The following is a 43735-nucleotide window of genomic DNA, read 5'->3' on the forward strand; positions in this document are numbered from 1 at the left end:
GCCTGGGCCGTCTCTGCGGCTGATCACGGACATGGTGGCGTACACGGTCACCCAGATCCCGAAGTGGAACCCGATCAACATCTGCAGCTACCACCTGCAGGAGGCCGGGGCGACGCCGGTGCAGGAGCTCGCCTTCGCGCTCGCCACCGCCTGCGCGGTGCTGGATACGGTGCGGGAGTCCGGCGAGGTCGACGAGAGCGGCTTTGCGGATGCGGTCTCGCGCATCTCCTTCTTCGTCAATGCCGGGCTGCGCTTCGTCACCGAGATCGCCAAGATGCGAGCCTTTGCCGAGCTCTGGGACGAGCTCTGCCGCGACCGCTACGGCATCACGGACGCGAAGAAGCGGATGTTCCGCTACGGCGTGCAGGTGAATTCGCTCGGGCTCACGGAGCAGCAGCCCGAGAACAACGTCCACCGCATCCTGATCGAGATGCTGGCCGTGACCCTGTCCAAGAAGGCGCGGGCCCGGGCCGTGCAACTCCCGGCCTGGAACGAGGCACTGGGCCTGCCGCGGCCCTGGGACCAGCAATGGTCGCTCCGCATGCAGCAGGTGCTGGCCTACGAGACCGACCTCCTGGAGCATGACGACCTGTTCGACGGCTCCCGCGTCATGGAAGCCAAGGTCGAGGCCCTGAAGGAGGCCGCCAGGGCCGAACTCGCCCGCATCGACGCCGAGGGCGGGGCCATCGCGGCCGTGGAAAGCGGATCCCTGAAGCGGGCCCTCGTGGAATCGAATGCCCGCCGCATCGCCCGCGTGGAATCGGGCGAGCAGGTGGTGGTCGGCGTGAACCGCTTCCAGGAGGGCGAGCCCTCGCCGCTGGTCTCCGGCGAGGGCAGCTTCCTGTCGGTGCCGGAAACCGTCGGCATGGAGGCGGTGGCCCGCATCAGGGCCTGGCGCTCGGCCCGCGACGCCCGCGCGGTCGAGGCCGCCATTTCCGAACTGGCCTCCGCCGCCCGCGAAGGCCGCAACATCGTGCCGCCCTCCCTGGCCGCGGCCAAGGCCGGCGTCACCACGGGGGAGTGGGGCGAGACGCTGCGCCAGATCTTCGGCCAGTACCGGGCGCCCACCGGCGTCTCGGTCGAGACCCGCAGCGGGCCGGTCGGAGAGGACATCCGCCTCGTCGTGGCCGAACTCGCGGCCAAGATCGGCGCGGCGCCGCGCGCCCTGGTCGGCAAGCCGGGCCTCGACGGCCATTCCAACGGCGCCGAGCAGATCGCGCTCCGGGCCCGCGATGTCGGCATGGAGGTCACCTATGAGGGCATCCGGCAGACGCCGGCCGAGATCGTCGCCCGGGCCCGCGAAACCGCCACGCACCTGATCGGGCTCTCCGTTCTGTCCGGCTCGCACGTGCCGCTGGTCCGCGAGGTCATGGCCCGGCTCAGGCTCGAGCAGCTGGACCACATTCCCGTCGTGGTTGGCGGCATCATCTCGGCCGAGGACGAGAACGTGCTGAAGAACATGGGCGTGAGCGCGGTCTACACGCCCAAGGATTACGCGCTCGACGGCATCATGCGGGACATGGTGCGGGTGATCGAGCGGGGGCTCGCCCGACGGGAGGAGCCGGCGAGCCCGGGCTCACCGACTGCACGGGAGGACAGCGCCCCGCGCCGGCGCGTCGCGACCCGGACCGAGCGCTAGCCGCCGGTCACCCTTCGGAGGCCGGCAGGCCGAGCCCGTTCCGGCGCAGGCAGGCCTGGATGGTCGCGCCCGCGTCCGGATGGAGGTCGAGCAGGCGCATATAGGCCATCCAGCGCCGGATATCCTCGTCCCGCTCGGACCTGTAGCTGCCCGCGTCCCAGGGCAGGGCGGCTGGCCGCCCCAGCCACTCGGCAAGCCGGCTCGCCAGTCTGTTCTCGTCGAACAGGATCAGGGCGCGGTCGGTCTGCTGTCGGCCTCGCCCGTCGAGCCCGAAGATCGAGCCGCAGCCGACATTCAAGTACGCGAGGCTTTTGACCCGCGGCCTCAGCGCACTCGCCGCCGTGCGGCGCCGGGCCCGCCGCAGGATCACCAGGACGTCCGCGTCGAGCCGGCCCAGGAGCTGCAGTGCGTGCAGGGCCGAGCCTTCGGAGAAGATGAGCCGCCGCGCCCGGCGGTACAGGCCGAGCTGGACGGACAGCTCGGTGGCTTCGGGATGAAGCACGGTCGCCCCGGCGGCTGCGAGGACCCGGTCCAGATAGGCCTCCCCGGCGAGCCGGCCGTCCGGCAAGCCCGACCGCGACACGAACAACGTGTCGAGCGCCGGTCCCGGAGGGCCATGCGCGGCCGTGACGGCGTCCATCAGGTCGAGATGCCGGCGACTCGGCCCTCCGCCGAACAGGCGCTCGGCCTGTGGTTCCACCTGGAGGCGCTGAACCAGCGTGGGCTGGCGGACCAGCACCACATGCGCCGGCGGGACCCGGAAATGCGCAAGAAGTTGCGGGAAAAAGCCCGGCGGAGGCTCGTCCCCGGGCCAGAAGCTGAAGACCAGGGGCAGGTCAGGGCCGGCGCGGCCGGCCGCCGCCGCGATCCGCATGCCGAAATCGGCCACCATGTGCCCGAAATGCGGAGACACGGGACCGCACCAGATCCCGGCCGGCAGCTCCTGCACGCGGCCGTCTGGGGGATCGGGTTTCAGATCCGCCGGGATTGGAAGGGGGCCCCGACACGTCCGCGGCGTGATCTGGAGGTGGAACCAGGGCCAGATCGGCCCCCCCTTGAACAGGCCCCGCCGGAGCCGTCGGGTCGGGTCCGCCACCCCGTTGCGCAAGCCCTGGCTCGGCATCACGACAATGCGTTCGAATACCCGCATTCCGCCCCGCGCGTCCCCTTGAACCGGCCTGATGCCGTCCGAAGCGGCACCGCAGCATACCGGCCGCGGCACCGGCGGACCATGCCGGCACCGGGAGGCGGCTTCGAGGGATGACCCGGTCGCCGCCGTCGCGTATGCCCGGCGGGCATGATCCAGCCTCTGTCCGCCGGCCTCCTGGTCGGGATCGTCGGCTACGCCTCGACCTTCGCGCTCGTGCTCAAGGGCCTGCAGATGGTCGGAGCCACGCAGGAGCAGGCGGCCTCGGGGCTGCTGGCCGTCCTGCTGGTCAAGGGCTGCCTGGCCATCGGGCTCAGCCTGCGCACCCGCATGCCGATCTCCATCGCCTGGTCGACGCCCGGCGCCGCGCTGCTGATCTCCACCGGCATGCCGGAGGGAGGCTTTCCCGTCGCGGTGGGTGCCTTTCTCCTGGTCGCGGTGCTGCTGGTCGCGGCCGGGCTCTGGACGCCCTTCGGCCGGGCTGTCGCCTCCATCCCGCTGCCGCTCGCCAGCGCCATGCTGGCCGGCATCCTGTTCGGCATCTGCACGGCCCCGGTGCGGGCCGCCGCCGCGCTGCCCTGGCTGGCGATCCCGGTGATCCTCGTCTGGGCCCTGGCGCTCCGCTTCGCCCGGCCTTACGCCGTGCCGCTCGCCGTGCTGCTGACGGCCGTTCTGGTCGCCGTGGCGACGCCGCTGCCGCCGGCCGCGCTCGCCGACCTCATGCCGCGCCCCGTCTTCGTGATGCCGGCTTTCAGCCTGGACGCAGCGATCGGCATCGCCGTCCCGCTCTTCATCGTCACCATGGCGTCCCAAAACGTACCGGGCCTCGCCGTGCTGCGGGCCAACGGCTACCGGCCGGCCGTCGGTCCGATCTTCGTCGCGACCGGGTTGGCGAGCGGGCTCGCCGGGCTGTTCGGCGGCCACACGCTCAATCTGGCGGCCATCACGGCCGCTCTCTGCGCGGGTCCGGAGGCCCATCCGGATCCGGCCAAGCGCTACCTCGCCGGTGTCGCGGCGGGCGCGACCTATGTCGTGCTGGGGCTTCTGGCGAGCCTTGCGGCCGCCTTCGTGGTCGCCTCGCCGCCCTTGCTGATCGAGTCGGTGGCCGGGCTGGCGCTTCTCGGCAGTTTCGCGGCGGCGTTGCAGACCGCCTTGTCCCGCGAGGAGGACCGGATGCCGGCCGCCGTGGCCTTTGTGACGGCAGCATCCGGGACCAGTTTCTTCGGCATCGGGGCAGCGTTTTGGGGGTTGGTGGCCGGCGGCGCGCTGATGTGGCTGTTTCGAACAGGTCTTCGTCCTCGGGTCTCCTGAAAGCGTGAAGGAACCAACGCGCCTCTCCCCGATTAGCGGGCACTGGGCCCGTGAGGGCTTTTGGAGAGCGCCTGATGAGACAGCTTTTTCTATCGGCCGTTGCAGCCGGCCTGATGTTCGGGGTGACCCTGCCCGCCAGCACCGCGGCCAACGCGGCACCGGCCGCCGCGGCCGCCATCGCGACGCCGGACAGCGGGGTCGAGTCGGTGCGCTACATGCGCCAGTCGCATTACCGTCGCCGCGCCATGCATCGCCGCTCGGCCTATCGCGGCCGGGTCTCGCGTCGGGCGAGGGCGCCGTCGCAGGCCGGCAACGCCCGCAATCCGGAGCGTCCCGTCTACCAGCAGCAGCAGGGCCAGACGACGGGCGGCCCGCGCTACTGAGCGCGCCGCTCAGGCGTGAGCGGCCCTGAGCGCCACGTCCAGGTCATGCAGCAGATCGGCCGGGGTCTCGACCCCGGTCGACAGCCGGAGCAGATCCGGCGGGCAGGGGCTCCCCGGCCCCTCGACCGAGGCCCGATGCTCGATCAGGCTCTCGGTGCTGCCGAGCGAGGTCGCGCGCTTCCACAAGCGCACGCGGGCGGCCGTCGCGATGGCGGCCGCCTCGCCGCCGCGCACCTGCACGGACAGCATGTAGCCGAAGCCGTTCTCCATCTGCCGCGCCGCGACATCGTGGCCAGGGTGCTGAGTCAGGCCCGGATAGAGCACGCGGGCAACATCGGGATGCCGGCTCAGGGCGTGGGCCAGTTCGGCCGCGCCCGCCGCCTGGGCCGTCTGGCGCACAAACAGCGTCTTCAGACCGCGCTGCAGCAGGTAGGCCTCGAAGGGGCCCAGGATCGACCCGTTGCCTGACCGGATGGCGGCGAGCCTCTCCCAATAGCCATCGGCCTCCCGGCCGGCCAACACACCGGCGATCACGTCCGAATGGCCGTTCAGGATCTTGGTTGCCGAGTGCATGACGATGTCGGCGCCAAGCGTCAGGGGGCGCGTGTGAACCGGCGAGGCGCAGGTCGAGTCGACGGCGAGCCGGGCTCCGGCCGCATGCGCGATGCGGGCCGCCTCGGCGATGTCCGTCACTGTCCAGAGCGGGTTCGAGGGCGTCTCCACCCAGACCAGCTTGGTCCGTCCGGGCACCACCGCGGCCCGCAACTTGGCCGGGTCGTCCGTTTCCACGAAATCGACCTCGAGCCCGAAGCGCCGTCCCTCGGTCTGCAGCCACCGGCGCAGAGCCCAGTACATGACGGCCGAGGCGACCACGTGGTCGCCGCGATCGAGAGCAAGGAAACAGGCCGTCGCGGCGGCCATGCCGGAGCCGAACAGGAGGGCGCCCGCCGGTGCCTCTTCGAGGGTGGCCAGCAGTGCCTCGGTGTCCCGCACGGTGGCGTTGTCCGGCCGCCCGTAGATGTAGCCGGCCGGATAGGTGTTGTCGGGGTCGCGAATGAACGTGGTCGCGAGGTGGAGCGGCCGCACCACGGCCCGCGTGGCCGGGTCGGTGAAACCGAGGGCCTGGGCGGCGAGGCTCGCCGGGGACCAGGGCGGGGACTCGCTCATGCGCGGCGACCTTTCAGGCGAGGCCGCGCCCGGCGGCCGGGCTCGGATCTAGCAGAGCGCCTTTGCCGGCGAAACGTGGTGGTCGAACGGGAGATCGGGCATCATCCCGGCGGAACAGGGCGGGCGGGACGTGGCCGGAACAGAGAAACACGAGCGGCCGGCCCGGATCGTCACGCTGCCGCAGGTGCTCGCCTCGACGATTCCGGTCGCGGCTGTCGCCCTGTCCTCGTCGCTGGCGACCCGGCCCCGGATCGGGGATTGGTATGCGGGCCTCGCCAAACCGTGGCTGACGCCGCCGAACGGGGTCTTCCCCGTGGTCTGGACGGTTCTGTTCGTCGTGATGGCTTATGCCGTGTGGCGGATCGTCTCGCTGGCCCAGCCCCCCGTGGGCCAGCGGCCGGCCACCGTCTGGTTCTTTGTCCAGCTCGCGCTCAATGGGGCATGGTCGTGGGCCTTTTTCGGCCTGCGCAGCCCGGCGGCCGGCGCCGTCACCATTCTGTGCCTGCTGGCCGCAATCCTGGTGACCGTGCACCTGTTCTGGCGGCTCGACCGAACGGCCGCGCTGCTGCTGGTGCCGTATTCGGCCTGGGTCGGTTTCGCGGTCTACCTCAATTTCGGCGTGCTGCGCCTCAACTAGCCGCCCGCCGCTCCAGCACCGCCGCGACCCCCGCCCGAAGCTCGGCCAGCGAGAACGGCTTCGTCAGCACGTCCGCCACGATGGTATCGAGGTTTCGCGCCCGCTCGCGCTGGTCGGCATAGCCGGTCATCAGCATCACGGTCAGTTCCGGGTAGTCGCGCTTGGCCGCGAGCGCCAGCGCGATGCCGTCCATCACCGGCATCCGGATGTCGGTCAGGACGAGGTCGAAGGCGCCCCCGGTTTCGTTCAGACGGTCCATGGCGTCCGAACCGTCCACGGCGACCGTGATGACGTGCCCATCGAGCTCGAGCCCGCGCCTCAGGAAGGTGCGGACCGCCTCTTCGTCGTCAACCAGCAGGATCTTGGCCACGTCAGCGGGTCCGGTCGTCGAACAGGTCCGGCTCGGCCGCTCCATGCGCGACCACGCCCACGAAGGGCAACTGCCTGAAGCTGTGCGCGACGTCCATCCCGTACCCCACCACGAACATGTCCGGGCACGTAAAGCCGACGAAATCGGCCTCGATCTGGACGGCGCGCCGCGACTTTTTCTCCAGCAGCACCGCCACGAGCACGCGCCGAGCGCCGCGCGCCATCAGGAGGTCCTTGGCAAAGGAGAGGGTCCGACCCGATTCGAGGATGTCGTCCACCAGGAGGACGTCGCGGCCGACGACCTCGCTCTCGATATCGCGCAGCACCGTGACCTGCCCGCTCGACACGGTGCCGGTGCCGTAGCTCGACAGGTGGATGAACTCGACTTGCGGCGCCGCGTCGACCCGGTGCAAGGCTCGAATCAGGTCCGCGGCGAACATGAAGCTGCCCTTCAGCACTGCCACCACGAGGAGGTCGGGCGAACTCGCCGCGACGATGGCCTGAGCCATCTCCTGGTTGCGCCGGGCGATCTGGTTCTCGTCAAAAAGGGTGCGGATCTGGTGAGATGGCTTCATCGGAGAAGACTGGCACAACGTCAGCGCAGCGCAACCTTGCCGCGTCCGGGATGCCGGAAACGGACCACCACCTGGCGGCCCGCGGGGGGTGGGGAGGCGAGGCGCGCCCGGAACGTAGCCCGCATCTTGGGAGCGAGTTCCCCCTGTGGCGGCTGGACGGACCAAGCGTACAGCATGTCCCCCGCCTCACCCTCGATTACCATCTCGAGCGGCGGCACGGCCAGCGTCCGGCCAGTCGGATTGACGATCTCGCCACCCACGATCAGCACCGGCGCTCCGTTCTCGCTGTCCAAGGTCGACGTCGTGGCGGCCAGATCCAGCCCGACGAGGTTGACCGGCAGGCCCAGCGCCGAAAACAGGGTCGCGGTTCCCGGCAGAGCTGCCACGATAGGGCCCCTGAGCAGCAGCGCGGGCGGAAGAAGGAGCACCAGCAGCATGGCCGCGGCCATGCCGACGCTGCGGCCGATCCGCGCCTGCCCGGGTTTGCCCCGTCCGCTCCCGGGCTTCTTGCGGCGAACCGGCTTGGCCCGGGCCGCGAGCGCCCGGGGCACGATGGCGTGCGGTTCCGGCTCGATCACCAGCACGCGGTCGCCGGCGAACGCGGTCGGCGGGCTCGGGGCGGCCGCCTCGGCGCCGAAGCGGTCATCCTCCGCCCCGGGGCTCTGGTCGGCCCCGTCTTGCGGGCGCGGCAGGGTGAACCAGCTTTCCCGACAGGCCGCGCATCGTACCTTGCGGCCGCCCGACCCGATTCGGTCCGCGGCGATCTCGTAGGTGCTGGCGCAGGACGGGCAGGTGATGATCATGACGGGATCGCTGGAGCTGCCCCTTTTGGCCCAAAACCCCTTGTCGGCTGGCTTGGTTAACCCGCCGTGAACCCCTTCGAGGACCAGCCGCCCTCCGTCGAGTTCGACGGGGTCGGCTTTCGCTACGGCCGCGGTCCCGAAATCCTGCAGGACCTCCGCTTCACACTGCAGCCCGGCTCCTTCCACTTCCTGTCCGGGCCCTCGGGGGCCGGCAAGACGACGCTGATCCGGCTGATGCTGCTCGCGGTGCGGCCGACCCGCGGCCTCATGCGCCTGTTCGGCGCCGATGCCGGCCGGCTGGCAGGACCGGCCCTCACCGCGACCCGCCGCCGGATGGGGGTCGTGTTCCAGGATTTCCGCCTGCTGGACCACCTGACGCTGTACCAGAACGTCGCCCTGCCGCTCGTCGTCCAGGGCTACGAGGAGGCGACCTTTCGGGGCGAGGTGTTGGAATTGCTGCAATGGGTCGGGCTCGACCGGGAGGCCGGCACGCTGCCGCCGACCCTGTCGGGCGGGGAGAAGCAGCGCGCGGCCATCGCCAGGGCGCTGATCGCGAAGCCGCAGTTGATCCTGGCCGACGAGCCGACCGGCAATGTCGATCCCGCCATGGCGCGGCGCCTGCTGCACCTGTTCGTCGAGCTCAACCGCTTCGGCACCTCCGTGGTCATCGCCACCCATGATGTGGCCCTGATGGACCAGGTCGAAGCGAGCCGCCTCATCCTGGCCGACGGCCGGGTCTACGTGGATCCATGACGCGCCCCCACCACCCCCAAGACGAGCCCCGGGCGCGCGCGCCGATCCAGGCCTTCGGTCATCCCGGGCGGCTCGTCCCGTCCGAAGGCGGCGCGGAGCGGTCGCTCGCCGCCGTGATTGCCATCCTGACGTTCCTGGCGGCGCTTGTGGCGGGGGCGGCCGAGATCGGCCTCACCACGGCCGCGTCCTGGCAGCAAGCGCTGGGGCGAGAGGCGACCATCCAGGTCCGGCCCGCGCCGGGCCGGGACCTCGAGGCCGACACCGAGCGCGGTGCAGCGATCGCGCGGGCGACGCCCGGGATCCTGTCCGTCCGCAAGGTTCCGGCCGCCGAGGCCGCGCGCCTGCTCGAGCCCTGGCTCGGCACGGGCGCCGACCTGTCCGACCTTCCGGTTCCGCGCCTGGTTGCGCTGGCTCTCGATCCAGGCCGCCGGCCCGATCTCCCGGGCCTCGCCGAGCGGCTGCGGGCCGCCGTGCCGCCGGCGACGCTGGACACTCACCAGGCCTGGATGGAGCGGCTGTCGCGCGTGGCCGTGGCCGGAGGAGCTCTCGCGGCGGCCATCGTCGGGCTGGTTCTCCTGGCCAGTGCGGGAGCGACGGCCTTTGCGACCCGCGGGGTCCTCGCGGGCCACCGGGAGGTGGTCGAGGTGCTGCATCTGGCCGGGGCGGAAGACCGCTTCGTTGCCCGCCTCTTCGCCCGGCGCTTCGCGAGGTTGGGGCTCGGGGGGGCGGTGGCCGGAGCCACCGCCGCCGGACTCCTGATGCTGGCGCTCGGTTCGCTCCCCGCCCGGTTCGGCCCGGACAATGATGGGATCCAAGGGCTGTTCGGCGCCGTTTCCCTCGGCTGGCGCGGCTACGGTGCCATCGCGGCGGTGATGCTCCTGCAGGGCGTGGTCGCCGGGCAGGTGGCAGCGGCGGCGGTGAAACGGTTTCTCAAGGCGACGTCTTGAGACTCGCCCTTCGGCCTCAGGGATGACCGATTCGGTGTGCAATCTGCCCTCATGATGCCGTTCCCGAGTAAAGAGGGGGCGTCCGCCCAGGGCGCCGGCTCGCGCGAGGTTTGGCAGGGTCCGCGCTGGCGCAGTCGCGTCGTGATGGTCGTCCTGCTGCCGCTGGCGCTCGTCGGTGCGGCCTTCCTGGCCGGTTTCGCAGGCTTCCTCCTGTCCCTGGAACAGGCCGAGCGGGAGCCCAACCGGGCCGATGCAATCGTGGTGCTGACGGGAGGTGCGCAGCGCATCGAGGACGCGGTCGACCTCCTGGCCAAGGGCTATGCGGGCCGGCTTCTGATCACGGGCGTGAACGAGAAGACCAGCCGCGACGCGATCGCCCGTCTGACTCCCGGGCAGCGCGATCTCGTCGAATGCTGCGTCGATCTGGGTTACCGGGCCCGGAACACGGTCGGCAACGCCGCCGAGATCGCCCGGTGGGTGAGAAGCCGCAGCTTCGTCTCCCTGATCGTGGTCACGTCGAACTACCACCTGCCGCGCGCCCTCGCCGAGCTGGACGAGGCGCTTCCCGAGATCCGCAAGATCCCCTATGCGGTGGTGGCGAGCGGCCGAACTCAGGACGGGTTCTGGCCCTCCGCCACGCGGGCGCGGGTGCTCGTGTCGGAATACGTGAAATTCGTCGCGGTTTCCGTGCGGACGCGGCTCGCGGGTTGGTGGGCCCCGCACGGCCGCGCCTCTCGCTCCAGCGTCCTCGGCCCGCCCGGCCGCGATCAGGGGAGGACGCGCTGGCCGCCGCACTCGCTCGAGACCTGAGGATCGCGGCCAAGTCGCACCTCTTTAACGCTGCCTTTTACCTGAACACCGTTGTCTGGCTGATCTTTGCCACGGCCACCTTCGTGATGCCCCGCATGGCAATCACGCGGGTCGCGCAGGCCTGGGGCCGCTCGAATGTGTGGCTGTTGAAGGTCCTTGTTGGGACCCGGGTGGAGATCAGGGGGGCGGAGCGGATCCCGCGCGGCGGGCTGCTGATAGCCTCGAAGCACCAGTCCTTTCTCGAGACGTTCGTGCTGATCGGCTGCGTCGAGGACCCGGCCGTCATCCTCAAGCGCGAGCTGCAGTGGATCCCGATCTGGGGCTGGCTCACCGTCAAGGCCCGGATGATTCCCGTGCATCGCGGCGGGCCCTACGCGCTGGCCCGGATGAACCGCAGGGCTGCGGCCGAGGCGGCCGCAGGCCGTCAGATCATCATCTTCCCGGAGGGGACGCGCCGCCCGCCCGGCGCCGAGCCGGCCTACCGGTCGGGCATCCGCCATCTCTACACGAGCCTCGACAAGCCCTGCCTGCCGGTGGCGCTGAATTCCGGTGTGTTCTGGCCGCGCCGCCACTGGCTGCGCCGGCCCGGCACCGTGGTGATCGAATTCCTCGACCCGATCCCGCCGGGCCTCGATCGCGACGTGTTCTCGCGCCGGCTGGAGGAGGCGATCGAGACCGCGTCCGCACGGCTGCTTTCGGAGGCGGAGGCGGAACTCGCCGCCGCGGGCGCGTGCGCGCGTCCCGCCCTGCCACGGCCCGCCTCGCTCGATTGACTCCGGAGGGAGTCGATCACATATAGAACAAATGGCGAACAGACGGTCCTGGTCGTGGGCGACCTCCATGCGCGATCCAAGAGTCGAGAGGCTGCCGCGGGCGGGGATCCGCGAGGAGCGGCTGCGGGCCACGGCGGGTCTGCGGGGCGGGGAGGCACTCACCTCGTGGCGCGGGCTGTCCGGCCGGCGCTACGTGGTCGGGGTCCATGCGATCGACCCGGCCGTGGTGGAGGACGCGACGGATGCGGTCCTGATCGCCGTTCAACGCTCCGGGGACGGGAACGCCACGGTGGTGGATGTCGCAACGCCAGGCGCGGCGACGAGCCGCCGCTCGCGATTGCGCTGGCTCGCCCGGATGCGCATCCGGGGCGCCACGGAGATGCACGTTCACCTGCTGGCGGAGGACGAGGGTGAGCGGCGCGCGGTGGCCCGCGATCTCGCCGAGCGGTCGCGGATGTCGCCCTGACGGCGGTCAGGTGAAGGCGGCCGAACCTTCGCCTTCCGAGAGTCGTCCGGCGATGCGGGCCAGGATCGGGTCGCTGACCCCGAGCTCGATCAGCTTGCCGTGCGTCGATTTGACGTAGTCCGGGTTCGCGCCCGAGATGCCGACCCCCTGTCGGACGAGCCGCACCAGATCCTCGACCGGGAGCCGCCCGGCATATTGCACGTGGGATCGGTCTGCCACGTAGGTCACGGCCATCACGTCGCGGCCGTCGTCGAGGCGGATTCGCACTTGCCGTTCGAGGTAGACGGCCGTGGCCTGCTCGCGCTCGCGCAAATAGGCGAGCGTGGCTTCGGCGAGCTCCGGCTCGCACCGGAAGGCGATGCCGCGGCACTGGCCGCCGCGGTCGAGACCGAGCACCAAGCCCGGCGTATCGGGCGTGCCGCGGTGCACATGCGAGAAGATGCAGAGCGACCGGTGGTAGCCGTGCAGCCGCGCGGCGTGCCGCTCCGCGTAGTCGAAGCCGGGCCGCCACATGAGGGAACCGTAGCCGAACACCCAAAGATCGCCGCGTTCGGCCGCCATTGCGATCTCGCCGCCTCTCGTCATGCCGGGGCGGGGGGGCTACCAGTAAGCGCATGCCAACTCAAGACGAACCCGGCACCGATCTGCCGCCCCGCCGCCGCCCACGCCGCATCGGGCTGTATGGCCCCTTTCTGCTGCTGGCCCTGCTGGCTGTCGGCTGGAGCGTCGCCTGGCTGCTGATCCGCGAGCGCGCCGCCTCCGGGCTCGACGAGTGGATTGCCGCGGAGGCGAGCGCGGGCCGGCGCTGGAGCTGTGCCGACCGGCACATCGGGGGCTACCCGTTCCGGATCGAGATCGCCTGCTCCGATTTCACGGTCGATCGGCCGGACGTGCATGCCTCGATCGGGCGGCTCCTGGTGGTGAGCCAGATCTACCAGCCACGCCACATCATCGCCGAAGCCTCGGGTCCGCTCCGCATCCAGGCCGGCCCGACCAAGGTCGAGGGCGATTGGCGGCAGCTCCAGGCGAGCGTGATTCTGCGCGAGCGCGGCTTCGACCGGATCTCGCTCGTGGCCGAGATGCCCAAAGCCGCGATGCAGAATTTCGGGGCCGCGACCCTCGACCTCGCCTCCCGGCGTTTCGAGGCCCATCTGCGGCCCGACCCGGCAGCGCCGGCCACGTTCGACCTCGTGATGCGCAGCGACGGCGCCGTGATCCCGGGCCTCGACGCGCTTGTGGGCGGCGAGGAGCCGGCCGATCTGCAGGTCGGCCTGGAGGTGACGGAAACCGACGACCTGCCGGCTCGCCCGCTCTGGAACGAACTCGAGCGCTGGCGCGTGGTCGGCGGGCGGGTCGAGCTGCGCAGCTTCGGCATGGTCAAGGGCCCACGCCGGGCCGAGGCCACGGGGACCTTCGGCATCGACGCCGAGCACCGTGTCGAGGGCCGTCTGCAGATCGCCGCGCTCGGTCTCGGCGGTCTCTTGGGGCGGCTCGCCGACGGATCCGGGATCGGCGGCGCGCTGATCGGGGCCCTGCTCGGGACTCCGGAACCGGCGGTAGCCCCGAAGGGGGCCGCGCCCGGCCTCAGGCCCCTGCCGCCGCTGCGGCTGGACGGGGGGCGCGTGTTTGTGGGGCCGCTGGCGATCCCGGGGATCCGGCTGCCACCTCTGTATTGAGGCTCGCGGCAGCCGCCAGCAGGCGGCCGACCACGCGGGCGAGCAGCTCCTGACCGGCATCGCCGCGCGCGCTGAGGATCGATTCCGGGTGGAATTGCACGGCGGCCACCGGCAGCTCGGCATGCTCCACCGCCATCACGACCCCGTCCTCCGTTTGGGCGACGACGCGCAGCTCCGGCGGCAGCGCCCCGCCGCGCGCATGCAGCGAGTGGTAACGCCCCACCACCAGCCGCTCGGGCGTGCCGTCGAACAGCCGGCTCGGCCCGACCTGGATCTCCGAGGGCTTGCCGTGCACGGGGACGGCGAGTTGGTCGAGCGTGCCCCCGAAATGCTCGACGAGCCCCTGCAGCCCGAGGCAGACGCCGAAGACGGGCAGTCGGCGCGCGAGCGCAGCCGCGATGATCTCGCCCATGCCGAACTCGGCCGGGCGGCCGGGACCTGGCGACAGCACCACGAGATCGGGTGCTGACCTGTCCAGCTCCGCCAGGGCGGCGCCGTGCCGGAAGGTGGACACCTCCGCCCCCGTCTGGCGCAGGTAGTCGGCCAGGTTGTGAACGAAGGAATCCTCGAAATCGACGAGCAGGACGCGACGCCCCGCGGCCGCCGCGTGGATGTCGTCGGCGGGGGCGTGGCCAGGGCGGGCCGTCCGGCCCCCGATGCTGGCCAGCATGGCCGAGGCCTTGAGCGCGCATTCCGCGTCCTCGGCCTCGGGGTCGCTGTCGTAGAGCAGCGTCGCGCCGGCCCGAACCTCGGCCACCCCGTCCTTGAGGCGCGCGGTCCGGATGGTGATGCCGGTGTCGAGATTGCCGTCGAAGGTGATGCGGCCGATGGCGCCCGCATACCAGCGCCGCGCGGAGCGCTCGTGGCGCTCGATGAAGTCCATGGCCCAGAGCTTCGGCGCGCCCGTCACGGTGACCGCCCAGGCATGCGACAGGAAGGCGTCGAGCGCGTCCATCTCGGGGCGGAGCAGGCCCTCGACGTGGTCCACCGTGTGGAACAGGCGGGAATAGGTCTCGATTTGCCGCCGGGCCAAAACCTTGACCGAGCCCGGCTCGCAGATCCGGGCCTTGTCGTTGCGGTCCACGTCCGTGCACATCGTGAGTTCGGCCTCGTCCTTGGCCGAACTGAGGAGGGTGCGGATCTGCTCCGCATCCTCGAAGGCGTCGCGACCCCGCGCGATGGTGCCCGAAATCGGGCAGGTCTCGACCCGCGAGCCCCGGACCCGCACGTACATCTCGGGCGAGGCCGCCACCAGGAACTCGCCTTCACCCAGGTTGAGCAGCCCCCCGTAGGGGGCCGGATTGGCGGCCGTCAGCCGGCGGAACACCTCGGACGGCTGGTCCGGGCAGGGCGCCCGGAAGGTTTGGCCGGGCACCACCTCGAACAGGTCGCCCCGAGCAAAAGCCTCCTTGGCCCGCAGCACCGTCTCGACATACTGGCCCGGGGCGTGGTCGCTGCCGGTCGCCACGTCGCCGCTCTGCGCAGGATTGTAGGGCGCCTCCGGCGTGGTCCGGGGCAGCCCGGCCGTGCCGACGCCCGCGACCTCGAAATCGTAGGACCGCCGCTCGGCCACCCGGCGGGCGTGATCGACCAGAATCAGCTCGTCCGGCAGGTAGAGCACGAGGTCGCGCGCATCGGCCGGACGGGGAATGTGGCGCTCGATCTCCTCGAACTGGAAGGCGAGATCGTAGGCAAAGGCGCCATACAGGCCGAGGTGGTCGTCCTCGCGGCTGCCGAACAGGTCACGCAGCCGGCGCAGCAGGGTCAGGATGGAGGGGCGGCGGCTGCGGTCCTCCTCGCGGACCTGCCCGGAGGGCGCCGCGATGCTGCCCGAGACGCTGTTCTGGTCCGCGTCGAGCGTGATCTCCGGCGCGGCCTCGAGCGCGGCCCGCACGGCCGGCAGCAGCACGCGGCCGCGCGCGTTCAGGGCCTCCACGGAGAAGCGCCGCTCGCGGGCGGTCACGCTCAGGGGCGGATCGACAAAGCCCATGTCCCAGCGCGTGTAGCGGCCGGGCGCCTCCATGCCGGACGAGAACAGCAGCCCCCGGCTCCCGTCGAGCTGCCCGATCAGCCCGTCGCAGGCATGGCCGTAGGGCAGGGCGGTGCGCGTGACCGCGACGCCGATGCCGCCGGCCGTCATGTAGCTATGGGTCGAACTCGACATGCTCTCTCCTCAGGCGGTGCCCGGGATCAGGAAGTCGGCCGAGAGATGCGCAAAGGTCAGGGCCGCCTCCGGATCGGGGCAGCCAAACGGTGACGTCCGGCAGGCCCCCTTAGACGGGGCGCCACCACAGAAGGTCGGGACGGACGACGTTGCGCATCGGCTCAGCCTCGCACCGCCGCATGCGGCCGTCAAGGAACCTCGCTGTCTCAGGCCCGCAGGCGCGGCACGTGGTTCTCGAACAGGGCGCGGGCCGCCTCGGCCGAGACCGCCTTGCTGAACAGGTAGCCCTGTCCCTCCTGGCAGCCCTGGGCGAGCAGTTGGGCGTGCTCGTCCTCGCCCTCGATTCCCTCTGCCGTGATGGTCAGGCCCAGCCCGCGTCCCAACCCGACCAGGGCGCTGACGATCTCGGCGCTTTCGCGCTCGGACCGCATGTTGGCCACGAAGCTGCGGTCGATCTTGATCTTGTCGAGCTTGAAGTTGCGCAGGTGGTAGAGGCTGGAATAGCCGGTGCCGAAATCGTCGAGCGCGATGCGGATCCCGGCCTCCCTCAGGCCGCCGAGGATCTCCTGGGCCGCCTCGAGATCGCGCACGAGGGCGCTTTCCGTGATCTCGATCTCCAGCCGATGCGGCGGCAGGCCGATGCGGCCCAACATGGCCAGGATGCGCAGGCCGAGGCCGGAATCCTTGAGCTGCGCCGGAGAGATGTTGAACGCGAGCGTGGTCGAGGCCGGCCAATCCACGGCCGCCCGGCAGGCCTGTTCCAGCACGGCGTCCGACAGCGCATCGATCTGGCCCGTATCCTCCGCGATGGGGATGAAGCGGTCCGGCGGCACCTCGCCGAGCTCGGAATGGGTCCACCGCGCCAGCGCCTCGAAGCCGATCACCTGCTCGGTCTTGAGATCGACCAGGGGCTGGAACATCGGCCGGATGTCGCCGCGTTGGAGCGCGAGCCGCAATTCAGCCTCGAGATAGGCGCGCTCTTGGACGTGCCGGTCCATTTCGACGTCGAAAAAGCGCAGGGCCGAGCGGCGCTCGGCCTTGGCCCGGTAGAGCGCGATGTCGCTGCGCCGGAGCGTTTCCTCGGGGGTCGCGTCCGCATAGGGCAGCAGGCAGATGCCGATGCCGGTGCTGATCTCGTGCCGGATCGAGCCCAGGGCGAAGGGTTCGCGCAGGCATTCGATCACCCTGAGGGCGGCGCCGGTCGCCGCCTCGGGACCGGCCAGATGCTGGGCGATGATGGCGAACTCGTCGCCGCCGAGCCGCGCCACCAGGTCGTCCTCCCGGACGGCGCTTCGCAGGCGGCGCGCCACCGCGATCAGCAGGTGGTCTCCCTCTGCGTGGCCATAAAGGTCGTTGACGGCCTTGAACCCGTTCAGATCGAGCGTCAGCAGCGCGTGCGCGCCGCCGAGCCGCGGTGGCGCCGCAATGGCGGCCTTCAGCGCGTCGTTGAAACGGCGCCGGTTCGGCAGGCCCGTGAGCGTGTCCCGGAAAGCGAGATCGCGGACCTGCTCCTCGGCGGCCCTGCGCAGGCGCACCTCTCGCTTCAACTCGCGCAGGCGCTTCCACATGAATCCCAGCAGGCCGGCCACCAGAGCGGCCCCTATAATGGGCAGTTCGTCCGTGCTGATCACCTTCGCGGCGGCGCTCCCGGCGCCTTCGACGAAGACGTCGACCTCCAGACAGACAAAGGCCACGGCAGCCGTGGCGAGGGCGCCGGCCCCGAGATCCCCGAGCGAAGCGCGATGGCGGATCAGGAAGCGCGGAATGTGCGCGAAGGGGGTCGGCCCCGTGGCCGGCAATGGGTGCGTCATTCCGGCACCCTGCCTCCGGCCTCCTGACGAGAGGTTAAACGGAAGCGCCGGCCGCTGCCTGGCCTGAGCGGCCGAGGCGCGGGCCAGCCGCTCAGCGACGCCGGCCGAAATCGGGCTCCGGCGTTTCCTGCCCTTGCGAGATGATGCCGCGCCGAATGGCGCGGGTGCGGGTGAAGAGGTCGAACAGGGCGTCGCCATCCCCCCACCTGATCGCCTTGGCCAGGACCGCGATGTCCTCGTTCAGCCGGCCCAGCATCTCCAACACGGCCGGGCGGTTGTGGAGAAAGACGTCGCGCCACATGGTCGGGTCGGAGGCCGCGATGCGAGTGAAGTCCCGGAAGCCGCCGGCCGAGAACTTGATCACCTCCGACTGCGTCACCGTCTCGAGATCGGCCGCGGTGCCCACGATGTTGTAGGCGATCAGGTGCGGCACGTGGCTCGTGATCGCCAGCACCAGGTCGTGGTGCTCGGCGCTCATGCGCTCGACCTCGGCGCCCATGGCGGTCCAGACCGCCTCGACGCGGCCGATCGCGGCCTCGTCCGTCCCCTCGGGCGGGGTCAGGATGCACCAGCGTCGCTGGAACAGGGTCGCGAAGCCGGCATCCGGCCCGGAATATTCGGTGCCGGCCACGGGATGGGCCGGGACCAGGTGCACGTCCGGCCGCAGATGGGGCTTGAGCTGCGCGATCACCGACGCCTTCACCGAGCCGGTGTCGGACAGGATGGCGCCCGGCTTCAGGCACGGCCCGATCTGCGCCCCGACGGCGTCGCAGGCGCCCACAGGGACGCACAGGATGACGAGATCGGCCTCGGCGACGCCCTGCGCGACATCGAGCGTCTGCTCGTCGCCGAGTCCCAGCGCCCGGGCCCGCTCCACCACGGCGGGATCGCGGTCAATGCAGACGATGCGGCCGGCCACGCCCCGTTCGCGCGCCGCCCGGGCGATGGAGGAGCCGATCAGGCCGATGCCGACGATGGCGAGCCGTCCGACGACCGGCTCGGCCAGAGGGGGACCGAGCGCGCCCGCGCTCACGAGTTGACCGGGCTCCGGCCCATGAACTCTGCCAGCGCCTCGAGGACGAGCGTGTTCGCCTCCGCCGTGCCGACCGTCATCCGCAGCGCGTCCGGCAGGCCATAGGCCCGCACGGCCCGGAGCACGAGCCCGCGCGCCGACAGGAAGGAATCGGCGTCCGCGGCGGTGCGGCCGGGCTCCCGCGGAAAATGGATCAGGAGGAAGTTGCCGACGCTCGGCGTGACCCGCAGCCCGACCGCCGCGATGCCGGCGGCGAGCTTGGGCAGCCAGGTGTCGTTGTGGGCGAGGGAGGCCGCGAGGTGGGCCTCGTCCGCGATGGCGGCGGCGCCGGCCGCGATGGCCGGGGCGTTGACGTTGAACGGGCCGCGAATGCGGTTCAGCGCGTCTACGACCCGCTCCGGTCCGACCATCCAGCCGAGCCGGAGAGCGGCGAGGCCGTGGATCTTCGAGAAGGTCCGCGTCATCACGACGTTCGGAGCGGTGAGCGCGAGCTCGAGTCCGGACGCATAGTCGTTGCTGCGGACATATTCCGCGTAGGCCGCATCCAGCACCAGCAGCACATGCGGGGGCAGCCCGGCATGCAGGCGCTTCACCTCGTCGAACGGCAGGTAGGTGCCGGTCGGGTTGTTGGGGTTCGCCAGGTAGACGATCCGGGTCTTCTCGGTGACCCGCGACAGGTAGGCATCCACATCGGCCGTGAGATCGGTCTCCTCGGCCTCCACGGGCACGCCGCCCGCACCCATGATGTTGATCTTGTAGACTAGAAAGCCGTGGCGGCTGTAGAGCCCCTCGTCGCCGGGGCCGATGAAGGTGTTGGTGATGAGCGCCAGAAGCTCGTCCGAGCCCGTGCCGCAGATGATGCGGGCCGGATCGATCCCGTATTTCCGGCCGATCGCCTGGCGCAGGGCGGTGGCGCCGCCGTCCGGATAGATCGCCAGGCTCTCGGCCGTGCCGCGAAAGGCTTCCACCGCCTTGGGGCTCGGTCCGAGCGGCGTCTCGTTGGACGACAGCTTGTAGACCTTGGCGACGCCCTCGACATGGTCGCGGCCCGGCACGTAGGCGGCGATGTCGAGAATGCCGGGGCGGGGAACCGGCCCGGCGGGTGTCGCGGCGGCGAGTGAGGAGGGCATCGCGATCTTCTGCGGCAGGAGGGCGCCGCTCTAACCTACCGGGACCGGGATCGCACGCGCAAAGTCGAAGACCCGGCGGGCTCGCCTCCCTGGACAGTCCGGGTTACGCATGCGGCGGCGCGCCATTCCGGCCGCGTCAGGGCAGGGGGAAAGCTTCCTGTGTCGATCGCCCGGGCGCCGGCGCCCTTGTCCCGGCGCAGTCTTTCCCTGGCGGTCGGCGGTCTCACCGTCACCCAGATCGTCGGCTGGGGCACCACCTTCCACATCCCGGCCGTGCTGTCCGGCCGCCTCGCCCGCGGCATCGGCCTTCCGGGGGAACTCATCTTCGGCGGCATCACGCTGATGCTGGTGGTGGCGGCCGCCATCGCCCCGGCGGTCGGGCGCGCGCTCGACCGGGACGGCGCCCGTCGCTGGATGGTGACCGGCTCCGTTCTGGCCGCGCTCGGTCTTGCGCTCCTGGCCGCGGCCGAGGGGCCGATCCTGTTCGCGGCCGCCTGGGTCGTGTTCGGGGCCGTGATGCCGCTGGCGCTGAACCAGAGCGCTTCCACGGCGCTGGTTCAGATCTCGCCCGCCTCCGCGCGCCGCGCCATCGCGCTCCTGCTGCTACTCACAGGACTGTCCTCGACCATCGCCTGGCCCGTGCTGATCTCCCTTGATGCGGCCTTCGGCTGGCGGGTCACGCTGCTGATCCTGGCCGCCGTGCATCTTTTCGTCTGCGCGCCGCTCCACCTCCTGTGCCTTCCGGCCGGCCGGGTTCTGACGGAGGCTGCGCCCCTCGCGCCCCGGCCCGATGGCGAGCCCGGGCCGGGGGCCCCGGCCCCGATCCCCGGCGCCTTCGCTCTTGCCGCGGTCGCCTTCTCGCTCAGCGGCATGCTGACCTGGGGGCTGCCGCTGCACATGGTGGGCTTGCTGCAGGCCTATGGCCATGCCGAGACGGCGGCCGTCGCCATCGGCGCGCTGGTCGGACCGGGGCAGGTGCTGGCGCGCGCCTTCGAGATGCTGGGCGGCAGTCGAATCGGCATTCTGGAGGTCGGCGTCGGCGCCGCGCTCCTGATGCCGGTGGCTCTCGGAGTGCTGCTGCTCTGGGGCGCCTCGCCGCTCGGGGCGCTGGTGTTCTCGATCGGCTACGGCCTTTCGGCGGGCCTGATCTCGATTGTCCGAGCGGTGGCCCCGCTGCGGCTGTTCGGGGCGGCTGCCTACGCGGCCATGCTGGGTCGGCTCAACGTGCCGCAGAACATCGCCTTCGCGGCCGCCCCGCTTGGCTTCGCGGTGATCCTCGAGCGGTTCGGGGCGGCGGCGCTTACGGGCCTGGCGCTCGCCGTGGCGCTGGTCTGCCTCGGCACGATGTGGCGGCTGGCGCGCCGGGCGGCGGCTCAGGCCGGCTGACGGGCCCGGAGGGGCACCGGCTCGGGGTGGCTACCGACCGGGACGAGGTCGGAGACCGAGAGCCCGCCGGCGAGTTCGGCCGGATCCAGCTCCGCCGGGGCGGCGACCAGGCAGCTGCCCTCGGCCGCGGCCAGAACGGCGACGCCCGGGAGCCGGCCCGGGCCATCGGCGCTTCCCGCGCCGCCTTCGGCCGCGAACAGACGCACGGCGCCGAGCCCCTCGCCGGAGATCACGCGTGACAGCACCAGGAGCTGCGTCGGGGCCGGGTGGCCGGGCCGCTCGGTGAAGGGCAGCCGGGCGATCACCTTGGGGGCGTCCGCCGGCCGCAGGGCCCGCCACCATGCCCCTGGGGCCTGGCCCGGGGCGACGAGGCCGAGATCACCGCGCGACGCCGCCACGGCGGCCACAACCTCGGCGGCGCTCCCATGCGTGTGCAGCGGAACGGTGAAGCCGAAATGGAATCGGGCGCTGTCCCGCATCGCGCCGTCTCCGGCGGCGAGGTCGGCGTGGACCGCGAAGGGGGCCTGCACGTGCGTGAACGTGGAAATGATGACGCGCCAGATCGCCTCAGGTGCGTCGAAGGGGAGAAGGCCGCCGTGTCGGGCCGCCAGAACCCGCATCATGGCGGCCTCGCGCTCGGGTCGGAAGGCTGAGCCCGAGGCGGCCGTGCCCTTGGTCGCAATCAGCCTGTCGATGATCTCGCCCCGCTCCATGAGGAGCCGGTGCATGCCCTCGTCGATGCGGTCGATCTCGCGACGGAGGGCTGCGAGGGCCGATGCTCCGGAGCCGCTTGCGTCCATTCTGCTGCCTTGCCGCGGGGGCGCTGTGGCCCGGGAGGTCAGGCCCTTTAGGTCCCGGTGGCGGTGCTGCCAAGTCGGCGGGCCGAGCCGATTCGTTGACTTGCCGGCGGCGATCACGACATGAACCGGCACCATGAACGAGCACAGCTTCAGGGGACCGGCGCCGACGCACCGGTCCGAGGCGGATGAGCCGACCAGCCCCGTCCAGCGCTTCGCCGCGTCCGAAGCGCTGGTTCTGGATGCCGGCATCGCGCTCGGCCCCTGGCAGATCGCCTACCAGACCTATGGCGAGCTGAATCCGGACCGGTCCAACGCGGTGCTGGTGTGCCACGCCCTCACGGGCGACCAGCACGTCGCCAACATCCACCCGGTCACGGGCAAGCCGGGCTGGTGGGAAACGCTGGTCGGGCCCGGGCGGCCGATCGATACCGAGCGATTCTTCGTGATCTGCGCCAACGTCGTCGGCGGCTGCATGGGAACCACCGGGCCAGCCTCGGGCAACCCCGATTCGGGCCGCCCCTGGGCGCTCGACTTCCCGGTCGTGACCATCCGGGACATGGTGCGGGCCCAGAAGATGCTCATCGACCGGCTCGGCATCCCCAGCCTGTTCTGCGTGGTGGGCGGCTCCATGGGCGGGATGCAGGTCCTGCAATGGGCCGCGAGCTACCCGGACCGGGTCTTCGCCGCCATGCCGATCGCCACGGGCGCACGGCACTCGGCCCAGAACATCGCCTTCCACGAGGTCGGCCGGCAGGCCGTGATGGCCGATCCCGATTGGCGCCGCGGGCGCTATCTGGACGAGGGCGTGCGGCCGCGGAAGGGCCTCGCGGTCGCCCGCATGGGCGCGCACATCACCTATCTGTCCGAGGGCGCGCTGCACCGGAAGTTCGGCCGCACGCTGCAGGACCGGGACGCCCCGACCTTCACCTTCGACGCGGACTTCCAGATCGAGAGCTACCTGCGCTACCAGGGCATCTCCTTCGTGGAACGCTTCGACCCGAACTCGTATCTCTACGTGACGCGGGCGATGGATTATTTCGACCTTTCAGCAGATTACGGTGGAACGCTGGCCAATGCGTTCAGGGGGTCGCCGACGCGGTTCTGCGTGATCTCCTTCACGTCAGACTGGCTCTTTCCGACCCGCGACTCGCGCGCCATCGTGCATGCGCTGAACGCGGGCGGCGCCCAGGTCGGCTTCGTGGAGATCGAATCCGACAAGGGCCACGACGCCTTCCTGCTCGAGGAGCCTGAGATGTTCGCGGCGGCGCGCGGCTTCCTGGACGCCGCCGCTTCGGCCAGGGGCATCGCGTGAGCGGCGGGACCCTCGGCCCCCCGCCCGTGAACTCCGCCGCCGTCGCCGCGTCAGCCCAGGGCCGGCAGGTCGGTGAGGGTCACCCCCGCAAGGACCACCTCCTGGTGGCCCGGATGGTGGAGCCCGGCTCGCGGGTGCTCGACGTCGGCTGCGGCGACGGGCTCCTGCTCGCGCTGCTGCGGCAGCGGCGCTCCGTCGACGGCCGCGGCATCGAGCTGTCCCGCGAGGGCGTCAGCCACTCCCTCGCCCGCGGGCTCGCCGTGATCCAGGGCGACGCCGACACCGACCTCGTCGATTACCCGGACGACAGCTTCGACTACGTGATCCTGTCCCAGACCCTGCAGGCGACGCGGCAGCCGCGGGTGGTGCTGGAACACATGCTGCGCATCGGCCGCCGGGCGATCGTGTCGTTCCCGAATTTCGGCCACTGGCGCGTGCGCTACGAGATCGGGGTCCGCGGCCGCATGCCGGTGACGGAGAACCTGCCCCAGCCCTGGTACGACACCCCCAACATTCACTTCTGCACGATCCGGGACTTCGTCCGGCTCTGCCGCGAACTCGGCGTGCAGATCGAGCAGGCGCACGCGCTGGGCGCGAGTGGCGATCCCGTCCGGGTGAACCTGCCCTGGTGGGTCTGGAACCTGTTCGGCCAGCAGGGGATCTTCCTGCTGCGCCGAGGCTAAGGCCTTCTCAGCGGGTCAGCCGCATGGACCCGATGCCCTGGGCGATCTTCTTGAAGGCGGCCACGAGGGCGGTCGAGTCGTTGGCCACGAAGCTGTAATCGCTGCCCGAGGCGCAGTTCTGCAGCAGCGACAGGCCCTGAGCGTCGATCGGGTCGGTGCTCGTGCTGAACCCGACCGTGTAAACGATGACCTTCTTGGCCTTGGCGTTGGTGCAGGCATCGAGCAGGAGTTCGTCGATGGCGGCGCGGCCGTCGGCGCTGGTCGTGAGGTTGGTGCGGCCGGTCTTGAAGCGCGAATTCGCGGCCGCCGCATCCGTGCCATCGGCGTTCTGGAAGTAGCCGTAGGCCGAGTACTGGGACTTTCCGAGCACGCGCGAATCGCCGCTCCAGGTGTTCGTGCCGTCGGTCATCAGCACGATCACCTTGCTGTAATTCGTGGCGTCGTAGGCGGCCGGGGGGCCGGCCTGGGAGCTGAAGACGCTGGTGGGAGAGATCGTGCGCCAGCCCCACATGAAGCCCTCATGGACGTTGGTCTGGCCTTCGGGTTGGAGGGCCGTGATTTCCGTCTTCAGCGTCGCCTGGGCCGTGCCGAGCTGGGACAGGGGCCGGGAGGTGCAGGACCAGTTCGGGCCGTAGGCGCTGGTCCTGGCGTTGGTCGGCGTCTTGTACTTGCAGGCCTGGGTCATGCGGGTCGAGGCGGCGGCGTCGTTCTGGCAGGTGCCGCTGCTGGACGTGCCGTCGTCCAGGTACGAGTTCGTGTTGGTCGTGTCCTGGCAGGTTTGCGAGCTGCCGCTCGAGCAGCTCTTGGTGTTGCTGACTTCGTCGGGCGCGAAGAGCGGCAGGATCAGTCCGGCAGGGTGGCTCGTCGAAACGGCTTCATCCGTCACGTTGTAGGGATAGACCGGGGACTCGACGCAGCCGCGCCAGTCCCAAGCCGGATCGACGGTCTTCAGCTTTTCGAACAGCGACAGGCGGCTCGTGAAACCCTGTCCGCTGCGGCCCGTGATGTACTGCCAGTGAAGCGGGCTCGCCGCCGTGGTGTCGAGCCAGGCCGCGCTGCGCTGGGCCGCCGGGATCGCGACCGAGGCCGCGAAGGGCACCAGGGACATGCGGACATGGCCCGGAAGAGCCCCGGCCGTGTACATGAAGTCCACGAAATCCTTGGCGGCCGTCTTGGCGGCATCCATCTTGGTCTGGCCGTTGCCGCCGGCCCTGGCCATGGAGCCGGTCGTGTCGAGCACGAGGGCGATCTCGAAAAACTGCTCGCTCGCTGAACAGGTCGCGTCGGCTGCCACCACGACGGTGTCGTGGCTCACGATCTTCATGAAGGCCGTCGGATAGGTGGAGGCGGTCTGGAGCCTGACGTTGCGCGGCGAGTTGATGACCTGAAGGTCGGTCACCGAGACCGCCCGGCTCGTGACCTGCTTGGCGAGGTTCGACTCGGCCAGCGTGCGCAGTTCGGCGACGGTGAGGGTCGCGGGGGCCTTGCACAGGCTCAGCGTTGTCGAGTCGGTGGCGGCCTGCAGGACCGTCTGCAAACCGGCGGCGCCGGAATAGTCGATGGCGGCTCCGGCCGCCACCAGGATGGGCGTCAGCGCCAAGCCAAAGATGATCCCGACATTGCCGGCACGGGACCGAAGAAAGCGCTGGAACACGGAGCGGGGCAGTGTGCGGACGGACATCGGGTCGCCTCCATCCGGCGGCAGAACCCCGGTCTGGCACCTCCGCCTAGCGGAATTGTTTTACACTTGCGTTCGGTCGATTGCTCAAATGCGAGGCGATCGTCAGCCGCCCGTGGACATCGGGTGAAGGTCGCGCACCATCCCCTTCAGGCGTTCGTCCAGCACGTGCGTGTAGATCTGGGTGGTGGCGATGTCGGCATGGCCGAGCAGTTCTTGCACGATCCGGAGGTCCGCCCCGTTCTGAAGCAGGTGGCTGGCAAAGGCGTGGCGCAGCACGTGCGGGCTCACCTTCTCGGCCCGCAGACCCGACGCCCCGGCCAGGGCCTTCAGATCGCGGGCGAACGCCTGTCGCGTGAGGTGGCCGCTCTCCGACTCGGCCGGGAATAGCCAGGGCCCGGGCCTTGCGCCGGAGAGGTCGAGCCAGCGCCGCGCCACCTCGCGGGCCGCCTCCGTCAGGGGAACGAGGCGCTCCTTGCGGCCCTTGCCCCGCACGATGATGAAGCGCTCGCGGGCCCGCGCCGCGGCCCGCGGCAGGCTGATCAGCTCCGAGACCCGCAGCCCGGTCGCGTAGAGGAGCTCGACGAGGCACAGAAGCCGCACCGCCTGGGCCCTGGAGCCCGGGCTTGCATCGGGATTGTCCGCCCCCTCCCGGGCCGTGGCGAGAAGCCGGTCGACCTCCTCCACCGACAGGATCTTGGGCAGGCCGCGGCCGCGTTTCGGCCCGGCCGTCGAGGCGGTCGGATCGCCGGAGGCGTGCCCTTCGGCGTAGAGGAACTTGTGGAACTGCCGCACGGCCGAGAGGCGGCGGGCGGCCGAGGACGGCGCCAGCCCGCGGGCCGACAACCCGGCCAGGTAGGCCCGGATCGCAGCCGGCTCCACGGCGGCCACCGGACCCTCGATCGCCTCCAGGTAGTCGGCGAGGTCTCGGCCATAGGCGTCGAGCGTGTTCTTGGCGGCGCCGCGCTCCGCCGCCAGCATGTCCAGAAACAGGCTGGCCAGGCGGCCGTTGCTCGGGATCGGGGTCAATGCGGTCTCACGAAAGGTGGCCTGCGCCGGCCCGCATGATACATGCAAGCGCATGGACAAAGTCCTGCCACCCGAGGCCTCCGAGCCGCTCGCTGCCACCGCCGCCGGTGTGCTCGGCGCGTCGGGCACCGGGCTTGTCGAGCGGCTCGGCGGGCGCTCGGTGGTGCTGGTCGGGCTGATGGGAGCGGGCAAGAGCACGATCGGCCGCAGGCTCGCCCTGCGCACCGGGCTGCCGTTCTACGACGCCGACACCGAGATCGAGACCGCGGCCGGGATGCCGATTGCCGACATCTTCACGATCTACGGAGAGCCGGCCTTCCGGGACGGCGAGCGCCGGGTCATCTCCCGGCTGCTCGAGGGCCCGCCCATCGTGCTCGCGACCGGCGGGGGCGCCTATATGGACCCAGAGACCCGGGCCCGGATCAGGGAGAGCGCCATCTCGGTCTGGCTCAAGGCCGATCACGAGACCCTGATGCGCCGTGTCCGGAAGCGCTCGCACCGGCCTCTTCTGCAGACCGCCGATCCGGACGCGACCATGCGGCGGCTCATGGCCGAACGCGACCCGGTCTACGCCCAGGCGGACGTGACCGTGCTGTCGCGCGATTCCACCCAGGACAGGGTCGTCCAGGACGTTCTCGCCGCCCTTTCAACGTTTATGTCAGCCGAGGTTTGAGCATGTCCGCCGCAACGGCGTCCCCCGCCCCGGAGGTGGTTCATGTCGGTCTCGGCGAGCGCGCCTACGACATCCTGATTGGCCGCGATGCGCTCCGGGCGGGCGAGGCCCGGCTCGCGGCGCTCGGGGCCCGGGCGGCCGCGCTCGTGACCGACACGCACGTGGCGGCGCTGCACGGCGTGGCCGTGACGCGGCGCCTCGAGGCGGCCGGGCTGCGGGTCGTGCCCTGCAGCGTGCCGCCGGGGGAGGGGTCCAAGAGCTTCAGCGAGCTGGCCCGAGTCACCGACAGGCTGCTGGAAGGCCGCATCGAGCGCGGGGACCTCGTGGTCGCGCTGGGCGGCGGCGTCGTGGGCGACCTCGCCGGCTTCGCGGCCGCCATTCTGCGGCGCGGCGTGCGGCTGGTGCAGATCCCGACCTCGCTGCTGGCGCAGGTCGATTCGTCCGTGGGCGGCAAGACCGGCATCAACACGGCGGCCGGCAAGAACCTGGTCGGCGCCTTCCACCAGCCCTCGCTCGTGATTGCCGACACCTCCCTGCTGGACACGCTGCCGGCGCGCGAGCTGCGGGCGGGCTATGCCGAGATCGTCAAATACGGGCTCATCGACGACCCCGGCTTCTTCGGCTGGTGCGAGGCGAACGGCCGGGCCGTGCTGGCGGGCGGCCCCGAGCGGGACCATGCAGTCGCCGTGAGCTGCCGGGCCAAGGCCGCCGTGGTGGTGGAGGACGAACGCGAGGAGGGCCGTCGCGCGCTGCTCAATCTCGGCCACACATTTGGCCATGCCCTCGAGCGCATCGTCCGCTACGACGGCGCCCGGCTGGTCCACGGCGAGGCGGTGGCGATCGGCCTCGTCCTGGCCTTCCGGTTCTCGGCCGCGCGCGGGCTGTGCGACGCGGCCGAGGCGGACCGCGTGGCCCGCCATCTCGCCTCCCTCGGGCTCCCGACAGGGCTCTCCGACGTTCCGGGCGGCTTCGGGTCGCCCGAGGCGCTGCTCGACGCCATGGCGCAGGACAAGAAGGTCAAGGCCGGCCGGCTCACCTTTATCCTGGCGCGCGGCATCGGCCGCAGCTTCGTGGCCGAGGGCGTCCCCGGCGCCGACGTTCTGGCGTTCCTGGCCGCGGAGGCTGCGCGAGGCTCCGCCCCGTGAGCGACTGGCTGGACGCGCCCTGGCCAGAGGTGGCTCTCGCCCTGGCGCTTCTGGCTCTCGCTGCACTCTTGTCCGCATTGCGAATCTGCCTCGCCCGCGCCTCCCGCAAGGGCAGCATGCTGCGGGCCGCCGCTGCCGGCCTGTCCGGCACCTATGTCCGCGAGGAACTGCCGATCCGGGCCCGCGTGCTCGGCGCCATGCTGGTCGGCAACATCGTCCTCAATGTGCTCGGCACCGTGTGGCTGACCGGCTCGCTCATCGACTGGGCAGGTCCGGCCGGCTCGCTCTACGCGGTCGCGGTCGCCTCGGCCTGCATGATCCTGTTCGAGGCGCTGGCCCGGCTCGGTGATCGGGCGGGCTGGACGGAGGCGGCGCTACGCCGCGTCGGTGTCAGACCGGATGCCTATGCCGGCATCCTCTCCGCCACGGAGGAGATCCGCGAGCAGGTCGATCTGCTGCATCAGCAGGGCGAGGTGGTGAAGTCCGAGCGGGACATGCTGGGCGGGCTGCTCGACCTGCGTGAGCTCACGGTGTCGGACGTCATGGTCCACCGCACCAAGATGCGGACCATCGAGGCCGACCTCCCATCGGACGAGATCGTCCGCGATGTGCTGGCCTCCTCCCACACGCGGCTGCCGGTCTGGCGCGGCACGCCCGACAACATCGTCGGCGTGCTTCATTCGCGCGATCTCCTCCGGGCCAGCGACGCGGGCCGCGTGCCCGTGGACGTGCTGAGCGTCGCGAGCGCGCCCTGGTTCGTGCCCGACACCACCAGCCTGCGCGACCAGCTCAGCGCCTTCCTCCTGCGCCGACAGCATGTCGCGCTGGTGGTGGACGAGTACGGGGTCCTGATGGGCCTGCTCACGCTCGAGGACATCCTCGAGGAGATCGTCGGCGACATCTCGGACGAGCACGATGTGGCGACCCGGGGCGTGCGGCCGCAGCCGGACGGCTCGATTCTGGTCGACGGCTCGGTGCCAATCCGCGACCTGAACCGGCTCATGGACTGGTCTCTGCCGGACGAGGAGGCGACCACCGTGGCGGGCCTCGTGATTCACGAGGCCCAGGCGATTCCGGAGGCCGGGCAGCTCTTCACCTTCCACGGCTACCGGTTCGAGGTCCTGCGACGCGTGCGCAACCGCCTCACCGCGCTCCGCGTGGCCCCCCATAGCCCTGTGGGCCCGGCCGCGCCCACGGACCGGCCGCGGCCGTAGCCTGAGCTGCGCCGTGCGCTGCGCCGTCAGGCCAAGCTTGCGGCCGGAAGCGCCGGGCCGGCCGGCTCGGCCAAGGGCGGTTCGCCCCCCGCGCCGACCATGAACTGAGCCCGGGCGAGTTCTGCGAAGCGGCCGTTCTTGGCCACCAGCTCCTCGAAGGTGCCGCTTTCCACGATTCGGCTCGCCTCGAAGACGAGGATGCGGTCGGCGTTGCGGATGGTTGCGAGCCGGTGCGCGATGACGAAGGTGGTGCGCCCCTTCATGACCTCCTCGAGGGCGACCTGGAGCTTGCGCTCGGTCGCGGCGTCGAGGGCGCTGGTCGCCTCGTCCAGGATCAGGATGGGCGGGTTCTTGAGGAGCGCCCGGGCGATGGACAGCCGCTGGCGCTCGCCGCCGGACAGCGAACGGCCGCGCTCGCCGATCACCGAATCGAGCCCCTCCGCCTGGCGCAGGATGAACTCGGAGGCCTGGGCCCGGTCGAGCGCCTCGCGCATCTCGGCTTCCGTGGCGTCCGGGCGGCCGACCTGGAGGTTCTCCCGGATGGAGCGGGCGAACAGCATGGGCTCCTGGAACACGACCCCGATGTTGCGGCGGAGCGAGGCCAGGCAGACGTCGCGGATATCGATGCCGTCGATCCGGATCGCGCCCGATTGCGGGTCGAAGGCGCGGTGCAGCAGGCCCAGGGTGGTCGACTTGCCGGACCCGGTGGCCCCGACGAGCGCCACCGTCTGGCCGGCCTCGGCAGAGAAGGACACGTCGGCGATCGCCGTGCGCTTGCCATCGTAGGAGAAGGACACGTTCTGGAATTCCACCGCGCCGGCGAAGCGGTCGATGTTCTGGGCGCCCGGCCGGTCATGCACCGTGGGCGAGGTGTCGAGGATCTCGTAGAACTCCCGGATCTTGGGACCCTGCATGAAAAGCTGGTTCACGAAGCCGACCACCTGCTCCAGCCGCCCGATCAGCATGGTGGCGATGGACATGAACATGACGACGTCGCCGATCGTCGCCTTGCCGTTGAGGTTCAGCCACGTCCCGAGAAGGAAGATGGAGGTCACCGTCAGGGTGGCGGAGGCCCGCGTCGCGATGGAGGCGAGCGCCCACCACGACAGGACCGGCGTCTGGGCGGCCAGGAGCTGGCTGATGGTGCTTCGGAGCTCGCCCGTCTCCTGCTTCACCCGGGTGAATGACTGGATGACCGGCACGTTGCCGAGCGCGTCCGAGGCCTGTTCGGCCAGGCGCGAGTGGTAGGTCTCCACCCGTCCCTGCAGCGTCTCCGTCTTGCGCAGGACCAGCGCGGTCAGGACCGTGAAGACCAGCACCAGGACCACCAGGAGGAGGCCGAGTCGCCAGTTCAGGAGCAGCGTCAGCGGCAAGAGCACGCCCAGGGAGACGAGGGCCGAGAAATGGTCGCGGAAGAAGCCGAGCCAGAGCCAGGCCATCCCGTTCGACCCCTCCAGCATGACCTTCAGCACCCGGCCGGAATGAGTCGAGGTGTGAAAGGCGAGGGGCAGTTCGAGCACGTGCTCGAAATAGGTCGCCATGGTGACGAGTCGGCGCCGGTGCGAGAGCCGGTCGGCATGAAGCGCGACAAGAACGCCCGCCCCGATGGTGAACAGGCCGAATCCGACCCAGGCGGCCAGCAGGGGGAGAAGCGACGTGAAGGTCACCGGTCCGGCCGGGCCCGCCCCGCCGCCGGTCAGCCGGTCAATGATGCGGCCGAACAGAATCGGTTCGGCAAAGGCCGCGATCGCGAGGCCGATATTGGCCAGCGCCAGCACCGCCCCGAGCTTCAGGTCGGAGCCGAGCTGGCCGAGCACGCGGACATAGAGTCGGATCAACCACATCGAAAACAAGCACTCCTCGGCGTGACCATGCCGGGCCACGCCCGGGGCTTCAAGCTGAGCGGCCGCTGTGGCCGCAATGGCCGGCCAGGGCGCGCGAACCGGCGGGGAGGGCGGGATGCTCCGATGGCCTGTGCTCGCCAGTACACGTCGTTGACTTGGCTCTCGCAAATCCCTACATGCGGCCCGTCAACCGAGCTGTCTCATGCGGCCGCGCGTCGCTCCCGGGGGGAGCGTCGACGCGATGTCTGTGCTGAGATATCCGCCTCGGTCGAACCGAATAGAGATCACAGGCTGGGCACTCCGGCCGAGGAGAGGTGGACGTGGCCCGTATTGCAGGCGTCAACATCCCGACCAACAAGCGTGTCGTTATCGCGCTTCAGTATATTCATGGCATCGGGGCCAAGAAGGCTGGGGAAATCGTCGAAAAGGTTTCGATCCCGGCCGAGCGTCGCGTCAATCAGCTCACGGACGCGGAAGTGCTGCAGATCCGTGAGACGATCGACCGCGACTACCAGGTCGAAGGCGACCTGCGGCGCGAGGTGTCGATGAACATCAAGCGGCTCATGGATCTCGGTTGCTACCGGGGCCTCCGGCACCGTCGCAACCTGCCGGTCCGCGGCCAGCGCACGCACACCAACGCCCGCACCCGCAAGGGCAAGTCGAAGCCGATCGCCGGCAAGAAGAAGTAATCTGCCGCGGCCCAGCCGCGGCAGGTCAGCCTCGGGCCTGGCCCGAGGAGCGCTCTCCAGCGCCGAACCCCGACCATCGGGGTAGCCGGGACGACCCGGCGAGGCGCGGGAGGGTTCAACGGGCCGGCTCAGCCGGCTGATCACCTCCACATCCCGAGCGCCTGGCACCACGGGCGCGCCCGAAGGATCGAAAATGGCCAAGGAAACTGTCCGCGTCCGCCGTCGCGAGCGCAAGAACATCGTGTCGGGCGTCGCGCATGTGCACGCCTCGTTCAACAACACGATGATCACCATCACGGATGCGCAGGGGAACACCATTTCCTGGTCGTCGGCCGGCTCGATGGGCTTCAAGGGCTCCCGCAAGTCCACTCCCTACGCCGCCCAGGTGGCGGCCGAGGACGCGGCCCGCAAGGCCTCGGAACACGGCATGCGGACGCTCGAGGTCGAGGTGTCGGGCCCCGGCTCCGGTCGCGAATCGGCCCTGCGGGCCCTCCAGGCCACCGGCTTCACCGTGACCTCGATCCGTGACGTGACGCCGATCCCGCATAACGGGTGCCGGCCGCGGAAGCGTCGCCGCGTCTGAGTCGACGCCGTGCCCGGCCACCGCTTGGCCCGGCGCATGATTGTCCACGCGACCCAGCGGGGCGCGGCCAAGGCCGCCGCTCCGCGATCGCCGTCCGAGAGGTAGGCCCGTGATACAGAAAAACTGGAAAGAGCTGATCAAGCCCAGCAAGCTCGAGGTTGCTCAGAGCGAGGATCCGAAGCGCGTCGCCACGATGGTGGCCGAGCCGCTCGAGCGGGGCTTCGGCACGACGCTCGGCAACGCCCTGCGCCGCGTGCTGCTGTCGTCGCTCCAGGGCGCCGCGGTCACCTCCGTCCATATCGATGGCGTGCTGCACGAGTTCTCGTCGATCCCGGGCGTCCGGGAGGACGTCACCGACATCGTGCTGAACGTGAAGACGATCTCGATCCGCATGCAGGGCGACACGGCCAAGCGCCTGACGCTGCGCAAGACGGGTCCGGGCGCGGTCACGGCTGGCGACATCAACACCACCGGCGACATTCAGGTCCTCAACCCCGAACTCGTGCTCTGCACGCTGGACGAGGGCGCGGAGATCCGGATGGAGTTCACCGTGATGTCGGGCAAGGGCTATGTCCCGTCCGAGCGCAATCGGCCCGAGGACGCGCCGATCGGGCTGATTCCGGTCGACAGCCTGTTCTCGCCGGTCCGCAAGGTGTCCTACCGGGTCGAGAACACCCGCGAGGGTCAGATTCTCGACTACGACAAGCTCACCATGACGGTGGAGACCAACGGCGCGGTCACGCCGGAGGACGCGGTGGCCTATGCCGCCCGGATCATCCAGGACCAGCTCTCGGTGTTCGTGAACTTCGAGGAGCCCCGCCGCGAAGAGGCACAGACCCTCGCACCGCAGCTGCCCTTCAACCCGGCGCTGCTCAAGAAGGTGGACGAGCTCGAGCTGTCGGTCCGTTCGGCGAACTGCCTGAAGAACGACAACATCGTCTACATCGGCGACCTTATCCAGAAGTCCGAGGGCGAGATGCTGCGGACCCCGAACTTCGGCCGCAAGTCGCTGAACGAGATCAAGGAAGTGCTCGCCGGGATGGGCCTGCACCTCGGCATGGAAGTGCCGGGCTGGCCGCCGGAGAACATCGAAGATCTCGCGAAGCGCTTCGAGGAACATTACTGAGCGACGGCGCCTTCGGGCGCCTCGTGATCTGATCTGGGGCCGGCGCAGTCCGGCCATGACGTCTCAAGACCCAGAAGAGCACGGCCGTACCTTGGCACGGCGGCCGCGATAACCAGGAGAGCCACCTATGCGTCACGGATTCCGGGGCCGGCGTTTCAACCGCACGCCCGAGCACCGCAAGGCGATGTTCGCCAACATGTCGGCCGCGCTGATCAAGCACGAGCAGATCATCACCACCCTGCCCAAGGCCAAGGACCTGCGTCCCGTGGTCGAGAAGCTGATCACGCTCGGCAAGCGCGGCGACCTTCACGCCCGCCGCAACGCCATGTCGGAGCTGCGCGACGCAGCCATGGTCAAGAAGCTCTTCGACGTGCTCGGCCCCCGCTACAAGGCGCGGCCCGGCGGGTATTGCCGCGTGCTCAAGGCGGGCTTCCGCCAGGGCGACAACGCCCCGATGGCCGTGATCGAGTTCGTGGACCGCGACGTGGACGCGAAGGGCAAGGATTCCGGTCCGTCCCAGAGCACCGAAGCGGCAGAGGCCGAGGCCTGAGCCGCGCGCTCGGACCTGATTGACGACCCAGGGCGGCTTCGGCCGCCCTTTGCATGTCCGGCCGCCTCCGGACCGGATCAGCCGGCGAGCCGCTGGAGCGAGCGCTGCTGCTCGATCTCCTGGCCCTGCAGATCCACGGCCAGGGCCACCACCGTCGATGCTGTCACCTGGGTCGGGTCGAGCGCGCCCGAGATGCCGTGGCGCAGGTAGATCTCGCGCTGGTCGAGATTGAGCATCGCGGCGCCCATGGACCAGCTCGGAAAGGTCCGGGCCGGGATGTCGCGCAGCGCCAACAGGGTCACGTCCGCGTGGCGCGGGTCCTTCCCGATCCGCTCGTAGGTCGCCAGAACAGCGCGGCGTTCCCCCTCGACCACCTGAAAGAACCAGGTCCGGTCGAACAGCAGGAACCCGGTCAGACCGGTCTCGGCGTTGTTGCGGCGCGAACTCGCCAGGATCGCCCGAAGCATGTCGAGCTGGGGGCGGCCGCTGGCCGGGGCCAGCCGATTGCGGCTGTGATAGACGATCTGAACCAGCGGCATGGAGCTTTCCCCGAAACAGCGGGAGCCTCGGGCCTTCGGCTTAACGGCTGCATAAAGGACAGCCGGTACAGCTTTCACGACCGCGCGACCTTGGAACCGGACAGAGTTCGTCTTCCGGAATCTGCCCGAGCTTGGCGGCGGCAGAGGTCTCGTCGCTGATGCGGGTCGTCATCCTGGCTGATTTCGCGCAGCCGTCCGGCGGGGCCCAGATGGTGGCGATCGAATCCGCCGTCGCGCTCCGCCGTCTCGGGCTGCCGGTCACCTACATCCAGGGCGTGGCCAGCCGGGCCGATCCGCGCCTCAGGGAGGCCGGCGTCGAGGTGGTGTCGCTCGACCTCGCCGATGTCTGGTCGCTCCCCGCAGCTCGGGCCGCGGCCGCCGGCATCTGGAACCGTCTCGCGGCGCGCCGTCTCGCGGCGGCCCTGGCGAATCTGCCGCCTGGGCCGGCCGTGCTGCACCTGCACCAGTGGACGCGATCCCTGTCCCCCGCGGTGCTGCCGGTGCTGTCGCGCTCGCCGCACCCGCTGGTTCTAACCCTGCACGACTATTTCGCGGCCTGTCCGAACGGGGTCTATTACCGCTTCGACCGGGGCGAACCGTGCGGGCTGGTGCCGCTCTCCGCCTCCTGCCTCCTGGCCCCCTGCGATCCGCGCTCAGGTCGGCACAAGGCCGTGCGGGTGGTCAGGACGGCGGCGACCCGGGCTTGCCTTCGGGGCGCGCGCTTCGACGTGATCCACGTCTCCGACCGGGGACGGGACACGGTGGCGCCCTTCCTGCCGGCCGGCCTCACCCAGCACCGCATCGACAACCCCGTCGCGGCCGAGCGCGGGCCGCCGGCTCAGATCGCGTCCGACAGCCGCATCGCCTATCTGGGCCGACTCACGCGGGAGAAGGGGGCCGACCTCGTCGCGGCCGCGGGCCGGGCGGCCGGCATGCCGGCGCTGTTCGTCGGCGAAGGGCCTGCCGAGGCCGAGATTCGCCGGCTCGATCCCGACAGCACCCTGATGGGGTGGCGGTCCCGCGCGGAGGTCGATGCCTTGCTTCGCGGCGGCGCCGTGCGGGCCGTCGTGGCCCCGTCCCGGTGGTACGAGACGGGCCCGCTCACCGTGTACGAATCGCTGGCGGCCGGCATCCCCGTGATCGCCTCGGCCCGCTCCGGTGCGGCCGAGAAGGTGCGGCACGGCCGGACGGGGTTCGTGGTCGAGCCGGACGTGGAGGCGGTCGCGTCAGCCTTCGCGGCGCTGAGGGACCCCCGCGTCGCCCGCGAGATGGGCCGGGAGGCGGCCCGCCGCTACTGGGAGGCACCGCTCGATCCGGCCACCCATGCCGGCCGTCTGGTCGCGCTCTACGACGCCATGCTGGCCCGCCCCGCCACGGCGCGGGCCGCCTGACCTGGGCCGGCGGCACCGACCCTTTTCGGCGCGCCCGTCCCGGCCCATAACCCGGCCCCGCGCGCCGACCGGATCCTGCCCATGCGAATCGTCACCCTCGCCGTCGCTGCCCTGACGCTGACCGCCTGGCCCGGCCTCACGCAGGCCCAGAACCGGGCCGCCGAGGCGCCCCGCGCGGTGCCGCAGGGCGCGGCTGAAATCCAGCTCTCCTTCGCGCCCGTGGTGCGCGGTGCCGCCGGCTCCGTGGTCAACGTGTACGGGGCGCGGGTGGAGAAGAACCGCCGCATGGCGGTGATGGACGAGTTCTTCCGCCGCTTCTTCGGCGAGCAGGCTCCCAACATGGCGCCCGATCGGACGCAGCGCTCGCTCGGATCGGGCGTCATCGTCGACCCGTCGGGCCTGGTTGTGACCAACCACCACGTCATCGAGAACATGACGGAGGTGAAGGTGGCGTTGTCCGACCGTCGCGAGGTGGAAGCCGAGATCATCCTGCGCGATCCGCGCGCCGATCTCGCCGTGCTCAAGCTGAAGGGGAAGGGGAGCTACCGGGCCATCGACATCGGCGATGCCGACGCCCTCGAGGTCGGCGACCTCGTCCTCGCCATCGGCAACCCGTTCGGCGTCGGCCAGACGGTGACCCAGGGCATCGTGTCCGGCCTCGCCCGCACCAATGTCGGGGTCACCGATTACGGCTACTTCATCCAGACGGACGCGGCCATCAACCCGGGCAATTCCGGCGGTGCCCTGGTCGACATGCGGGGCCGGCTGGTCGGGATCAACTCGGCCATCTTTTCGCAATCCGGCGGCAGCGTCGGCATCGGCTTCGCGATCCCGGCCAACATGGTGCGGGCCGTGGTGGCCTCGGCCAAGGCCGGGTCGAAGACCATGCAGCGGCCCTGGCTCGGCGCTTCGCTGCAGCGGGTCAGCCCCGACATCGCCGAGGGGCTCGGGCTCGACCCGCCGACCGGCGCCCTCGTGGTGGCCGTGCGGGAGCGCAGCCCGGCGGAGGCGGCGGGGCTGAAGCGTGGCGACGTGATCCTCGACGTCGACGGCAAGGCCGTCGACGATCCGGATGCCTTCGGTTGGCGCTTCGCCCTCAAGGGGATCGACGGCGAGGCCCCCGTCGGCGTCAACCGGGGCGGCACCCGTCACACCCTGACCGTGAAGCTGCAGGGCCCGCCCGAAATCCCGGCGCGCGACCCCGTCTCGCCGCGCGGCCGCACGCCGTTCACTGGCGGCACCTTCGCCAACATCTCCCCCGCCGTCGCCGACGAGATGCGGCTCGACGTTTCCGAGGGCGTCGTTGTGGCCGAGGTCGAGGAGGGCACCGCGGCCGAGCGGGTTGGCCTGCAGAAGGGCGACGTGGTGCTGGCCATCAACAACGAGCGCATGGTCTCGACGCGCGAACTGGAGCGCACAATCCGGGCCGGCGCCAATGTGTGGCAGGTCACCATCAACCGCGGCGGCCAGGTGCTGACCAGCGTGTTCGGCGGCTGAGCCGCGCGGCGCGCGGCGCCGCGCGCCGGGTCGGGAAACGGCGTAAGGATCCGGTCGCACGACCCCGGGTCGCAGTCGAGGACCAAGCATGCCGGACCTGTTCGCCGCGGCGCGGCTCGATGAGGACGTGCCGCGGCCGCTGGCCGACCGGCTGCGGCCGCGGGTGCTGGCCGAGGTGGTTGGCCAGGACCACCTCGTCGGCCCGCACGGGGCCCTGACCCGCCTGATCGAGGCGGGGTCGATGGGCTCCCTCGTCTTCTGGGGTCCGCCCGGCACCGGCAAGACCACGGTGGCCCGGCTCTTGGCCGGCGAGACCAAGCTTCATTTCGAGCAGATCTCGGCCATCTTCTCCGGCGTCGCCGATCTGAAGAAGATCTTCGAGGCTGCACGGGGGCGTCGCGCCTCGGGGCAGGGCACCCTGCTGTTCGTGGACGAGATCCACCGGTTCAATCGCGCCCAGCTCGACGCCTTCCTGCCCGTGATGGAGGACGGCACCGTGACGCTGATCGGCGCCACGACCGAGAATCCCTCGTTTGAGCTGAATGCGGCGCTTCTGTCGCGGGCTCGCGTGATGGTGTTTCGAGGGCTGGACGGGGACGCCATCGCGCAGCTCCTGGCCCGGGCCGAGGAGGCGGAGGGCCGGCCCTTGCCGCTCGACGGGGAGGCCCGCCTCTCGCTCGCCCGCATGGCGGATGGCGACGGCCGCGCCGCCCTGACCCTCGCCGAAGAGGTCTGGCGCTCAGCTAAACCGGGCGAGGTGTTCGGGCAGGAGGCGCTGGGCGAGATCGTGCAGCGCCGGGCGCCGATCTACGACAAGGCGCAGGAGGGGCATTACAACCTGATCTCGGCGCTTCACAAGACGATCCGGGGCTCGGATCCGGATGCCGCCCTGTACTACCTGGCCCGCATGCTGGATGGCGGCGAGGACCGGCTCTTCATCGCCCGCCGGCTGGTGCGGGCGGCCGTGGAGGACATCGGCATGGCCGATCCGGAGGCGCTGGCCGTCGCCAATGCGGCCAAGGACGCCTACGACTTCCTCGGCTCGCCGGAGGGCGAACTCGCCCTGGCCCAGGCGACGGTCTACCTGGCGACCGCGCCGAAATCGAACGCCGTCTACACGGCCTTCAAGGCCGCCATGGCGGCCGCCAAGGAGCACGGCTCCCTGATGCCGCCCCGCACCATCCTGAACGCCCCTACCAAGCTCATGAAGAGCATCGGCTATGGCGCGACCTACCGCTACGACCACGACGAGCCCGACGCCTTTTCCGGGCAGGATTATTGGCCGGAGAAGCTCGGCCGGCAGCGTTTTTACGAGCCGACTGGACGCGGGCTGGAGGCCCGCATCGGCGAGCGACTGCAGCGCTGGCGCCGGCTGCGCGAGGAGCGCGGCGAATAGGCTTGGCGGCCCGCCCCGGCCCGGGCCCTACCGCCGTCCCGGAATGGGGCCCGCCTGGCCGAGATCGGCGTCGATGAGCTCCTCGATCGAGGGCTGGTGCTTGGCGCGCCGGGGGGCGTTCGCCGAAGCGAGCTGGATCGGCTCCCGCGACGCCGTCGGGCTGCGGTCGGGGCTGGTGCGGTGGCGCGGGGCGGGCCGTTCGTCCTCGTCGTCGTCCTCGGCGGCCGCCGCCACCCGGACCGGGGCCGGCCGTCGCACCGGCCGCTCCGCTTCCGCGACCTGCGTCCGGGGCGCGGCCCGGGCCACGGCGGTTCGGGAGATCGAGGGCGGGTCCGCCCGCGCCACCAGCGTCGAGGGGTGGACGGGATCGAACGTGCCGGGCGGGCGCTTTTCGTAGAACACGTTGCCGCCGGCGGAGGCGACATAGGCCATGTTGCGGTAGGGGAAGGTGTGACCCGCCGTGTGGAAGAACATGGCGCCGCCGACCTCGTCGTGGCGCTCGCCGGCGAGCACCCGGTCTGCCGCATTCAGAGCCAGCGTCCAGGAACGGCCGCTGACCGGCTTGGACAGCACACCGTCGGCGAACTGGCTGCGCTGGCCGACCACCTGGCAGACTGATTTGGGATAGCGGGGCGATTGCACGCGGTTCATCACCACCGTGCCGACGGCCAGCATGCCGTCGGGGCTCGAACGGTTGGATTCGAAATACATCGCCCGCGCCATGCACTCGCGCTCGGAGAGCGCGGCGGACTGGCCCCAGGGATTGTGGCCGCATGCGCCGAGCGACAGGGCCGTCACGAGGACAGCCGTCGCCGGCGCGGCCTTCAGCGAACTCGCCAAGGCGGAACTCCGATACGCAACACGGGAGCGATAGTCTCGGAGCCACCGGCCCCGACCTCCGCCGATACGGATGCCAGGAAAGTGCGCGGACGCTTGAGATCGGGTTAACTCTCCGGCACGAGGTGCCGATGACGGCTGAACGCGATGCCGGCGGGCTCGACGCGGACACGATCGCCTTTGCCGGGCGGTGCTTCGATCTCGCCCGCGGCGGACGCTCGGGGGAACTCGGCGAGTTGCTCGCCCAGGGCCTGCCGGCCAATCTCACCAACAGCAAGGGCGACACGCTGCTGATTTTGGCGGCCTATCACGGCCACCTGGAGACGGTCAGGCTGCTGCTGGAGCGGGGCGCCGATCCCGACCGCGTCAACGATCGCGGCCAGAACGCCCTCGGCGCCGCCGCCTTCAAGGGCGCGCTCCCCGTGCTGCAGCACCTCTTGGACCGCGGCGCCGAGGTGGACGGGCACGGGCCGGACGGCCGCACCGCGCTCATGGTGGCGGCCATGTTCGACCGGACGGACGCGGTGGATGTTCTGCTGGCCCGGGGCGCCGATCCCGCCCGTCAGGATGCCGACGGTCGCGACGCGGCCTCGCTGGCCACGCAGATGGGCGCCTACGGGACGCCGCGCCGGCTCGCGGCGGCCCTGGCCAAAAAAACGCAAAGCTGACGGGCGGCGCCGGCCCGGCGCGGCCCGCGGAAGCCCTAGAGGCTGGCCTTGGGCTGCGTCACGCCAATCATGTCGCTGTCGCGCACGAGGTCGGCCAGCGCCTCGGCGGACCAGCCTTCGGTTCCGGCCGGCCGCATGGGCAGCACCATCCAGCGGTAATCGGCCGTCGAATCGACCACCCGGATGCGGACATCTTCCGGGATGGCGGTGCCCCATTCCGCCAGGACGCCGCGCGGGTCGCGAACCGTGCGGGCCCGATAGCCGGGCGACTTGAACCAGAACGGCGGGTAGCCGAGCACGGCCCGCGGGTAGCAACTGCACAGGGTGCAGACCACGACGTTGTGGACCTCCGACGTGTTCTCGAGCACCCCGAGCGGCGGCAGGCCGCGCATGAACACGCCCGCCTCCTCGACGGCTGCGGTGCCGTCGGCCAGCAGGCGCTCGCGGAAGCCCGGATCGGTCCAGGCGCGGGCGACGATGCGGGCGCCCTGTTTCGGCGAGGCCGATTCGGTGATGGCCATGCGGGCGGCGAGTTCGTCGTCGCTGATCAGGCCCCGCTCCGACAGGAGCGAGGTGAGCGCCGCCAGCAGGCGGCCGCTCTCGGCTTCGCGAACGTTCATGCCTGGGCCCTCCCTGCCGCCTCGATCCAGTGGTCGTAGATCTCCACCAGAAGCTCGTCGCCGGTCGCGTCGGGGAACAGGTCCGGCAGTCGGAACGCAACGTGGTAGAGGCTGCGCATGGCCGGCTTGCGCTCAAAGGCGATGTCGCCGGGATCCGGGAAATCACCGAGATGGCGCACGACCGTGCCGGAGCGGCCGCGGACGTAATGCGGCGTGCGGACATGGACGGGGCCGTCCGCCTCCGGCCAGGCATCCTTGATCCGCACGGCGGTTCCGGGACCGAGATTCACGACGCCGCCCCATCCAGCCGGGCCCGGAGATCGGCCTCGTCGATGACCCCGCGGCGGATCAGCGTGGCGGTTATGGAGCGGATCCACTTCTGGTAATAGCTGAGGCGCAGGTACTCCTCCTCGGGGATCTCCTCGATCCCGCGGCGGAGTTCGTCCACCGTCATCAGCCCCTTGGCGGCCAGAACCTGGCGCAGGGCATCGACCTGGCGGTCGAACGGTGTCAGTTCGTGCGGCTCGATGTCGATCTCCTCGCAGAGGAATCGAGGCACCCCGCCCATGTCGTGGTGGGCGCGGGGGCGGTCCTGGACGTCGCTGTCGGCCATGTCGAACCCGTTTGTCTGGGCCGCAGCATAGCCGTGTTTTGCCGCGCGTCGACCTTTGCTACAGGGGCGCATGCAGGCGACGGTCCTGGTCTTCCTCGGCGCTGGCCTCGGCGGCGCGTTGCGCCACGGGGTCAACCTCGGCTGCGCACGCCTCTGCGGCCTCGCATTTCCGTGGGGCACCCTGGTCGTGAACGTGGCCGGATCGCTGCTGATGGGGCTGATCGTGGGCTGGCTGGCGCAGCGGGCGAACGGCGGCGCCGGCCAATCCCTGCGGCTGTTTCTGACCACGGGCCTTCTGGGCGGGTTCACGACCTTCTCGGCCTTCTCCCTCGATTCGTGGCTGCTTTGGCAGCGCGGCGAGGCCGCCGCGGCGGCTGCCTATGTCGGCGGTTCGGTCGCTCTCTCTGTCGGCGCCCTGGCGCTCGGACTTTTTGTGATGAGGACTTGGGCATGAGGCGTGGCGGCGGGCCTGGACGAAGCGGCCGCCCCCCGGTCCCGGGGGGCAGGCCGAAGGCGGCGCGCAATGCGGCCCGCAAGGCCGGACCGGCGTCGCGCCGGACCCGCCCTGCAGGAGCATCCCGGCCCCCGGTGCTGCGGCCTGCGGCGCCCCGTCCCGCGCCGCCGCCGCCTCCCGTCGAGACGCCGAAGGCCGCCCGGCCCGAGATGTCGCCCGAGCAGGCCCAGGCCGCCATGGCGGTCCAGATCGTCTCGGTCGAGCCGGACGAGGCCGGCATGAGGCTGGACCGCTTTCTGTCGGCCCGGTTTCCGGCGCTGGCCCTGACCCACATCCAGCGCATCGTCCGCAAGGGCGAGGTCCGGGTCAGCGGCCACCGGGCCAAGCCGAGCGACCGGCTCGAAGCCGGCTGGGGCATCCGGGTGCCGCCGCTGCGGCTCGAGGCGAAGCCGGCGGTGGCCGGGCCGCCCTCCGAACTGGAAGAGGATGCGGCCTTCCTCCGCTCCCTTGTTCTGTTCGAGGACGAGGACATGATGGTCCTGAACAAGCCGTTCGGCTTGGCCGTCCAGGGCGGACCGGGCCTGCGCCGGCATGTCGACGGGCTGCTCGAATCGTTGCGAGACCGGCAGGGGCAGAAGCCCCGGCTGGTGCATCGGCTCGACAAGGACACGGCCGGCTGCCTCGTGATCGCGAAGACCCGCTTCGCGGCCGCTGCGCTGGCCAAATCCTTCCGGTCGCGCTCCACCCGCAAGATCTACTGGGCCGTGGTGGCGGGCGTGCCCCGGGTCAAGCAGGGCCGCGTCTCCACGTATCTCGCCCGCGAGGAGGGAGACGAGACCGAGACCCGCATGGCCGTCGCCCACCACGGCGACGAGGGGGCGAGCCACGCGCTGACCTACTACGCCGTGGTGGATCAGGCGGGCCGCAAGCTGACCTGGCTGTCGCTGAAACCGGTGACCGGCCGCACCCACCAGCTCAGGGCGCATGCCGCCCATATCGGCCACCCGATCGTCGGCGACCCAAAATATTTCGACATCGAAAATTGGGAGCTGCCGGGCGGCATCCAGAACCGCCTGCACCTCCTGGCCCGCCGAATCGTCGTGCCGCATCCCCGGACGGGGCGGCCGGTGGATGTCACCGCCCCGTTGCCGCCCCATATGCAGCAGAGTTTCAACCTGCTGGGCTTCGACGTGTCGCGGTTCGATCCGATCGCGGATGCGCCAGAATCCTAGGCAGGGCGACCAGCTGGCGGGTCAGACACGATGATGGACAGGATGGCCTCGCTCGCGCTCGCGGCGCTGCTGCTTGCCCCCGGCGGGGCGCTGGCGGATCCGGCCCGACCGCATCCGAGACCTGTTGCCACGGCGGCGGCTCCGGGCGGCAGCGTGACCACGCGCACGCCGCTGCCGCCCGC

45 protein-coding genes are annotated in these 43735 nt (G+C 70.8%); 26 read left to right on the plus strand and 19 right to left on the minus strand.

Annotation, left to right across the window (positions count from 1 at the left end; translation table 11 throughout):
- On the plus strand, positions 1-1639 hold a 1639-nt coding region (locus tag JWR86_RS10645; RefSeq protein WP_299564815.1), incomplete at its 5' end, for a protein meaA.
- A gap of 7 nt (positions 1640-1646) precedes the next feature.
- On the opposite strand, the gene JWR86_RS10650 is transcribed toward JWR86_RS10645, so the two are convergent.
- Positions 1647-2789 (minus strand): glycosyltransferase 61 family protein, encoded by a 1143-nt coding sequence (locus JWR86_RS10650; RefSeq protein WP_299564817.1) that lies wholly within the window; start codon positions 2787-2789, stop codon positions 1647-1649.
- A 147-nt stretch (positions 2790-2936) separates the two neighbouring features.
- On the opposite strand from JWR86_RS10650, the gene JWR86_RS10655 reads away from it, so the two are divergent.
- Together JWR86_RS10655 and JWR86_RS10660 are read left to right on the plus strand one after the other, a co-directional pair.
- Positions 2937-4097 carry a benzoate/H(+) symporter BenE family transporter gene (locus JWR86_RS10655; protein ID WP_299564820.1) on the plus strand — a complete coding sequence of 387 codons (1161 nt, stop codon included), beginning with the start codon at positions 2937-2939 and terminating at the stop codon, positions 4095-4097.
- A 74-nt stretch (positions 4098-4171) separates the two neighbouring features.
- A complete protein-coding gene (locus JWR86_RS10660; RefSeq protein ID WP_299564823.1) occupies positions 4172-4480 on the plus strand; it encodes a hypothetical protein in 309 nt (102 codons plus the stop codon).
- A 9-nt stretch (positions 4481-4489) separates the two neighbouring features.
- Here JWR86_RS10660 and JWR86_RS10665 read toward each other — a convergent pair whose 3' ends face one another.
- Complete coding sequence (locus JWR86_RS10665) at positions 4490-5647, minus strand: aminotransferase class V-fold PLP-dependent enzyme (RefSeq protein ID WP_299564826.1); 1158 nt, start codon at positions 5645-5647, stop codon at positions 4490-4492.
- A gap of 130 nt (positions 5648-5777) precedes the next feature.
- Between JWR86_RS10665 and JWR86_RS10670 the strand changes: the two genes are divergently transcribed.
- The gene (locus tag JWR86_RS10670) at positions 5778-6284 is read left to right on the plus strand and encodes a TspO/MBR family protein (protein ID WP_299564829.1); all 507 of its coding nucleotides are present in this window, start codon (positions 5778-5780) and stop codon (positions 6282-6284) included.
- Here JWR86_RS10670 and JWR86_RS10675 read toward each other — a convergent pair.
- From JWR86_RS10675 to JWR86_RS10685, 3 genes are read right to left on the minus strand one after another with little or no spacing between them, the layout of a single operon-like run.
- Positions 6277-6654: a response regulator gene (locus tag JWR86_RS10675; protein WP_299564832.1), complete on the minus strand. Its 378-nt coding sequence runs from the start codon at positions 6652-6654 to the stop codon at positions 6277-6279. The two genes, JWR86_RS10670 and JWR86_RS10675, sit on opposite strands and share 8 nt — an antisense overlap.
- 1 nt (position 6655) lies before the next feature.
- Entirely contained in the window at positions 6656-7228 is a 573-nt protein-coding gene (hpt, locus tag JWR86_RS10680; RefSeq protein WP_299564835.1) for a hypoxanthine phosphoribosyltransferase, read from the minus strand.
- 20 nt (positions 7229-7248) lie between these two features.
- Positions 7249-8031 carry a zinc-ribbon domain-containing protein gene (locus JWR86_RS10685; RefSeq protein ID WP_299564838.1) on the minus strand — a complete coding sequence of 261 codons (783 nt, stop codon included), beginning with the start codon at positions 8029-8031 and terminating at the stop codon, positions 7249-7251.
- A 66-nt stretch (positions 8032-8097) separates the two neighbouring features.
- Between JWR86_RS10685 and JWR86_RS10690 the strand changes: the two genes are divergently transcribed.
- The 5 genes from JWR86_RS10690 (at position 8098) to JWR86_RS10710 (ending at position 11780) form a co-directional block, all read left to right on the plus strand.
- The gene (locus tag JWR86_RS10690; protein WP_299564841.1) at positions 8098-8784 is read left to right on the plus strand and encodes an ATP-binding cassette domain-containing protein; all 687 of its coding nucleotides are present in this window, start codon (positions 8098-8100) and stop codon (positions 8782-8784) included.
- Entirely contained in the window at positions 8781-9731 is a 951-nt protein-coding gene (locus JWR86_RS10695; protein ID WP_299564844.1) for an ABC transporter permease, read from the plus strand. Before JWR86_RS10690 ends, JWR86_RS10695 begins: the two co-directional genes overlap by 4 nt.
- Positions 9732-9767: 36 nt before the next feature.
- Positions 9768-10541 (plus strand): YdcF family protein, encoded by a 774-nt coding sequence (locus JWR86_RS10700; RefSeq protein ID WP_299564848.1) that lies wholly within the window; start codon positions 9768-9770, stop codon positions 10539-10541.
- Positions 10542-10636: 95 nt separating this feature from the next.
- On the plus strand, positions 10637-11314 hold the full coding sequence (locus JWR86_RS10705) for a 1-acyl-sn-glycerol-3-phosphate acyltransferase (protein WP_299564851.1): 678 nt from the start codon (positions 10637-10639) through the stop codon (positions 11312-11314).
- A 67-nt stretch (positions 11315-11381) separates the two neighbouring features.
- Positions 11382-11780: a hypothetical protein gene (locus tag JWR86_RS10710; protein WP_299564854.1), complete on the plus strand. Its 399-nt coding sequence runs from the start codon at positions 11382-11384 to the stop codon at positions 11778-11780.
- Positions 11781-11786: 6 nt separating this feature from the next.
- Here the strand turns inward: JWR86_RS10710 and JWR86_RS10715 are convergent, their stop codons facing one another.
- A complete protein-coding gene (locus JWR86_RS10715) occupies positions 11787-12341 on the minus strand; it encodes a gamma-glutamylcyclotransferase (protein WP_299564857.1) in 555 nt (184 codons plus the stop codon).
- Between the two features lie 53 nt (positions 12342-12394).
- Between JWR86_RS10715 and JWR86_RS10720 the strand changes: the two genes are divergently transcribed.
- On the plus strand, positions 12395-13456 hold the full coding sequence (locus JWR86_RS10720) for a DUF2125 domain-containing protein (protein ID WP_299564860.1): 1062 nt from the start codon (positions 12395-12397) through the stop codon (positions 13454-13456).
- Here JWR86_RS10720 and JWR86_RS10725 read toward each other — a convergent pair.
- The 4 genes from JWR86_RS10725 to JWR86_RS10740 form a co-directional block, all read right to left on the minus strand.
- Positions 13365-15620: an anthranilate synthase component I gene (locus JWR86_RS10725; RefSeq protein ID WP_299564863.1), complete on the minus strand. Its 2256-nt coding sequence runs from the start codon at positions 15618-15620 to the stop codon at positions 13365-13367. The two genes, JWR86_RS10720 and JWR86_RS10725, sit on opposite strands and share 92 nt — an antisense overlap.
- A gap of 206 nt (positions 15621-15826) precedes the next feature.
- Positions 15827-17431, minus strand: coding sequence for an EAL domain-containing protein (locus JWR86_RS10730; RefSeq protein WP_299564866.1), 1605 nt, complete (start codon positions 17429-17431; stop codon positions 15827-15829).
- Positions 17432-17522: 91 nt separating this feature from the next.
- Positions 17523-18464, minus strand: coding sequence for a prephenate/arogenate dehydrogenase family protein (locus JWR86_RS10735; RefSeq protein ID WP_299564869.1), 942 nt, complete (start codon positions 18462-18464; stop codon positions 17523-17525).
- A complete protein-coding gene (locus tag JWR86_RS10740) occupies positions 18461-19594 on the minus strand; it encodes a histidinol-phosphate transaminase (protein WP_299564872.1) in 1134 nt (377 codons plus the stop codon). The genes JWR86_RS10735 and JWR86_RS10740 overlap by 4 nt, the downstream gene beginning before the upstream one ends.
- Positions 19595-19780: 186 nt before the next feature.
- Between JWR86_RS10740 and JWR86_RS10745 the strand changes: the two genes are divergently transcribed.
- A complete protein-coding gene (locus JWR86_RS10745) occupies positions 19781-20980 on the plus strand; it encodes an MFS transporter (RefSeq protein ID WP_299564875.1) in 1200 nt (399 codons plus the stop codon).
- On the opposite strand, the gene JWR86_RS10750 is transcribed toward JWR86_RS10745, so the two are convergent.
- A complete protein-coding gene (locus tag JWR86_RS10750; protein WP_299564878.1) occupies positions 20968-21780 on the minus strand; it encodes a chorismate mutase in 813 nt (270 codons plus the stop codon). The two genes, JWR86_RS10745 and JWR86_RS10750, sit on opposite strands and share 13 nt — an antisense overlap.
- 133 nt (positions 21781-21913) lie before the next feature.
- Here JWR86_RS10750 and JWR86_RS10755 point away from each other — a divergent pair, with 133 nt between their 5' ends.
- A complete protein-coding gene (locus JWR86_RS10755; protein ID WP_299564882.1) occupies positions 21914-23092 on the plus strand; it encodes a homoserine O-acetyltransferase in 1179 nt (392 codons plus the stop codon).
- Between the two features lie 26 nt (positions 23093-23118).
- Positions 23119-23775 (plus strand): methionine biosynthesis protein MetW, encoded by a 657-nt coding sequence (gene metW / locus JWR86_RS10760; RefSeq protein WP_299564944.1) that lies wholly within the window; start codon positions 23119-23121, stop codon positions 23773-23775.
- A 7-nt stretch (positions 23776-23782) separates the two neighbouring features.
- Here metW and JWR86_RS10765 read toward each other — a convergent pair whose 3' ends face one another.
- Complete coding sequence (locus tag JWR86_RS10765; RefSeq protein WP_299564886.1) at positions 23783-25456, minus strand: pilus assembly protein; 1674 nt, start codon at positions 25454-25456, stop codon at positions 23783-23785.
- Between the two features lie 102 nt (positions 25457-25558).
- Complete coding sequence (locus JWR86_RS10770; protein WP_299564889.1) at positions 25559-26482, minus strand: site-specific tyrosine recombinase XerD; 924 nt, start codon at positions 26480-26482, stop codon at positions 25559-25561.
- Between the two features lie 52 nt (positions 26483-26534).
- On the opposite strand from JWR86_RS10770, the gene JWR86_RS10775 reads away from it, so the two are divergent.
- Genes JWR86_RS10775 through JWR86_RS10785 form a run of 3 tightly spaced genes read left to right on the plus strand, consistent with a single transcriptional unit; the run spans position 26535 to position 29514 of the window.
- Entirely contained in the window at positions 26535-27155 is a 621-nt protein-coding gene (locus JWR86_RS10775) for a shikimate kinase (RefSeq protein WP_299564892.1), read from the plus strand.
- A 2-nt stretch (positions 27156-27157) separates the two neighbouring features.
- Positions 27158-28300 carry a 3-dehydroquinate synthase gene (gene aroB / locus JWR86_RS10780; protein WP_299564895.1) on the plus strand — a complete coding sequence of 381 codons (1143 nt, stop codon included), beginning with the start codon at positions 27158-27160 and terminating at the stop codon, positions 28298-28300.
- Positions 28297-29514 (plus strand): transporter associated domain-containing protein, encoded by a 1218-nt coding sequence (locus JWR86_RS10785; protein WP_299564898.1) that lies wholly within the window; start codon positions 28297-28299, stop codon positions 29512-29514. The genes aroB and JWR86_RS10785 overlap by 4 nt, the downstream gene beginning before the upstream one ends.
- 26 nt (positions 29515-29540) lie before the next feature.
- Here JWR86_RS10785 and JWR86_RS10790 read toward each other — a convergent pair whose 3' ends face one another.
- Positions 29541-31358 (minus strand): glucan ABC transporter ATP-binding protein/ permease, encoded by a 1818-nt coding sequence (locus JWR86_RS10790; protein WP_299564901.1) that lies wholly within the window; start codon positions 31356-31358, stop codon positions 29541-29543.
- Positions 31359-31678: 320 nt separating this feature from the next.
- Between JWR86_RS10790 and rpsM the strand changes: the two genes are divergently transcribed.
- The 4 genes from rpsM to rplQ all read left to right on the plus strand — a co-directional run bounded on the left by rpsM (position 31679) and on the right by rplQ (position 34306).
- Positions 31679-32047 carry a 30S ribosomal protein S13 gene (rpsM, locus tag JWR86_RS10795; RefSeq protein ID WP_299564904.1) on the plus strand — a complete coding sequence of 123 codons (369 nt, stop codon included), beginning with the start codon at positions 31679-31681 and terminating at the stop codon, positions 32045-32047.
- A 193-nt stretch (positions 32048-32240) separates the two neighbouring features.
- A complete protein-coding gene (gene rpsK / locus JWR86_RS10800; RefSeq protein WP_299564907.1) occupies positions 32241-32630 on the plus strand; it encodes a 30S ribosomal protein S11 in 390 nt (129 codons plus the stop codon).
- Between the two features lie 109 nt (positions 32631-32739).
- Positions 32740-33756 carry a DNA-directed RNA polymerase subunit alpha gene (locus JWR86_RS10805; protein WP_299564910.1) on the plus strand — a complete coding sequence of 339 codons (1017 nt, stop codon included), beginning with the start codon at positions 32740-32742 and terminating at the stop codon, positions 33754-33756.
- Between the two features lie 127 nt (positions 33757-33883).
- Entirely contained in the window at positions 33884-34306 is a 423-nt protein-coding gene (gene rplQ, locus JWR86_RS10810; protein ID WP_299564913.1) for a 50S ribosomal protein L17, read from the plus strand.
- Between the two features lie 77 nt (positions 34307-34383).
- Here the strand turns inward: rplQ and JWR86_RS10815 are convergent, their stop codons facing one another.
- Complete coding sequence (locus JWR86_RS10815; protein ID WP_299564916.1) at positions 34384-34845, minus strand: BLUF domain-containing protein; 462 nt, start codon at positions 34843-34845, stop codon at positions 34384-34386.
- A 131-nt stretch (positions 34846-34976) separates the two neighbouring features.
- Here JWR86_RS10815 and JWR86_RS10820 point away from each other — a divergent pair, with 131 nt between their 5' ends.
- The 3 genes from JWR86_RS10820 (at position 34977) to JWR86_RS10830 (ending at position 39129) form a co-directional block, all read left to right on the plus strand.
- Entirely contained in the window at positions 34977-36236 is a 1260-nt protein-coding gene (locus JWR86_RS10820) for a glycosyltransferase (RefSeq protein ID WP_366914578.1), read from the plus strand.
- A gap of 81 nt (positions 36237-36317) precedes the next feature.
- A complete protein-coding gene (locus JWR86_RS10825) occupies positions 36318-37733 on the plus strand; it encodes a Do family serine endopeptidase (RefSeq protein ID WP_299564920.1) in 1416 nt (471 codons plus the stop codon).
- 88 nt (positions 37734-37821) lie between these two features.
- A complete protein-coding gene (locus JWR86_RS10830) occupies positions 37822-39129 on the plus strand; it encodes a replication-associated recombination protein A (RefSeq protein WP_299564923.1) in 1308 nt (435 codons plus the stop codon).
- 27 nt (positions 39130-39156) lie between these two features.
- Here JWR86_RS10830 and JWR86_RS17825 read toward each other — a convergent pair whose 3' ends face one another.
- A complete protein-coding gene (locus tag JWR86_RS17825) occupies positions 39157-39969 on the minus strand; it encodes a cell wall hydrolase (RefSeq protein WP_366914579.1) in 813 nt (270 codons plus the stop codon).
- Positions 39970-40097: 128 nt separating this feature from the next.
- Between JWR86_RS17825 and JWR86_RS10840 the strand changes: the two genes are divergently transcribed.
- The gene (locus JWR86_RS10840) at positions 40098-40634 is read left to right on the plus strand and encodes an ankyrin repeat domain-containing protein (protein ID WP_299564926.1); all 537 of its coding nucleotides are present in this window, start codon (positions 40098-40100) and stop codon (positions 40632-40634) included.
- Between the two features lie 35 nt (positions 40635-40669).
- Here the strand turns inward: JWR86_RS10840 and JWR86_RS10845 are convergent, their stop codons facing one another.
- From JWR86_RS10845 to JWR86_RS10855, 3 genes are read right to left on the minus strand one after another with little or no spacing between them, the layout of a single operon-like run.
- Positions 40670-41254 (minus strand): nitrile hydratase subunit alpha, encoded by a 585-nt coding sequence (locus tag JWR86_RS10845; protein ID WP_299564929.1) that lies wholly within the window; start codon positions 41252-41254, stop codon positions 40670-40672.
- Positions 41251-41544, minus strand: a complete 294-nt coding sequence (locus JWR86_RS10850) for an SH3-like domain-containing protein (protein WP_299564932.1) — start codon at positions 41542-41544, stop codon at positions 41251-41253. Before JWR86_RS10850 ends, JWR86_RS10845 begins: the two co-directional genes overlap by 4 nt.
- Positions 41541-41867: an SH3-like domain-containing protein gene (locus JWR86_RS10855; RefSeq protein WP_299564935.1), complete on the minus strand. Its 327-nt coding sequence runs from the start codon at positions 41865-41867 to the stop codon at positions 41541-41543. Before JWR86_RS10855 ends, JWR86_RS10850 begins: the two co-directional genes overlap by 4 nt.
- Before the next feature lie 70 nt (positions 41868-41937).
- Between JWR86_RS10855 and crcB the strand changes: the two genes are divergently transcribed.
- Entirely contained in the window at positions 41938-42321 is a 384-nt protein-coding gene (gene crcB, locus JWR86_RS10860) for a fluoride efflux transporter CrcB (RefSeq protein WP_299564938.1), read from the plus strand.
- Positions 42318-43553, plus strand: a complete 1236-nt coding sequence (locus JWR86_RS10865) for an RluA family pseudouridine synthase (RefSeq protein ID WP_299564941.1) — start codon at positions 42318-42320, stop codon at positions 43551-43553. Before crcB ends, JWR86_RS10865 begins: the two co-directional genes overlap by 4 nt.
- Positions 43554-43735 lie beyond the last annotated feature (182 nt).

Source organism: Enterovirga sp. (assembly GCF_028290205.1).
Lineage (GTDB): Bacteria > Pseudomonadota > Alphaproteobacteria > Rhizobiales > Beijerinckiaceae > Enterovirga.

What these genes read in the sequence shown, in the direction of transcription:
- JWR86_RS10845 (WP_299564929.1), bottom strand. Translation starts at nt 41,254, where the DNA reads ATGAACGTTCGCGAAGCCGAGAGCGGCCGCCTGCTGGCGGCGCTCACC.
- JWR86_RS10720 (WP_299564860.1), top strand. Translation starts at nt 12,395, where the DNA reads ATGCCAACTCAAGACGAACCCGGCACCGATCTGCCGCCCCGCCGCCGC.
- JWR86_RS10660 (WP_299564823.1), top strand. Translation starts at nt 4,172, where the DNA reads ATGAGACAGCTTTTTCTATCGGCCGTTGCAGCCGGCCTGATGTTCGGG.
- rplQ (WP_299564913.1), top strand. Translation starts at nt 33,884, where the DNA reads ATGCGTCACGGATTCCGGGGCCGGCGTTTCAACCGCACGCCCGAGCAC.
- JWR86_RS10710 (WP_299564854.1), top strand. Translation starts at nt 11,382, where the DNA reads ATGCGCGATCCAAGAGTCGAGAGGCTGCCGCGGGCGGGGATCCGCGAG.
- JWR86_RS10840 (WP_299564926.1), top strand. Translation starts at nt 40,098, where the DNA reads ATGACGGCTGAACGCGATGCCGGCGGGCTCGACGCGGACACGATCGCC.
- crcB (WP_299564938.1), top strand. Translation starts at nt 41,938, where the DNA reads ATGCAGGCGACGGTCCTGGTCTTCCTCGGCGCTGGCCTCGGCGGCGCG.
- aroB (WP_299564895.1), top strand. Translation starts at nt 27,158, where the DNA reads ATGTCCGCCGCAACGGCGTCCCCCGCCCCGGAGGTGGTTCATGTCGGT.
- JWR86_RS10865 (WP_299564941.1), top strand. Translation starts at nt 42,318, where the DNA reads ATGAGGCGTGGCGGCGGGCCTGGACGAAGCGGCCGCCCCCCGGTCCCG.
- JWR86_RS10855 (WP_299564935.1), bottom strand. Translation starts at nt 41,867, where the DNA reads ATGGCCGACAGCGACGTCCAGGACCGCCCCCGCGCCCACCACGACATG.
- JWR86_RS10790 (WP_299564901.1), bottom strand. Translation starts at nt 31,358, where the DNA reads ATGTGGTTGATCCGACTCTATGTCCGCGTGCTCGGCCAGCTCGGCTCC.
- JWR86_RS10725 (WP_299564863.1), bottom strand. Translation starts at nt 15,620, where the DNA reads ATGTCGAGTTCGACCCATAGCTACATGACGGCCGGCGGCATCGGCGTC.
- JWR86_RS10705 (WP_299564851.1), top strand. Translation starts at nt 10,637, where the DNA reads ATGGCAATCACGCGGGTCGCGCAGGCCTGGGGCCGCTCGAATGTGTGG.
- JWR86_RS10750 (WP_299564878.1), bottom strand. Translation starts at nt 21,780, where the DNA reads ATGGACGCAAGCGGCTCCGGAGCATCGGCCCTCGCAGCCCTCCGTCGC.
- JWR86_RS10685 (WP_299564838.1), bottom strand. Translation starts at nt 8,031, where the DNA reads ATGATCATCACCTGCCCGTCCTGCGCCAGCACCTACGAGATCGCCGCG.
- JWR86_RS10830 (WP_299564923.1), top strand. Translation starts at nt 37,822, where the DNA reads ATGCCGGACCTGTTCGCCGCGGCGCGGCTCGATGAGGACGTGCCGCGG.
- JWR86_RS10650 (WP_299564817.1), bottom strand. Translation starts at nt 2,789, where the DNA reads ATGCGGGTATTCGAACGCATTGTCGTGATGCCGAGCCAGGGCTTGCGC.
- JWR86_RS10740 (WP_299564872.1), bottom strand. Translation starts at nt 19,594, where the DNA reads ATGCCCTCCTCACTCGCCGCCGCGACACCCGCCGGGCCGGTTCCCCGC.
- rpsK (WP_299564907.1), top strand. Translation starts at nt 32,241, where the DNA reads ATGGCCAAGGAAACTGTCCGCGTCCGCCGTCGCGAGCGCAAGAACATC.
- JWR86_RS10715 (WP_299564857.1), bottom strand. Translation starts at nt 12,341, where the DNA reads ATGGCGGCCGAACGCGGCGATCTTTGGGTGTTCGGCTACGGTTCCCTC.
- JWR86_RS10765 (WP_299564886.1), bottom strand. Translation starts at nt 25,456, where the DNA reads ATGTCCGTCCGCACACTGCCCCGCTCCGTGTTCCAGCGCTTTCTTCGG.
- JWR86_RS10695 (WP_299564844.1), top strand. Translation starts at nt 8,781, where the DNA reads ATGACGCGCCCCCACCACCCCCAAGACGAGCCCCGGGCGCGCGCGCCG.
- JWR86_RS10730 (WP_299564866.1), bottom strand. Translation starts at nt 17,431, where the DNA reads ATGACGCACCCATTGCCGGCCACGGGGCCGACCCCCTTCGCGCACATT.
- JWR86_RS10825 (WP_299564920.1), top strand. Translation starts at nt 36,318, where the DNA reads ATGCGAATCGTCACCCTCGCCGTCGCTGCCCTGACGCTGACCGCCTGG.
- hpt (WP_299564835.1), bottom strand. Translation starts at nt 7,228, where the DNA reads ATGAAGCCATCTCACCAGATCCGCACCCTTTTTGACGAGAACCAGATC.
- JWR86_RS10775 (WP_299564892.1), top strand. Translation starts at nt 26,535, where the DNA reads ATGGACAAAGTCCTGCCACCCGAGGCCTCCGAGCCGCTCGCTGCCACC.
- JWR86_RS10815 (WP_299564916.1), bottom strand. Translation starts at nt 34,845, where the DNA reads ATGCCGCTGGTTCAGATCGTCTATCACAGCCGCAATCGGCTGGCCCCG.
- JWR86_RS10655 (WP_299564820.1), top strand. Translation starts at nt 2,937, where the DNA reads ATGATCCAGCCTCTGTCCGCCGGCCTCCTGGTCGGGATCGTCGGCTAC.
- JWR86_RS10755 (WP_299564882.1), top strand. Translation starts at nt 21,914, where the DNA reads ATGAACGAGCACAGCTTCAGGGGACCGGCGCCGACGCACCGGTCCGAG.
- JWR86_RS10665 (WP_299564826.1), bottom strand. Translation starts at nt 5,647, where the DNA reads ATGAGCGAGTCCCCGCCCTGGTCCCCGGCGAGCCTCGCCGCCCAGGCC.